This is a genomic window from Salinicoccus jeotgali, assembly GCF_055379195.1.
In genome coordinates, this window is the sequence record NZ_AP043830.1 from 1,379,264 (window position 1) to 1,436,934 (window position 57,671).

Sequence of the window (57,671 nt, forward strand, 5' to 3'; positions counted from 1 at the left end):
TCTACTTTGATGCCCCTATATTCCATATCAGCAAGGACCTTAGCCAATGGTATTTCAAGTGTTGCCCAGAGTTCATGCATCTCATCTCTTCTCAAATATTCCTCCATCGGTTCTCTGACCTTATGGATGGCCATCACCTTGCTATTAAGAAACTTTTCATGTTCTGCACCGGTCGGGGTTACAGCTTTCTTCCCTTTGCCGTAATGATAGTCATCGCTGTCTATATTGATCGCGAAGTCAGCAGCAGTTTCCGCAACATCAATAATCTTCTTGGAAGGATCCAGGAGAAAACTGCCGAGCATGATGTCGGAATCAAACCCTTTGAAATGAATGTCCAAATGCCTAAGCAGCCCCATTTGCCGCTTGATGTCATATACATTAATGGAATTCCTGGATGTCAGGAAATCTTCAATTGATGACGATTCCAGTTCATTAAGCGGCTTTATGAATGTATGTGTTCCATCTGTTGCAGCAAGATACACAGGCGCATTGACAAGATAATTTTCTGCCCTTACTTCCAGATGGAATGAAACATCACCGCTCAACTCTTCTAGCGAATCCACTAGTTCATCTTCGAATTCGACTTTGTCTTCTGTTTCAGCTGCATCCATATTTTTTAGCAGGGATTCGAATTCCAACTCTTTGAACAGTTCATATTTATCTTCTTCCCGGTCCTGTTCAAACTTCAGGCTGCCAATATCGAAATCGATAGGAACCTCTTTATAGATCGTTGCCAGATCCTTACTCATTAGAGCATCTTCCCGATATTCCGTTAAGTTTTCTTTAAGCTTCTTGCCTTTCACTTCATCAAGATGCTCAAGTACACCTTCCACACTATGGTGTTCTTTAAGCAACTTGAGTGCGGTCTTTTCGCCAATTCCAGGAACCCCAGGTATATTGTCCGACTTGTCGCCCATCAAGCCTTTAAGGTCGATGATCTGCTCTGGCTTGAGACCATATAGTTCTTCGATGAAGGCCGGGGTATAGCGGTCTATGTCGGATATCCCCTTTTTAGTGTAGTAGATTGTTGTGTGGTCACTGGCAAGCTGTGTAAGGTCACGGTCCCCTGTAATGATGATTGTCTCCAGACCTTCCTTATCGGCTTTAGTGCTTAAGGTACCAATGATGTCGTCAGCTTCATATTCATCAAGTTCGTAACGTTTGATGCCATAGACATCAATCAATCTCCTGATGGGTGCCAGCTGTTCACCCAACTCGGGAGGCGTCTTCTGCCTTCCTCCTTTATATTCTTCATATTGTTTATGCCTGAAAGTAGATTTGCCGGCGTCAAAGGCTACCAGAAAATGGGTAGGCTTTTCATCCGTAATGATTTTTTCAAGCAGTCTTGCATAACCAAATATCGCATTCGTATGCAGGCCGCTCTGGTTACTGAGGAGCGGCAGACCATAGAACGCCCTGAAGGCAACACTATTGCCATCTATCAGAATCAACTTATCCATTCCATTACCCCTCTCTTCCAATGGTCTTATTAAACCATTGCTTCATTAAGAATTATACATTCCAATCCAAACTTAATCCATGAAAAAAGGTACAGCTCATGCTGTACCTTTATTTTTACGGTGTATATTCAATTGGTGCGTTTGGTCCAAGCGGCAATCCGAGAAGCATCCAAACGATCAGCATCAGTGCCCAAGTAACAAAGAAGAAGATGGAATAAGGCAACATGACAGAAATCAATGTCCCGATTCCCACGTTTTTGTTATATTGCTGCGCAAAGGCAATGATGATCGCAAAGTATGTCATCAAAGGTGTGATGATGTTTGTCGATGAATCCGCAACACGGTACGCCATAGTCGTCAACTCCGGTGAATATCCAAGCTGCATCATGATCGGTACGAATATCGGAGCCATCATCGCCCATTTTGCACTCGCACTACCTATGAACAGGTTGACGATTGCTGTGACGAGCATGAAACCTACGATCAATGGAATCCCGGTCAATTTGAGGGTTTCCAGCAACTCAGCTCCATACACACCTATAACAAGACCCATATTGGATTCTGCGAAATAAGAGACGAACTGGCCGGCAGTAAATGCCAACACGATGAACATGCCCATCGATGCCATCGTTTCAGTCATCTGATTCGCTACGTCCTTATCGCTCTTGATTGAGCGTGTGATCAAGCCATAGACAAGCCCCGGTATAAAGAAGAGGATCGCGATGATCGGTACAAGTCCGTCACTCATAAATGGCGATTGGACGATTGTATCCATATAGGATCCGACTGCATCATCTCCACGCATCGGTGAATTTGGCAGTACGACAAGAAGCAATGCAAGCAACGCGCCTACTATCATCGAAATGATTGCCCATGCCAATCCTTTTTTCTCGATTGGTTTTAGTGGATTCATTTCGTCCGTATCAGTAACGGCAGTTGAATCCTCATCTTCAGCATTGTAAGTCCCCAAGCGAGGTTCTACAATCTTGTCTGAAACAAACCAGCCTACAAGAGTCAACAAGAAAACACTTGCCGCAATGAAGAAGTAGTTCATTGCAACATTCATGCCATCGGCGTACTGCGGGTCGATGACGGAAGCTGCCTGAATAGAAAGTTCAGCCAGCATTGCGTCTGTACCACTCAGAAGCAGGTTGGCCGAGAATCCAGCGGAAACCCCGGCAAAAGCAGTCGCAAGACCAGCTAGTGGATGCCTTCCGAGGGCAAGGTACAACACTGCACCAAGCGGCGGCAACACTACATATCCTGCATCAGATGCAAGTGAAGACATGATACCTGCAAAGACAAGGCCTGCTGTGATCAGGGTCTTAGGTATGGACAATACAAATCCACGTAAAGCTGCGCTTATCAGACCTGAACGTTCAGCAACACCAATACCAAGCATCGTTATGAGAACGACCCCAAGCGGCGCAAAGTTGATGAAGTTATCAGTCATGCTGGAGAATATGTAACTTATCCCTTCACCATCCAGCAGGTTATTGATGGTAACGGTTTCTTGATTCTCTCCTGGATGTTCCACTGAAATTTCAAACGCCGATAAGATTGCAGATGCAACGAGCGTAAGAAGTGCGAGTATCGCAAACAGGGTGACGGGATGAGGGAGTTTGTTACCGAGCCATTCTACAAAATCAAGAAATTTCTGAAAAAAACCTTTATTCTTTTTGCCATTTTCCATTCCCAAAATTTCCTCCCAAAATACACTAAACTGAAAAGGTCCCCTAGTCAGGTGATCTTTTCAGTTTAATGCCATTACAGAATCATAAATCTCATTTCAACAATTTCATTACATTCACAACTGAGTCCCTGGACTTATCCAGTTGTTTCTTTTCATCTTCTGATAAATCCAGCTCGATGATCTTCTCTACACCATTTGTTCCTATCACTGCCGGTACACCAAGATAGATGTCACTGTAGCCGTATTCTCCGTCCAGATACACAATGGATGGAAGCACACGCTTTTTATCATGGAGGATGGCTTCAGCCATTTCCACTAAAGAGGCGGCAGGGGCATAATAGGCAGAACCATTGCCCAACAAGTTTACAATTTCAGCTCCGCCTTTTCTTGTACGTTCGATGATTTCGTCTATCTTGGTTTTGTCCATAAGACTTTCCAGTGGCACACCTCCAACCGAAGAATAACGAATCAAAGGTACCATGTCGTCTCCATGTCCCCCAAGAACAAAACCGCGTACATCATTGACGGAAAGATTCAGTTCTTCAGCTATGAACGTCCGGAAACGGGCAGTATCGAGTACTCCCGACTGACCGATAACCCGGTTTTTTGGAAAACCGGACTCTTTATAAACTGCATACGTCATAGCATCTACAGGATTTGTCAGCACAATTATTGTACAGTCCGGTGAATGCTCGACTATTTCCCGTGTCACTGCTTTCATGACTTTTTGGTTAGTCTTGATGAGATCGTCCCGGCTCATCCCTGGCTTCCGTGCAATACCTGCTGTAATAATGACGATGTCGGAATCTTTAGTATCTGCATAATCACTTGTACCGGTGATATTTACATCGACTCCAAGAACTGGTGTCGCTTCCTGCATATCAAGTGCCTTGCCGCGTGTCGGATCTTCCGCTTGCGGAATATCGACGAGAACCACATCTGCAAGCGCTTTAGAGGCTGCGATAAAGGCAGTCGTAGCGCCGGTGAACCCGGCGCCTATGACTGATATTTTTTTCCTGTTCATGCTATTCCCCCTTAAAAGGTGGCTTCAACTACATATTTTTGACAAGTTCGTCTGCAAACTCGGAACATTTAACTTCCTTGGCACCATCCATCAGGCGGGCGAAGTCATAAGTCACGACTTTAGATGCAATCGTCTTCTCGACAGCTTTTGTTACAAGGTCTGCCGCTTCCTGCCAACCTATATGTTCAAGCATAAGAACGCCTGAGAGGATGACGGATGATGGGTTGACTTTGTCCAAGCCGGCATACTTAGGTGCTGTTCCGTGTGTTGCTTCGAAGATTGCATGACCTGTTTCATAGTTGATGTTCGCACCAGGAGCGATACCGATTCCACCAACTTGTGCTGCCAATGCATCAGAGATATAGTCTCCGTTTAGGTTCATTGTCGCTACAACACCGAAATCTTTTGGACGAAGAAGGATCTGCTGCAGGAAGATGTCGGCGATTGCATCTTTGATGATGATTTTGCCTTCTGCTTCCGCCTCTGATTGTGCTTTGTCGGCTGCTTCTCTTCCTTCTTCCTCAACGATCTTGTCGTAAGCATTCCATGTGAACACCTTATCCCCGAACTCACGCTCAGCAAGTGCATAGCCCCAAGCTTTAAATGCACCTTCTGTGAACTTCATGATATTCCCTTTATGGACAAGAGTTACAGAAGGTCTATTGTTTTCAATCGCATAGTTGATGGCAGAACGCACCAATCTCTCAGTACCTTCTTTGGATACTGGCTTGATTCCGATTCCTGAAGTTTCTGGGAAGCGGATGTTTTTAGCGCCCATCTCATCTTGAAGGAAGTCGATTACCTTCTTCGCTTCATCAGTGCCTTCCTGGAATTCGATTCCTGCATAGATATCCTCTGTGTTTTCGCGGAAGATGACCATGTCCGTCTCTTCAGGACGCTTCAATGGAGATGGAACACCTTCAAAATACCTTACTGGTCTGAGGCATGTAAACAGATCCAGTTCTTGTCTCAGTGCAACGTTCAATGAACGGATACCGCCACCGATTGGTGTCGTGAGAGGGCCTTTGATTGCGAGTAGGTATTCATTGATTGTATCCAAAGTCTCCTGTGGCAGCCATTCGCCGGTCTTGTCATACGCTTTTTGACCTGCCAACACTTCTTTCCATTCAATCGCTTTTTTACCGTCATATGCTTTTTCAACTGCTGCATCGAGTACTTTGTTAGCAGCTTTCCAAATATCCGGTCCGATGCCGTCCCCTTCTATAAATGGGATGATTGGCTTATCAGGTACGTTCAGAATTCCGTTGTTTGTTGTGATTTTTTGACTCGACATAAATAAAATTCCTCCTGGTTAATAATTTCGAAAATTTGTTTTAGCGCTTCTCGATTGCTTCATATTTCTTGCCGGTTTGTCCAACATATTCAGCTCTTGGTCTGATCAGACGGTTGTCTTCGTACTGTTCCAGAATATGTGCAATCCATCCGGACACGCGGCTGACAGCAAAGATTGGCGTGAATAAATCATGGTCAATCCCCATCGCATGATAGACCGAGGCGCTGAAGAAGTCAACGTTTGGCAGAAGCCCCTTTTCACGTTCTACAACTTCTGCGATCTTTATGGATTTTTCGTAGAGTTCAGGCTCTCCGATTTCTTCAGTCAACTGTCTGGACATTTCTTTCAAATATTTTGCACGTGGGTCGCCGTCTTTATAGACACGGTGTCCCATTCCCATGATTTTCTCTTTATTTTCGAATTTCTCTTTCAAGTAGTCTTCTACAGATTCAGGAGACTCGATTTCACCAAGCATCTTCATTACGCGTTCATTCGCTCCACCATGAAGTGGTCCTTTGAGTGCGCCAGCTGCAGCTGTCACGCCGGAATACATATCTGAAAGGGTCGCGACGCATACGCGTGCCGTAAATGTTGATGCATTCAGTTCGTGGTCTGCATGAAGCACAAGGGCTTTATTCATTGCTTCGACTTCTGTACTGTTAGGCTCTTCGCCTTTCATCATATACAGAAGATTTGCAGCGTAATTAAGTCCTTTTTTAGGTTTGACGACTTCTTTGCCACTTCTTATCCTTGAGAATGCTGCAACGAGTGAAGCCACTTTAGCTTGGATACGGATGGCTTTTTCCTGATTCGCTTCATCACTCATGTCTTCAGCATTCTCGTCGAAGTGAGAAAGATATGACAATGCTGTACGCAGACCTGCCATTGGATGGATCTTATCCGCTGCGTATTCCTCGAAATGGGTGTAGATTCTAGGATTAAGCGTCATATGATCAAATAATTTCGCCTGGAAATCATCAAGCTCAGTCTGGTTCGGCAATCTGTCGTTCCATAATAGGAATACGACTTCTTCAAATAGTGCATTTTCTGCAAGGTCATCGATTTCATAACCGCAATAAGTGAGCTGCGAACCAATGATTGAACTGATGCGTGATTCGGTTGCAACTATACCTTCTAAACCTTTTTTCTCAGACATATATCGATTCTCCTTCTAGTTAATTCTTAGTATAGCCAGTCGGCCTTATTGCCATTATATCAAATTAAAGAACTTTGTGAATAATACAGTATCATTTATTCCTTTGTGAAATTAATACCATTAACCTTCTAGAGGACGCTTATACTAACAATAAAAGCCTCAATTCAGCTGAATTGAGGCTTTTATAAGGGTCAGTTAATTATCTTATTGATATGCATAAGTTTATCTTATGATTAATGTGTCGTTTCGGATGTATCAATACCTGTCACTGATTTAACCTTCACTTCGCGGTACTTTTCATGTGATTCGGCTTTACCGAGGAAAGTGCCTAAGAAAGCACCTAAAAATCCGGCTGGTACTGAGATGATTGCTGGATTCGTCAGAGGGAACAATGGTTCCATTGAAATAAATGCATTGCCTGAAGGGTCCATTACATTCGGGCTCATGATAACAAGTATAAGAGATACCGCAAGGCCTGTTATAATTCCAGTAATTGCCCCTTGCGTATTAAAACGCTTCCAAAAAATCGTATAGATGATGACCGGCAAGTTGGCGCTTGCTGCCACGCAGAATGCCAATGAAACCAGAAATGCGACGTTTTGGTTTTGGGCGAAGATCGCCAGTATTATAGACAGGACACTTACACTGAAGGCCGCAATTTTAGCTGCCAGCATCTGCTGTTTATCTGTTATGTTGCCCTTTTTGATTACTTGGCCATAGATATCATGCGCAAATGCACTTGCCCCCGACAGCACAAGACCAGCTACTACTGCGAGGATTGTCGCGAATGCCACTGCAGACACGAATGACATGAGCAGATCGCCACCGAGCTTTTCTGCTAGCAATGGTGCAGCCATATTGCCTGCCGGGTTCGCAGCGATGATTTCCTCCCTTGTCAGCATCGCTGCAGCTCCAAATCCAAGGAATATCGTCAAGATGTAGAATATGCCGATGATCCAAGTTGCCCACATGACTGAGCTACGAGCTGTCTTAGCGTCTTTAACTGTAAAAAATCTCATGAGGATATGCGGGAGGCCGGCCGTACCGAACAATAATGCGATGATAAGCGACACGTTATTCAGAGGAGATCCGCCTTGAGACCCAGGATTCAAGAACGGGCCTTCAAGCTCTGGTGCCGTTATGTTCTTCATTTCACCGAACATGGTAAAAATATTAAAATTAAATTGCAACAGTACGAGTACAGAAATGATGACTGTACCAACCATCAGCAAGATTGCCTTTACCATCTGCACCCAGCTTGTTGCGGTCATGCCACCGAATAATACATAAATCGTCATCATTATGCCAACTATTATGACAGCCACACTGTATGGTATATCAAACAGCAGTTGAATCAAGGCTCCCGCCCCCACAAGTTGAGCGAGCATATAGAAGATGACAATCGTAATAGAAGAAAGCGCGGCGAAGGCGCGCACCTTCTTAAGTTCAAACCGGGCAGCAATCATATCAGCAACTGTGTACTTCCCGAGGTTTCTAAGCGGTTCTGCAACAATGTACAGTACAACGAGATAAGCTGTGAGATAGCCCACACTGTAGAAAAATCCATCAAACCCCCATAATGCAATCGCCCCTGCAATACCAAGGAATGAAGCGGCTGAAAGGTAGTCTCCGGAGATTGCGAGACCGTTTTGCCAACCAGTCAGCCCCCCACCTGCCGTGTAGAAATCTTTAGTGGATTGCGTCCTTTTCGAAGCGAAGTATGTAATCACCAACGTTAAACCAACGAATACAATGAACATGATAATGACGGTCAGATTCATTTATAGTTTCCCTCCCGATACTTTCTGATTATCTCATCGGCTTCCCTGTCGAATTCCTTGGCTTTCTTCATATAGATCGTGACCAGCGTCCAGACCATTATGAATAGGAAGAATGCGTAGATCCAAGCCCATGAAATATTTCCGAATGCTTCGTTGCTAAGCAGAGTGGTATAGCCTGTCAGTATCGGAAAAAGCAGTGTTGCGATGATGAAAAAGATGCTGATCGGTAAAATGAACCTGTTCCGCTTCTTAAGCAGTTCTTCAAATTCAGGTTGTGAAGCAATTAATGCGTAATCGATTTTTGCCATTTCTATTCCCCCTTATAGTCTACATTGTATTTATTTGACAGAAATATGTCAATTTTTCGACAACTATTTTTATTGTAAATATTCCTCTTCCGAACTATTGATGGTATAGAAAATAAAAAAAGCCAGCCATGCATCATTTAAATGATGTATGGCTGGTTTTCCCGTTTGAAATCTATCCAATTACCCCACTACATTCCCTTTGGTTTTTCTATCACGTTGATCTCCCCGATTTTGTCCATTGTGATATTTGATGAAACATTAATGGTTTGATCATCCATTTCCATAGTAAGTGTCAATTCAGCACTTTCGTACTGATAATCTTCATTGAACTTCAGTAGCACAAGACCATTGATGTTATCCACCGCTTCAAGTGACGACTCCAGATCGTCGTTTATAAAGGGCTTTACGCCGGCTTCACCTTCTACTTCATAACGAATTTCATAACCTGATTCGAGTTGCTTGGCTGTGCCTTCTTTGAACGGCTCGAGCTGACTGATTAAATCTCCATAGCTGCTGCCTTCAATATTACGTCCGTCATCCTGTCTTTCCACGTCGCCATTTTGATAGATGAAGTGTTCTCCCTCAAAGATGTAATGGGTCTTGATATCAGTTCCATCATCAACTTCGATTTTAATTTCATCCTGCTTGCTTCTGGTGGTTATTGTACGGATTACATGCTGGCTTTCTTCTGTGGAAATTGTAGTCGTCTGCCGCTCTTCATAGCTCGTTTCCTTACTTTCTTCAGATTGTGCATTTTTAATGATATCTGCTGCTGACATTTCTTCTTCCGGCTCTTCAGTCGTCTGTTGTTCTTCTGTAGCGGACTCTGTCGATTCTTCACTCTGATCTGCATTTTCATCAGATGAGTCATCCACAGGCCCGTCGTTAGTGCACGCTGTTAAAAACAGGAGCATGATAAGTAACATTTTTTTCATATGTGCCACCTCATCTAATATTATACTGTGCAGCATCTGTGACTACAACATAAAAAGGCACTTTAAAAAAAGTGCCTTTTTACTGGATTATAGTACATTAGCATGTCCATCGAATATACAGTTCTGCTCTGAGTCGACTGTGACGACTGCGCCCTCTTCCAATACTTCGTATGCGGCTGACGCCCCGACTATTGTCGGCAGATCAAGATTCAGGCCAACAATCGCACCATGCGAAGTGAGTCCTCCTTCGACGGTGACAAGACCTGCAGCCTCTTCGAGATAAGGTGTCATATCAGCATCTACAGATTGGGTTACGATGATTTTTCCTTCCAGATCTTTATCTTTTAAGGCTTCTGCAGAGTCAGCGAACATCACTTCACCGACGCTGCTTCTCCTGCCTATGCCCTGAGCTCGGATCAGCTTATCTCCGACAATGTGGAGTTTCATCAGATTCGTGGTACCTGCTTCTCCTGCAGGAACCCCTGCTGTGATGATCAATAAATCTCCCTGTTCTGCAAAACCTTTTTCCATTGCTGCTGATACAGAGATGTTCAGAAGTTCATCAGTGTCCCGCTTCCCTTCCTTGATTACAGGGTGTACGCCCCATACAAGCTGTAGTTGTCTGGCTACATGATGGTGCGGAGTAACTGCCACGATTTCTGCATGAGGACGATATTTTGATATCATCCTTGCTGTGTGCCCTGATTCTGTGGCTGCTACTATCGCACGGCAATTTAGATTCAGTGCAGTGTGTGCGACCGACACGCCAATTGCCGTCACCAAGTTCGTCTGCAGCGACTTAGTCCGTGTGGAAAGTAACTTTTTGTAATCCTGTGCATCTTCAGCCGAAACAGCTATGCTCGCCATCGTCTGGACAGCTTCCAGAGGATAATCGCCAGCAGCTGTTTCGCCGCTCAGCATTACAGCATCTGTACCATCATATATGGCATTCGCCACATCACTGGCTTCCGCACGTGTACAGCGTGGGTTATGCTGCATAGAATCAAGCATCTGGGTAGCAGTGATGACCGGTTTACCAAGGTGATTACATTTCCTGATCAGATCTTTTTGAACCATAGGTACTGACTCAGGTGGAATTTCAACACCCAAATCCCCGCGCGCCACCATAAGTCCATCAGACACTTCGAGTATATCGTCTATATTGTCGATGCCTTCCTGGTTTTCGATCTTCGGGATGATTTCAATGTGCTCGCCCGACTTTTCTTCAAGCAACTTGCGTATTTCCAGAACATCGCTGTTCGTGCGGATAAAGCTTGCTGCAATCAGATCGACGCCTTCATCAATACCAAAGATGATATCTTCCCGATCCTTATCAGTGATGCCCGGCATTTTTACAGAGACGCCCGGCACATTGACACCCTTTTTATTTTTGAGGACACCATCATTCAGGACGTGGCAATGGATTTCACCATTCTCCCGGTCGATGCTTTCAATTTTAAGTTCTATCAAACCATCATCAAGAAGGATGCGATCTTTTTTATCCACATCTTCAATGAGGCCAGAGTATGTGATGGAGATCTTTTCTGGCGTACCCACTACTTCTTCCATAGAAACTATGATGCTTTGCCCTTTCGTCAGCTCAATTTCACCATTCTCCATGCTGTGGGTACGAATCTCAGGTCCCTTTGTATCGAGTAGAATGCCTACTGTACGATCCAATTTGTCGGCAACTTTTCTGATGTTGTTTATTCTGGCACGATGTTCATCATGATCACCATGTGAAAAATTCAATCGTGCAATATTCATGCCAGCTTTTATCAATTTCTCAAGCATCTCCGGTGATTCCGATGCAGGACCGATTGTACATACTATTTTAGTGTTGCGCATAACTAGATTCCTCCTAAATGGATAACTCTCTCGAAAGTCTATACAGACCCTCATCTATCATATGACTTTCTTCAAACACTTTATCAAAACGGGTTGCGGACAGTTTATTGTGCTCAGTGCCTACCGCCTTTCCATGCACACCATCTAAAAGAAGCTCAACAGCGAAAGCACCAAGGCGTGAAGCCAGCACTCGATCTTGACCGGTCGGTTTTCCTCCACGCTGCATATGGCCAAGCACACTCTCACGGGTGTCTACGTTTATATACTTATGCAACTCATCTGCACACTGTGACGCACTCATGACACCTTCAGCTACAACAATGATCGAGTGTTTCTTACCGCGGCTCATACCCGACTCAATCCGCTCTGCAACTTCTTTCATGTCAGAGGGGGATTCGGGAATGAGTATGGTCTCTGCGCCCCCGGCGACTCCGGCCCAAAGCGCCAAGTCTCCAGCATCCCTGCCCATCACTTCTATAATGAAGGTGCGCTCATGGCTGGTTGCTGTATCTCTGATCCTGTCTACGGCATCGATTATGGTGTTTAAGGCAGTATCGAACCCTATAGTGTAGTCCGTGCCATTGATGTCATTATCGATGGTACCGGGTACTCCTATGGTCTTGATGCCTTCTTCATCGAGTCGTTGTGCACCTCTGTAGGAACCATCTCCCCCTATGACCACAAGCGAATCTATTCCTTTAGCTTTAAGGTTTTCGATGGCTTTTTTGCGTACAGCGGGTTCAATGAATTCTGGGCACCGGGCCGAGTAGAGCTTCGTCCCTCCTCTTTGGATGATGTCACCGACATCCCCAAGTTCCAGCTTATGGATATTATCAGTGACAAGGCCCTGATAGCCCTGGAAAACACCATAGACTTCAATGCCTTCATATATACTCTTTCTGACGACGGCCCTTATGGCAGCATTCATACCGGGCGCATCGCCTCCACTTGTAAGTACTCCAATTTTCCTCATGGGTTCCCTCCGTTAAAACAATCTCTTATTTTTAAAATAGCATAACTTATATTCCTTATCCATCATTAAGGTTGATGAAACCGTTTTATGAAACCAAAAAAAATGAACAGCATGAAATTACAGCTGTTCATCATATATTCCGATATTCACATATTTATCGTAGCGGTCGGCCACCATTTCTTCGCGATCAAGTGCAAGGAGTCCTGCCAGATGTTCTTCCAGGATGCCATCGAGATTCTCAAATACCTTGTCCCTGTCGTTATGGGCACCACCTTGAGGTTCTTCTATCACTGCATCCGCTATGCCGAACGATTTCAGATCGGCTGCTGTTATCTTCAACGATTCTGCAGCAATCTCCTTCAATGATGCATCCTTGAACAGGATGCTCGCAGCACCTTCTGGTGAGATTACAGAATATGTCGCATTCTCCAGCATGATCAGACGGTTGCATACCCCAAGTCCCAAAGCTCCACCTGAACCACCTTCTCCGATGACGACGCTTATTACCGGTACATGGAGACCTGCCATTTCGACAAGATTGCGGGCGATCGATTCACTCTGTCCCCGTTCTTCAGCAGCTTTACCTGGATATGCACCTTTAGTATCGATAAAACAGATGATTGGACGGTTAAATTTATCAGCCTGTTTCATCAAGCGAAGCGCCTTACGGTAGCCATCGGGGTGGGCCATGCCAAAATTACGGTGGATGTTGCCTTTTGTATCCCGGCCACGTTGATGCCCGATAACCGTCACAGGACGCCCTTTGTAGGCAGCAATACCTCCTACAATGGCAGGGTCATCGCTATGTACGCGGTCACCATAGAACTCTGTAAATTCTTCAAACAAAGCTTCGATATAGTCATAGGTAGTTGGACGCTTTATATATCTTGCAATCTCCACACGCTGCCAGGGAGTGAGGTTATCATAAATTTCATTTTTTTTATCACTGACCTTTTTCTCCAAAAAACTGACTTCCTTTGTGAGGTCTACTTTATTTTTTGCTGCATATTTTTCCAATTCTTCAATCTTCTCTTCCAATTCATAGATTGGTTTTTCGAAATCGAACATTCCTATCTACACCCCACTATGCAATTTCAGGATTCGGCCGAGATAATCTTTCATATCCCGTCTGTCTAAAACTTCGTCCAGCTGTCCATGCTTTAAAAGGAATTCGGCAGTCTGGAAATCATCCGGCAGTTTCTCCTTGATTGTTTCCTGGATGACGCGCCTGCCGGCAAACCCAATCAATGCACCCTTTTCTGCCAAGTTTATATCGCCGACTGAGGCGAAACTTGCAGACACCCCACCTGTTGTAGGATTGGTCATATAGGCGATGTAGAGCAGACCTGCATTATTGTGGCGCTCTATCGCAACACTGACTTTAGCCATCTGCATCAGAGAGATGATGCCCTCCTGCATACGTGCGCCCCCACTGGCTGTGAAGATGATGACAGGTAATCTGTGTTCTGTTGCATACCCAAAAGCACGGGCGAGTATTTCGCCGACTGCAGAGCCCATGCTGCCCATTCTGAAGCGGGCATCCATGACGGCTACAACGGCACGCTCACCTCCGATGTTCCCATCTGCACATAACACCGCTTCATTCAGTCCCGTCTTTTCCTTATCGTTCGAAATCTTGGCTTCATAATTAGGGAAGTTCAGTGGATTGGCAGATGTGATGTCTTGGAACAACAGATTGACTTCCCCTTCATCCATCAACGCTTCCAGACGGTCCTGGGCTGAAATAGGCAGATGATGGCTGCAGTTGGCACATACATTAAGACGTTTATATAAGTCTTTTGAATATAATATCTTCTTGCAGCTTGGACATTTTGTCATGATGGATTCACTTTTTTCGAAAGTGCCATCATTACGGTCTGTTTCATTGACTTTTTTATTCAGTTTAGAGAACAAGTCTTTCAGCATATTAAACTCCCTGTTTTCTTTATTATTTGAATGCCTGCGAATATTTATCGAGCAACACATAGATTTTTTTCATTATAATGTTCTCGTCTTCTAGTACATCAGCATTTCCTTTCTTTTCACTGACATATTCTTCTATCATCTCTTTGATTTCTATAATTTCATTCTGTTGACGTTCTGATTTGATGAGATATTTGCCGATCAGCTGAAACAGTTGATGGCTATCGATATCAGCAAGAAAGGTGCCCTCGCCCCGCTTCACATAGATGATGCCAAGCAGTTCAAGTGCTCTGAGTGCTTCCCTTACACTTTGCCTGCTGACATTCAATTCGTCTCTCAGATATCTCTCGCTGGGCAGCTTTCCACCTACCTGTATCTCTTCCTTTTCGATGACATTGTGGATTTCTTCAATAATATTTTCCAAACCTTTTTTTTCAGTCATCTTATAGGATCACAGCGTCAAACTGCGTGCTTTCTGATAGATGTCTTCAGGGTCGACTTTAATGCGGCTGACGCCCGTCTGCATGGCCGCTTTCGCTACAGCCCTCGCTACACTTGGTGCAACTTCCTTATTGAAAGGTTCCGGGATGACGTTTTCGGCGTTCAATTTATCATCTTCAATCAATTCTGCGATAGCAAGGACGGCAGCTTTTTTCATCTCGTCATTTATATGTGTCGCCCGAACATCAAGCGCACCTCTGAAGATACCTGGGAAAGCAAGCACGTTGTTGATTTGATTTGGAAAATCGCTTCGTCCTGTGCCGACTACAAGAGCTCCCGCAGCCTTCGCCTCATCAGGCATGATTTCAGGGTTCGGATTGGCCATGGCAAAAATGATTGGATCTTCTGCCATTGTCTTGACCATCTCGGCAGTCAGGGCACCTTCTACCGAAACACCGATGAATACATCAGCCCCTTCAATCACATCAGCCAATTCCCCTTGCTTATGATGATGGTTACTGAACTTGCTCACTTCGTGTTTGATATCGTTCATCCCTGCTTCACGACCTTCAAAGATGGCACCGCGCGAGTCACACATGATCATTTCCTTCACGCCGAAGCTGTGCAGGAGTTTTATGATGGCTACACCCGCTGCCCCCGCTCCGTTCAGTACAACCTTAATCTGGTTCAGAGATTTCCCCGAGAGTTTAAGGGCGTTCATCAGGCCGCTCAAGGTGACGATTGCCGTGCCGTGTTGATCATCATGGAAAACAGGTATATCGGTCTCGCGTCCTAGGCGTTCTTCAATTTCAAAACATCTAGGCGCTGAGATATCTTCTAGGTTGATGCCGCCAAAAACGGGTGTCATCAGTTTGACTGTATTCACGATTTCATCGACGTCATTAGTATTGAGTGCAATCGGAAAGGAGTCCACTCCGGCAAAATTCTTAAAGAGCGCGCTCTTACCTTCCATTACAGGTAAACTTGCCATAGCACCTATATTCCCCAGGCCTAAAACAGCGGAACCATCCGTAACGACGCCGACAGTATTACTCTTAATCGTATAATCGAATACTGTGCGTTCATCTTCATATATTTCTTTGCATGGTTCAGCCACTCCTGGTGAATATGCAAGGCTCAAGGCTTCCCTGTCCTTGATCTCCACTTTTGAATTTACTTCTAGCTTTCCTTGTTTTTCCCTGTGCATCTCTAGTGCATCATCTCTCAAGGACATATAATCTCCCTTTCCTAGTGGTCATACCACCGCAATATAAATATAGTAACATTATCAGTTTTACATGACAACTTCTTTAGTTCAATATACGTATGTCGGCTGCCTCGACCGCTTCCAATATACCTTCAATACCTTCTTTTCCTATTTTGCCAATTATCTTCTTTTTGTCAAAATCTTTGACCGGTATGCCTGAGTCACTCATGAAACCAGTCAGGTTGTATGCATGGGCATTGCGGATGACAATCTGTTTTGCCCGATCATAGTATATCTTTTTGAATGCATCTACGGTTTCTAGTGAGTCGACGATGAGTTGTGGACGTGATCTGCGCGTTTCTACCCTTCCCTCCACGACAGCAATCTGTCTTGTCAAGTTCGGATGGACATTGAAATAGACCTTTGGAAAAACGACTCCTTCCATTTCATGAAGCCCGTCGGTGAACTTGACGAACGCCATATTCTGTCCATTTTTTGTCCTGATTACTTTAATGTCGTCCAAAAAAACAAGATAAATCCCCTTACTTTGATTGAGAAGGTTGAACGGAATGAATTGGAGAGATTTCCTTAGTGCTATGACGGGGTGGTCAGAGAGGTAGAATCCGAACACGTCCTTCTCCCCTTCGACCTTTTCCATATCATCCATTTCAGCAGCGTGGTGGTATTCTTTCTTTATATTGAAGCCAAGCGTACTGAGGAACGAATCATGAGCATATTCTTCAGCATTCAATTCATCAAGCATGGGTAGCGTATTGAGGAGCGTTTTTCTATTCTCCTCAAAAACATCCAAAGCGCCCGACTGGACGAGACGCGTGAGCACTTTCCTATCCAGATTGACGTCCTGTACCCTAGTCTTCAAATCATATATATCGCTGAACGGGCCGTTTTCACGTTCTTTTATAATTGCCTCGGCATGACGATAAGTGACGCCTTTGATCATCGAGAAACCGAGTTCTATGCCTTCATCGCTTCTGTTATTCCATAAGGAGCTGTTGATGTTCGGAAGAAATAACGGAATTCTACGCCGCTTGATTTCACTTACGGTCTGGTTGACCTTATGCTCATTGCCGAAATGATGGGTAAGTATGACGGAATAGAACACTTCAGGATAGTGGGTTTTGATGTAGGCAAGGGTGTAGGATATCCGACTGTATGCCACCGCGTGGCTTTTTGGGAATCCGTAGTCGGCGAACTCCAAGATCAGGTTGAAAATATGATGGCCCACCTGGCTTGCGTATCCTTTACTTTCTGCCCCCTTCTCAAAGCGGCCCCTTTCATGTTCAAGCGTTTCCCTATCCTTTTTACTCATTGCCCGCCTCAATATATCCGCTTCCGCATAACTGTAGCCTGCGATCCTTGAAGCGATCTGCATGATCTGTTCCTGATAGACGATGACGCCATACGTCTCTTTGAGTATATCTTTAATGTCTTCGTGCGGATATCTGACTGCGTCTGGTTTTTGCTTCCCGGCGATGAAATTCGGGATTTCCTTCATCGGCCCTGGCCGGTACAAAGCGATTACTGCGACAAGGTCAAGAAATCCTTCAGGCTGCATTTCCCTGATTACTTTGCTTATGCCATCCGACTCCAACTGGAAGATGCCGATGGTCATTCCCTTCCCGAGCAACCGATAGACTGCTGGATCATCATCCGGAATTTCATCCAAGTTGAATGAAATTCCGGACTTTTCTATTTTATTGACCATGAACTTCAACAACGTCAGATTTCTAAGTCCCAGAACATCTATCTTCAGAAGTCCTGAAGGCTCCACCTCATTCATCGTCCACTGACTCAATGTGTGTCCGTCACTGAAGGTCACCGGGATGTTCTCGGTAAGGCGTTCCGCACTGAGCAGTATGCCGGCAGCATGGGTGGATGTATGCCGCGGCAACCCTTCAATTCTTTTACACAGACTCGCATATGTAACATACTTGGGATCCGCTTCTGAAAGCGACCGGAACGCATCTTTCTGAAACGCCTCCTGGAGTTTTGCCCCAGGGGTTTCTGGAATAAGTCCTGAAATCATTTTCAGTTCATCATCTTTAAAACCGAGTACCCTGCCAACATCACGTGCTGCCATCTTGGCACTCAACGTGCCATATGTGACTATATGCGCCACATTCATCGTACCGTACTTCTCAATCAGATAATCGACTACCTCATCGCGTCTGGCATCCTCAAAATCAATATCGATGTCAGGCATCGTCACACGTTCAGGGTTGAGGAAGCGTTCGAATAGCAGGTTATACTGAAGCGGGTCGACTTCAGTAATGTTCAGCAGATAGGATACAAGGCTCGCACTTGAGGATCCCCGTCCTGGTCCTACATAAATCCCATTTCGTTTTGCATGGTTGATTGCATCCTGCACAATCAAAAAATAATCTTCATATCCCATATCCACGATTACACCATATTCATACTCGAGCCGTTTTCTATAGACGCTTCCACCATCCGTCTTGGATTCGAGCTGCTGTTTCAGCATTTGCCATAGAAAGGATTTTGAATCTTCATTCTGGGGATTGGGGAAATGTGGCAAAGTCCGTTCCGTCCTCGGTATTTCGACATTACACTTCTCTACGAGGCGTTGATTGTTTTTAAGGTGGGAAGCTTCAATCTCAGTGAGATCCGAGAGCACTCTGATATGATCGGAGCCCGTGGCGTCATGCACGGAGGCCGTATCCAGCTTCTCATTATCCCGTATCGCATTCAATGTAACCCTTACCGGCAGATCTTCAGGTTCCATGTAGTGGGCCGGATTGATGAAGACTGTCCCGTACTCCGGGTGCGAGAGGTGGTGGGATATGTACTTATCTCCAGGTTTTATGGCCATGCCGTCCAAAAGTGGGATGCCTTGCTCATTCTTTGCGATCGCTACACACGACTGGATATTTTTATTGAGGTATTGGACCGGCGTAAATTCCAGATTCTTATAGGAAAGCATGGCCGAAAGACGGATCAGTTCCTTATAGCCTCCAAGATCTTTAGCGATGAGTACCAACGGGATGCCCGACATCTGATCATCTACCGAAACTTCCATCCCGATCAAGGGTTTAATGCCAGACTTCGACGCATGGGTATAGAACTCATATACACCATGTAGACGATTGAAATCAGTAAGTGCAACTGCCTTTTGTCCATCTCTGGAAATTTTATCAAGAAGCGGGCCGATCTTGATATTGCTGTCCAGAAATTCATAGCAGCTATGCACATTTAAATTGATCATTAGGCAAAACCCTTTCTACAGTTTACTCTCCAGCGCTTTGATCAGTTCCTGGACTTCTTCGTTATCCTTCAATGTAATTCCGCTTGCGAGGGGGTGCCCGCCTCCCCCGAACCGTTCTGCCACATCGTTGATGACAGTGTCCTTGGCGCGTAACCTTACGCGGATTTCATCATTTTCCTCGATGGCCATAAACCATATTTTAGCTTCATCGATTTCACGATAGATGTTGACATGCATACTCGCCTCATTACTTGATAGACCGTACTTCTCCAACGTAGGCTCATCTATATAAATAGACAGTACACCTTTATCGGTGATTTTGAATGCATCAATCAGATGACCTTTGAACTTGAATTGTTCCAGACTCTGCTTATTCATTTCATTCATATCTTTGGCAGCTTCAAACTTGAACCGCTTGAGTTCGGCTACGACCTTATGGGTCAATTCTGTAGTGTTATTGAAGAGAAATCTGCCAGTATCACCAACGATTCCGGCAAACAGGAGACGTGCCGACTCATCATTGATATAGTCGTTGTCGAATCCCCATGCTGATGCCAGCAGAAAGATGAGCTCGGAAGTGGACGACACACCCGTTTCAACGATATTGATCGTGCCATAAGGATCGTGGTTCGGATGATGGTCTATCTTGACCACTTCAGCACCCATCGATACATCTCCCTCAATCCGATCAGTATTGGCTGTATCCACTACAATGACAAGTGGGTGATCTAGGGTAACGGCAGTATCCATCTCACCGAGAAAAGAAAGAGATGGTTCAGTCTCTCCAAGCGCCGCCACTTTCTTATTTGGAAACATGTGCTGGATGATGGATTTCAATCCAAGTTGGGCCCCTATCGCATCAGGGTCCGGTCTCACATGCCTCAATATGATGATTTCGTCATAGGTGTTGATCTTGTTTATCAACGCCTTATAGTTGTCCTTTAGAGTCGGGTATCCATTTATATATTCTGTGAACAATTCTCATTCTCCCCTTATTTGATTTACTTGTTTCGCATAATAAATTATACTACATATTGGAATGGAGTTGTAACGATGGAAACATCCTATCAGATTGCAGTATCCTTTCTCGTCACACTGCTGCTCCTGAGCTTTTTTATGTTCCTGCTCTATAAGGTCAGGAAAATCAGGACGGAACGGGACGTCAGAAAGGCGTATTTCAACAGCATATCGAGAATCTGGCTCGGGTTGTTGATCGCTGTCTTCGGCCTTAATACAATCATACAATTTTCGTCGGCAGTATCATATATAGTCGGTGGTCTGTTCATCATCATCGGCCTCTACAATGTATGGCATTTCAATGCTGCCCGAAAGTACTTTAAAGGAAATCTCCCCATAGAGGAGAAGGCTTGGGCGGAGTTCAACCGTAAAACTCGGCAGAATGGAAAATAGACAAGTGAGCTCACTTGTCTATTTTTCTTTATAATGCTGGATCAGCAGCACCGCTTTCATGTGAATCTCTCCATTTGCCCTAGTAATGACTTCCATCCTAAGGAACTGCTCCCCAGCATCCAGGACTTCTCCTTCTATCACAAGTTCCTGATTCAATTGCATCAGCTTCATATTCATGATGTTCATCGTATCTATGTGATAACTGGCTATATTCCTCTCCTTGAGCATCGCATCTATCAGACGCTCCATAAGTCTGATGAACTCGGACTGTATCATACTGCCATGTTCATCAGTCAAGAATGGCATGACTTTAATATGAAGTCTATTACCATCTATATGCACATTCCTGCCGAGGTCTGGTTCTGCTGAGGACAACCCTTCAGGTTTCTGCAGCTCTCTTTGCTTGAATACATCCCTCCTATCTACAACACCGAGCCATCTGCCTTCATCGTCAATAATCGGTATGATGTTGAGATGGTGCCAACTCATGGCTTGGCGTAGGCGCTGGATTGTACTCTGTGGTCTTGCTGAGGCATCGAATACTAAGCCTTCCGGTCCATCCTCCCTCAATTTCATGAGATCTTTAGAACGGATGAGGCCCAGATAGAATCCTTCTTCTAGAATGATCGTCACCTTATCTGCCGGATAAAAGTCCTTCCCAAAATCATTTTTAATATCATACACATATTCCTCCTGACGCACCAGAAGGTCGGCAGCAGTAATGACATTGGTCGTCATGAATCTGTTGTACAATTCGCGCTGTATTGCCGACGCAACAGTAAATGTGTCAGAAGTCGTCGACAGGACAGGGAGACTGAATGCGTCCGCCCGCTCCAATATTTTCGGATCGGCCCCAAAACCTCCAGTAATCAGAATACCCGAATGGTTTTCCAATGCTTTCCGCTGGGCATCTTCACGATTCCCCACGATGAGGAGCGCACCTTCCTCAAGATATGTTTCGAGGGCTTCGGTACGCATTGCGCCTATGATGAATCTGCTGATTTCTCCATCAAGCCCTTCTGAACCAGCCAGGACAGTACCTTCAATCACCCGCTTCACCTGTTCAAAACTAAGTTTTCCTTCTATGTATTCCTCTTTCGGCGCAACCCTTATCGTGCCTACACGCTCTATGGTCTTTACAAGACCCTCTTTCTCAGCATCTTTAATTGCCCTGTAACTTGTGCCGTCTGAAACACCCAGATGGGCAGATACTCGCCGCACGGAAATTTTGGCACCTTCCGGCAGGCGATATATATAATCTATGATTTCATCATGTTTTGACATTCTTTACCTCCGCTACCTGCTTTATAAAAAAAGGGGCAGAACCCTGCCCCTGATGCCCTATTACATCTAAAATCTATGCCTTGAACTTTACAGTTTGTCCTGCTTCCAGTGTCTGGCAGTCTCCCTCCACTTTATCTGCAAATGCCTGTGCGTCCTGCTTGATTGGTGAGAAAGTATTGTAGTGAACAGGAACTGTGACGTCCGGCTTGATGAATTCATTTACTGCATAAGACGCATCATCTATGCCCATTGTGAAATGGTCGCCGATCGGGACGAAGGCGACATCAAACGGGCCATTGAGTTCCGTAATGAGTTTCATATCACCGAATATCCCAGTATCCCCAAGATGATAGATTTTTTTGCCGCCTGCTTCAATAATGATTCCTGTCGGCATCCCTGTATATATTGCATTCCCATCTTCCTCTGTAAAGCTGGAGCTGTGGAATGCATGGACATATTTGACTGTCCCGAATTCAAATGAATTTTTACCGCCAATATTCATCCCCATAGCTTCCACACCTTGCCCTGACAGATAATCTGCCAACTCTACAGGGGCAACCACGGTCGCGTCATTGGCTTTGGCGATCTCCACGGTATCACCGACATGGTCATTGTGCCCATGGGTCAATACGATATAGTCAACTTTCACATCTTCGACTTTCAAGTCCGTCAATTCATTGCCGTTTATGAATGGATCGACGATCATTTTTGAACCATCATTCTCAAGTTGGATGATCGAATGTCCATGATAGCTGAGTTCCATAATCCTATACCTCCTAAATGAATATCATATGTTTTCACTATACCCTAAAACCGCGGCAACCATTCATATTTATGATACAATTTTCATGAGGTGAATCAAATGAAGACAATTAGACGCAGCCATGCATTATCTGAAAATCATCTCTCTGAAATCATTGCCAGAGATGATTTTGATATACCCAATCTCGCATTGCCTCCGATGAAGAAGGCCCTTCATCCGGAAACAGAATATTTCGTTTCACTGAACCATATGGATGAACATGATCCTTTCCTTCTACAGAACCTCGTCATAGAAACCATACGCATGATAGAAGGTGCTGATGGTTTCGTGACTGACCAGATCTTTACAAATGATCATCATCACATCAATCATAGATTTCTTGATGAAATATCCATACAGACGGGTGAGCGGCACCTTATAATAGGGCCGAGTTTCAGTCGTGTACCGTCCTTTCTGCAAAGCCGCCTATTGGATGAGCTGGTAGACGCCGATGTTTCAGGAATCATGTTCGATGTGAGGAGCATGGACATCGATGACTTTGCTGCATTACAGCCACTTGCGAAACTTAAGATCCATGCAAAGAAACGGATCGCCATCATTCCCGTGGTGAAGGATGAACACCAGCGGAATGCTTTAGTCGACACCATCCCTTTTGATGTCGTCTGCATTGCAGACTGAATCCATAATAAGATAAAGATTGCCCGGACACGGTAAGAAAAAATCCTCCGCCATTTTCTAAGGCGGAGGATTTTTGGTTTTAATATTGGTTTACTACAGTAATTCTGTTACATCTTTATATTCTAGTTCCTGCGCTTCTGCAACTGCTTTATAAGTCACATGGCCGCCGTACGTGTTGAATCCACCAATCAATGTCGGGTTATCTGCAACTGCTTTACTGCAGCCTTTATTCGCTATTTGCAGGCCATAAGCCATAGTCGCATTCGTCAAAGCGATTGTAGACGTACGCGGTACCGCACCAGGCATGTTCGCAACTGCATAGTGGACGACTTCGTGCTTGAAGTAGATCGGATCATCATGTGTCGTCACTTTATCTGTAGTTTCGAAGATACCACCCTGGTCGATTGCGATGTCCACGATAACAGAACCGGCATTCATCGATTTGATCATGTCTTCACTTACAAGACGAGGCGCACGCGCTCCAGGTATCAGCACTGCACCGATGACAAGGTCACTTTCCTTCACTGCCTGCGCGATATTTAATGGAGAAGACATGAGCGTCTGGACATCGCGTCCAAACAGATCATCGAGTTCCCTCAACCGCTTAGGGTTAAGATCTAGAATCGTCACTTCTGCACCCAGGCCAATTGCCATTTTGGCTGCATTGGTTCCAGCCATTCCGCCACCGATGATGGTGACCTTGCCGCGGGAGACGCCTGGCACTCCGCTCAGGAGCACACCTTTGCCGCCTTTGATCTTCTGCAGGTACTCTGCACCGACTTGAGCCGCCATGCGTCCAGCCACTTCACTCATAGGGGAAAGCAACGGCAGTGAACCGTCCGGCAGTTGTATCGTTTCATAAGCAATTGCCGTTACTTTTTTATCTAAAAGCGCTTTTGTAAGTTTTGTTTCAGGTGCCAAGTGGAGGTAGGTGAATAGGATTAGATCTTCTTTGAAATAATCGAATTCCTCTGCCAAAGGTTCTTTGACTTTGACCACCATATCGACATCCCAAGCAGCTGCTGCAGAGTCTACTATTTCAGCTCCTGCATTGCTGTAGTCGGCATCCTCGAAATAAGAGCCGCCTCCTGCATTCGTCTCCACCTTGACTGTATGTCCTGCTTCGACGAAGGCGTGAACACCGCCAGGTGTCAGACCAACTCTACTTTCGTTGTTTTTAATCTCTTTAGGAACACCAATAATCATTCTAGAAACCCCTTTCATTTTTGAATGTTTCACCCTATTAATTGTATCATAAAGATATTGAAAAGTTATGACGTAAATATGACTTTATCAATGTAGAAATATATAAAATATTCAAAATGTGATATAATTGATGTGAAGAAGATATCACATCGAAAGGGGTTCTCAAAATGCTTAAGTATCAAAATATCCTTATCGCGGTTGATGGATCGAGAGAAGCGGAATGGGCATTCCATAAAGCAATCGACATCGCAAAACGGAATGATTCGAAACTATCAATCATCAACGTCATCGACACCCGTTCTTTCGCGTCAGTAGAAGCTTACGACCGTACAATTTCCCAACGTGCCAATGACTTTGCACAAAAGTTGCTGGATGGTTACGAAGATCTCGCATTGAAGAATGGTGTACTCGAAGTCGATAAGATAATCGACTATGGATCACCAAAGTCAATCATCCCTAAAAAGGCTGTTAAAAAGACCGGCGCAGATCTGATTGCGTGTGGTGCTACAGGTCTCAACGCTGTTGAGCGCTTCATCATCGGTTCAGTGTCTGAAGCAATTGTTCGTCACGCACCGTGTGATGTACTAGTTGTAAGAACTGAAACATTGCCTGATGATTTCGAACCTGTAGTTGCAACTGAAGAATTCATGAATGAAAACAAGTAATCCCAATTAAGTAGAAAAGGCTCCTGAAACCGATTGGTTTCAGGAGCCTTTTCTCTATACGCCCGTAACTCTAGCTACATCCCGTGCAATCATCACTTCTTCATCTGTTGGAATGACGATTATTTTTACAGGAGAATATGGGTGGTTGAGGAACTTCTCTTCCCCACGGACATCATTCATGGTCGGATCAAAATAGACACCCATGAATTCAAGGTTCTCCAGTACTTTTGCACGCACAATGTCGGAGTTTTCTCCAACGCCTGCTGTAAATATGATCGCATCGAGGCCGCCCATGCGTGTGGCGTAGGAGCCCATATATTTGTGGATTCTCTCACCGAACACTTCGAGTGCCAAGACTGCCCTCTTATTGCCTTTTTGAGCTTCATTCTCGATATCACGCAGGTCGCTTGAGAACCCGCTCACACCAAGTAGACCTGATTCCTTATTCAAGACATTGAGTACTTCTGCGGCGGACTTGCCCGTCTTTTCCATTATATAAGGAATGAGCGCCGGATCTATATTACCTGAGCGTGTACCCATGGTGACGCCTGCCAATGGAGTGAATCCCATTGACGTATCGATCGACTCGCCGCCTTTCACAGCCGCTATGCTGGCACCATTTCCTAAGTGGCAGCTGATTATCCTCAACTCATCAAGCGGTCTGTCCAAGAGTTCACTTGCCCGCTTGGTTACATATTTGTGGCTTGTACCATGAAAGCCGTATTTACGGATGCCGTAATCTTTATAATAGTGATAGGGCAAGCTGTATAAATAGGAACTTTCTGGCATGGTCTGGTGGAAAGATGTATCGAAGACAGCAACGTGTGGCACGTCTGGCAGAAGTTCCCTGAACGCGTTGATTCCCATCAAGTTCGCTGGGTTATGCAACGGTGCCAACTCACTCAGATCCTGGATCTCTTGAACGACTTTATCATCTATCAGAATCGAGTCATCGAAAACTTCGCCACCATGGACGACACGGTGCCCACTGGCATCTATATCATTTATATCCTTAAGCACATTATATTCAACTAGTTTCTTCAACATGAGGTGAACGGCTTCTTCATGGTCCCTGAAATTTTGGTTCAGTGTGTCTTTGTGTCCATCCACTGTGATGGAAAATATACCGTTGTCCATGCCGATTCTCTCGACAAGGCCTTTGGCTATCTCTTTTTCTTCAGGCATTTCAAACAATTGGAATTTAAATGATGAGCTGCCTGCGTTAATAGCTATAATCTTTGACATAACGCCCTCCTGATTCTTTAATTCCCAACATAGCTATCATACCATGACTCGGTCTGCTGCAAAAAGTTTTTAAACTGTGTGGCATTCTTAAAGTCCGGCACTTCGCCTATCAGCACTTCGTTGTTTTTTAGTGGAGAGAATTTCTTTTTGATGACCATGATGGATTTCCGTTGCTTCTCAGTCTTGAAGATTGTTTTCGGCAAATGCAGGAACATCAACAATGTCGCTTCTTCTGATAGATACTTCTTGATGGTTTCATTATCATTCTCAAGCATATCCGAAGGGACAATGAATGCTCCAATTCCATCATCTTTCACATAGGCCATGGCACTTTCAAGCATCAATAGGTGCGCGTAGCTCCGACCTTCTTCAAAAGCTGTTGTAAAGCCCTCTACTTTAAGAGGATAATGTCCTACCGGAAGGTCACCGACTGCTGCATCCACTTCTCCTGCCCTAGAAGGTTCTATGATGTCTTGAGGATAGATATTCATTGGTACCTTCAGGAATTCACATAGATTTGCATTGAGCTGGGCGAGGACTGGATCAACTTCTATCCCATTCAATTCAATTTCAGGCATGCGTTCCTTCATTGTCATTGATAGATGACCGGTTCCACTACCGGCGTCCAGGAGGCGGATGGAATCGTCATTAAACAGCTGTATCAGATGAGATATCAAATAGCCGAGACTGTCTGGTGTCATCTGATGATTCGGTTGAACAGGTTCCTTCTGTGCCTGTTGCAGATAAGCGAATTGGAATGCTTTCCTCTTCTCGTCCATACTGCCTTCCGCTTCAACCGTCAAAAGCGCTTCGCTCAATGCTTCAAGCCTTGAGAGCGCTTCGTCTTTCTCTATCAGGCGGTCTGTCTCCTGAATCAACCCATGGTATGTTTTTTCCATTTTTGTCTGTTCCATATTATCCCCCAATAAAATATGGACTGCCATCGGCAGTCCAAATGCTTTCTACATTATATTACAATGCTTTTAATGCTTCAATCGCTTTGTCGTAATCAGGGTGGTCTGTTCCTTCGGGAACATATTCGACGTATTGAATCTTGTCGTTCTCATCAAGCACGAAGACGCTACGTGCAAGAAGTCTCAACTCCTCCATCACCACGCCGTAATTTTCACCGAATGATAAATCTCTATGGTCACTCAATGTAACTGCATTTTCCAATCCCTCATCAGCTGTCCATCTTTTCTGTGCAAAAGGAAGGTCATTCGAAATGGTGATGACGGCAGCATTGTCGACGCTTGTTGCCTGCTCGTTGAATGTTTTGGTCTGGGTGCTGCACACACCAGTGTCTATCGATGGTATTACACTGATCAGTTTTTTCTTGCCTTTAAAATCATTGAGACTGACTTGTTCAAGGTCTGTATTCAGTACGGTAAAGTCAGGCGCCTGGTCTCCAACCTTTACCTGCTCACCGCGCAATGTCATTGGATTGCCTTTAAAAGTAACGTTAACCATTGATGAATCATCCTCCTAGGTAGATTGCTTATGCTATTATATTTCCCTGAAATAACGTGCTTTAATCATATTTTTATAATCTTGGTAGCTGTTCTTGACTACGTGCGTATTTGCGAAGTAGTCGTGCAGTCCGATTCTATCCTTTGTGAACAGTACAATCAAGTATGGGAGATAGAACAACTGGTTGCTGATATAGCGGCCAATCAGTTCTCTGAATATGACTTGGCCAAATGAGAGGCGTTCTCCGAATTCCGAGACCACACTGATGCCTGTAATCATTTTGCCGAGCGTTTGCCTGAAGTAGTATGTCATAAGAATGAAATAGGTGAAATAGATAGTTGCGTTTAAAATGTTTTCTGCACTGAACAGCGGAATCCATATTTGGAAGTCTCTAATGTCAAACACGTTTAAAATCGGGTATATGATCATTTGGGAAACTGACCACAGCACTATGATATCAATCAGGTAACTGATGAATCTTGTGAAAAAATGTGCCGTGGCCATGTAATCCAGTTTGTCGTCCAATGTGTCCGTCTCTCTGTAATCATCCCTGACAATCTGTTCCACATCCATACCCCCTACTTCTCATACAGGTACATAGGTTCTATGCCCTGCCTGTTTTTTAATAGAGATTCAATCTGTGCAATTTCAGTTTTCCCCATCAGGCGATCCATCAGACTGGCAGCTCCATAGTTAAGCAAGAGTCGATTGCCTTGACCCTGACCGTATTCGATGATTTGAGGGTTTCCTCCAATGCTCTCCTTCATTGATGCCATCGCATCTTCAAGATAACCCATCTCATCTACGAGGCCATTATCCATTGCGTCTTCGCCAAGATAAATCCGGCCATCGGCCAATTCCTTAACTCTTTTCTGGTCCATGCCCCGTCCTTCAGCCACTACATCAACGAAATCCTGGTACATGCTGTCGACCATGTTTTGTACGTATTCCTGCTCTTCTTTGCTCGGGTCTCTATGGCCGCTGAGCATTTCCTTCATATCTCCGCTGGCATACGTTTCAAACTCTACTCCATAATCCTCTGCAAGCTGACTGTAATTGATGCTCTGCATGATTACACCAATCGAACCGGTGAGCGTTTCATCGGAAGCAAAAATCTTATCGGCGGGGGCCGAGACGTAATAGCCACCAGAAGCTGCCATGCCGCCCATTGAACTGTAGATTGTTTTGCCGGCTTCTTTGGCTTCCATCAGATACTTATGTATCTCTGCGCTCTCATAGACTCCTCCGCCTGGTGAATTGACATTGAGTAGTATGCCTTTTATATCGTCACTGCTGATGATTTCCTTTAAAGCTTCTATCGTCAATTCATGATTATATGCTTCTGAACTGAACACGCCTTGTGAACCCGTATCCATAATGGTGCCTTCTATGTTCAATATGGCAATCTTATTGCTAGTGTTGCCTTCTTCAACGACGAAGGACGGCGGGAATTCACTGCTAGTGTATTCATTGATGGTGTCCTGCCAGTCACTGGCCCATAAAACATTGAATAATGAAGCCATTACACCAAAGAAAAACAAGGCCAATGCCACTACAACCGCGACTATCCGTTTCATTTTAACATTCCTTTCCGAATATGCTGTATACTTCTATTATGATACCATATAGTCATAATAAACAACCACTGGGAGTGAAACCTTTGATCAACTATAAGACGATATATTTCTTTGCCCCGCACGGAGATGAGACTAAAAAAATAAAGCAAGATTTGTCAAAACTGTTCGATCGCCTCGATATTCGGACCGTGGAATCTGACAAGGAAGCAGACATCATTGCTTCCATCGGCGGTGACGGCGCCTTCCTACAAGCTGTGCGCCGGAGTAATTTCCGGGATGACTGCGTCTATCTCGGAATCGCCGCAGACAGCAACAGACATTTCTATGTCGATTTTCATTACCAGGACATCCAAGCGCTTGAAGAAGCGTTCCAAAAAGATGATATGGATGTCAGAAGATATCCCACAATAGAAGTTAAGGTAAACGATAATAGCCCGAGCTATTGCCTGAATGAATTCACGTTGCGCTCGAGCATTGTAAAGACGTTGAAGATGGATATTTATATCAGTGACTTCTTCTTTGAACACTTTAATGGTGATGGCATCTTGGTCTCCACTCCTACTGGATCGACAGGCTACAACAAATCAGTAGGAGGGGCTGTGGTTGATCCGCTCATTGAATCGATGCAGGTCACCGAACTCGGCAGTGTAAACAATAATACGTATCGGACTCTGGGAACGAGTTTCCTGCTCAACAGACAGCGGCCACTCACTCTACTGATCGACAAGAATACCGACTACTACCCTGTCATGTCGCTTGATAATGAAGCGATAAGTGTTCAAAACACTGAAAAGGTTGAATTGAGGCTCAGCAAAAAACATATTCAGACGTTGAAGCTGAAAGATAATACTTTCTGGCACAAAACACAAAGAAACTTCCTCTGATCAGAGGAAGTTTCTTTGTGTTTAGGCTTGGAGAAAATCATACAAGTTTTTGATTATCAGCACAGCAGTCACTATGATGAACAACCCCTTTACGTACCCAGAGCCTTTAGTGATGGCCATATGGGCACCGGCATACGAACCGAGGATCATGCTTGCCCCCATGATCAGACCATAAGTATAATTGACCTCCCCCATCACGATAAATAGGATGAGGGCGCCGATGTTACTTGCGAAGTTCAACACTTTTGCATTGCCGGCCGACCTTAAAAAGTCAAACCCGGTAAACAGCATCAAAAACATCAGGAACGACCCTGTGCCTCCTCCCATGAAGCCGTCATAGAAACCGATCAACACTACAAAAATGATGAGCAGGATTATTTTTCTGGGCGTAAAGACCGCATGACGTTCAACCTCTCCCCAATCCTTCTTCAACAGGGTATAGATGAGGACGATGAACAGCATGGCCAGAACGAGTGGTTTCAATACCTCTCCGGGCGTATATACAGCTGTAAGTGCCCCTAAAATTGAAAAGATGAAACTGATCGGGGACAGTTTCATGACCATCTTAAAGTCCACATGACGTGCCCTTAAGAACCTCAGGGAACTGGTCAGAGATCCGAAAGAGGAGGCAAGCTTATTGGTGCCTAGGGCCGTCGCTGGACTGATGCCTGTAGCAAGCAGTGCGGGGATGGCGATAAGCCCGCCACCGCCCACTACTGCATCGATGAATGCTGCCAGAAAACCAAGGACGATGATAAGCAGTATGACTGATACATCAACTTCTGCCATATCTTCTACAGGAGCCCGGCAAATGCTTCTTTTTCTTCTGCTTCGTCAGCAGATAAGCATTCGACGTTTTCAAGCGCTTCTGCAATAAGCGGACGGAAGTCGACTTTCGATTCGAATTTCTCAACCTTCTCAAGGGAGGGCCTTGTCTTAGGAGCTTTCGGCTTGAATATCGTACAGCAATCTTCATAAGGCAGGATGGACGTCTCATAAGTGCCGTATGCACGTGCCTTCTCAACGATTTCGTTCTTATCCAGAGTCAGAAGCGGACGCAGAACCGGGAAACTGGTAACCGCATTGATGGCATGCATACTCTGGAGTGTCTGCGAAGCGACTTGTCCCAGGTTCTCGCCGTTGATGACCGCCTGGGCATTGACGGTACGTGCCAGCTCCTCAGCAATCGTAAGCATGATGCGCCGTGTGGTCGTCATACTGAAATTGTCGGGAATCCACTCATATATCGTAGTCTGCAACTTTGTAAAAGGTACTATGTGGAGTTTTATATCGGTGCCGGTGCGCCGGGACATGATTTCCACGAGTTTTTTCACCTTGTTTGTTGCTTCAGGGCTTGTATAAGGTGGGGAGTGGAAATGAATTGCTTCAATTTCCACTCCTTTTTTCATGACTTCCAATCCAGCAACAGGGGAATCGATGCCCCCAGACAACATGAGGAGGCTTTTCCCTCCAGTGCCTGCAGGAAGTCCACCCACGCCTTGCCTTACTTCATAGTACATATAAATGGCCTCGGGCCGCACTTCCACATTGAGTTGATGATCTGGATGCTTGACGTCGACACTTATCCCCTCGATATTTTCCAAGATATATCCACCAAGCAGGAGCTGTATATCGTAAGTGTTCAAATGATACGTCTTATCCACGCGTTTTACTTCAACTTTAAATGTTTCTCCGTGCTTGAACTTCTTCCCAAGAGCAATCGCAGTTTTGAGCATGCTCTCTTCATCCGTTCCAATTTTGACGACTGGGGAAAAACTCAATATACCATTTATGTTTTCCAGAGCGTCCATGACCAACTCATGTGACTCATCCTTTATTTGGATATATGCGCGGTCTCTTTGCACATCTATTGCCACATCATATCCTTCCATGGCCCTTTCAATACTTCTCTCAAGTGCATTCAAGAACATTTTCCTGTTCTTTGTCTTTAACGTGATTTCTCCGTAACGGACCAATATATAATCGTAGTTCATTCCAGGACCTCCTTTATTTCTTCATATACAGCTCCTAAAGCATCACACAGCTGGTCGACCTCCGCTTGAGCAGTCATATTGCCGAAGGAAATCCGGATGCTGCCTTCTATCTTCTCTTTACTGGATCCGATTGCCGATAAGGTTTCATTCAATTTCCTCAACTTAGACGCGCATGCACTCGTCGTGGACACCATGATGCCGCGTTTTCCGAGAGCGTTGACGACAACTTCCCCTTGCGCCCCGATAAAAGAAATGTTCAAGATGTGCGGCACTCCCCCAGGGTGGATATGGATTGATTTAAGATTTCTGACCTTATCCTGAACCTGTTCATTATAGCGGCTTAGCCGCGCCGTATTCTCTTTCATGGCCTCCCCGGATATGCGCATGGCCCTGGCCATCGCAACTGCTCCAGGAAGGTTCACGGTTCCGCTCCTTTTGCCGTATTCATGGCCCCCGCCGTAAATGATCGGGGATAATTTCCCTCCATCTCTGGAGAGTAAGGCGCCGATCCCTTTTATACCGTGGAATTTATGACTACTGAAGCTGATTGAGTCCACCCCTCGGTAATCCATTTGAATCTTCCCTACTGCCTGGGTGGCATCCACATGGAAATGTGCTTTAGGGTGGCCTTCGAGCAGCCTGGCCACCTCCTGTATGGGTTGCACACTCCCTATTATATTATTGACGGCCATGATGGTTACAAAAATCACGTCCTCATCAATCAGCTCCTCCAGATGGGCAAGGTCTATCATACCTCCAGCAGTGGTCCGAATGTATTTGACCCTGACTTCTTCCTTCATCGCTTCGAGGGTATTCATGATGCTTGGATGCTCAATCTCGCTGACAAGTATCGTTGTGCCAGACCTTTTCTTTTTTTCAATGATGCCTTGGATGGCAAGGTTGTTGCTTTCAGTCGCACCTGAGGTGAATATACAGTCATACTCCTCAAGACCAATCAGTCCCTTCACTTGGGCACGTGCAGCTTCCAATAGCCGCGCCGCTTCACGGCCTTTCGTATGGATGCTGGCGGTATTGAAGTAATAGTCATCACCAGTATTCATATAAGTCTCCATGACAGACTTGTACGGTTTTGTCGTTGCAGCATTATCCATATAGACCACAAATTTCTCCCCCTACATAAAAGAGACTCGGGAAATAAATCCCAAGTCATCTGTATTCTAATGCTCATCAAATTCTTTTTCGATACGTTGTGCCGCACCCGGTTCCACTTTCTCGAGTGCATTCCGTGCGATATCCAATGCACGCTTGTACCTGTTCTCCCGGAATAGGCGCTCCGCTTCACTCAGCATCTGACTGAAATCCGGGTCATCTTTCCTGTAGCGGTTGCCGTATTGTACCATAACCTCGGTCAAACGGGCATTTTGAAGCACTTCATAGGATTCCTGTTCATATTTATTCATCAATATGACTGCCCTATTGACCTTATCTTTAATGTACTGGACATTCAGAGGACGGCGTTTGAAATATTTATGGATTTCCTGAACTTCAATATCCAATTCATTCTTCATTACAAGGAATTTTTCCGGAACACTTGTCAGATTGGAACCGAAGAGTTCCCGGTGGATCTCTTCTTTGCGATCTTGGATCAGAAGGGCATTCTCCCTTGCTTCCGTCTCATCTTCCCTGAGGTTTATGAGATATTGCTGGATCTGGTTCTGTTCTTCATTGATTGAACCGATGTTCTGTTTGATGTATTCGAGATTATCCAGTACCTCACTAAAACGTGCCATGGATTTGGAAGTCTCCGAGATGATGTCGTCGTATACATCAATCATATTTTCAATCTCATGCTCGAACTTCTGGACTCTATGCATATCCGTTTCATTGATATGGAAGTACTCTTTCAAATAATCGATTTCAGTCCTTAATGTGTAGTTCAAATCTTTTGCATGGAAGAGATCGTCTGTGATGATGTCCTTTTCGTGATCGACTTTGGTTTTTGATTTGACTTCATGTTCAACCAGCTCGAGCATGTCATCCAGTTCAGCATTGATGCCATCCAATATATCCTTCGCTTCATCCAGGTCCAACCGGGATATCAGGGGCTCGACGAGATTGAGCTTGCCTTTTAGCGTCGACAGCTTCCCTTCCACCTTTATGTGTTCCAGGTCATATCCTTCCGCCTTGAGATCCCTGCAGCCGAAGCGGACTTCCTGGAACTGTTGCGGCAGATCCTTCTGAACTTCCTTGATCATCACCGGAATTTCATCCATGCTCTTTTTTAGGATGCTGAGCTCTTCGTGTACTTCGTCAATTTCTTTATTGGCTGTAATATAATTCCCCTCGTTGACGTGATTCTCATAGGATTTCAGTTCAGGTTCATAAGTTTCGATCAGCTTTTCAAGGGAAGGCTGACTATCTCCAAACTGATGGCCGTTCGCCAGTACGTCACGTTTTGCTTCGCGATAGATCCTTTCAGCTTCTTTGAATTTCCTTTCCCCGATATCATTCGATTCAAAGAAGTTTCCGATCTCCGAAGTGAGCGTCGTGTACCCAGCCTCTGCTTCTTCTATCTTCTTTTTCGCAGAGTCACTCTTTTCACGGCTATCGTTGAAGCGGAATTTTTCTGCGTCCTGTTCTGCCTCAGAAAGTTGAGTGTCTACAAACGCCAAGTCGGTCTTCAGCACATCCTGCCATCCAGCCTGCCATTTTTTGTAGAGGGTCTGCGCTTCGCCGTGAAGGTTGTAGTCTTTAACTTTAACAAGCTCATCCTGAAATGGCAGGTTGCGCACTCCTTCAAGCTTCGCCTGCTGTGCTTTGATATCTTCTTTTCTGACATTGCGCATGTATAACAGCGCACCGATCGCGATGACGACGGCCAGAATAACAATAATTAAAACATAGACCCACATACATTTACCTCCTAAGTATATAATTAGATTATAGCTTAAAAAATTGAAAGAAAAAACATTAAAATGTATAATTCACTAATATTGATATAAGATAGGGTGATTTCATTGTTTACAAAAACACAGATTAAAGATTACACTCAGCTCAATCAGATGCTGAAAAGTCTCATTGAAGATGAAAGCGATAGAATCGCCAATCTGTCAAATGCTGCCAGTCTTCTCAATGTGTTTCTCGAAGACATCAATTGGGTTGGCTTCTACCTTTATGACGAGGCAGCGGATGAACTGGTCCTCGGTCCGTTCCAGGGGCTTCCTGCATGCGTCCGGATCGGGAACGGCAAAGGAGTATGCGGCCTTGCACTCCGTGGTAACGATATCTTCATAGTCGATGATGTAACACAGTTCCCTGGGCATATTGCCTGTGATTCGGCAAGCCGTTCAGAAATTGTAGTTCCAATATATATTGATGAAAGGCCAATCGGTGTGCTCGACGTTGACTCGCCTTCCTTCGACCGCTTCAAAGAAGAAGACAGGGCCGGCCTCAGCAATTTTGTGGAAGTACTGAAACAGTATATATAATTACATCCACGTTGACAAACCTTAACTCTACATGTATAATCAGTCATTGTGTAAATGAACGGATTAAGTAGCGGATGATCATTACATGTCAGCATGTGGTTCCCTTGTTGGTGTGCTGCGTAACTGATGCTATAAGGCGAAGGTACTTAAAACCGCATGCCCATGTAAGTGGTCGTCACCCTTATGATGTTTTTTGCATATACAAACACAATAAGGAGGAGTCATTATGGCTCGATTTACAGGTTCAATCTGGAAAAAGTCCCGCCGTCTTGGAATTTCCCTGACAGGCACAGGAAAAGAATTGGAACGCCGTCCATACGCCCCTGGTGATCATGGACCTACACAAAGGGTAAAACTTTCCGAATACGGAATGCAGCTTCAGGAAAAGCAGAAGCTCCGTTTCATGTACGGCATCAACGAACGCCAGTTCCGCAAGATCTTCGATCGCTCTGCAAACATGAAAGGCGTTCATGGTGAAAACTTCATGATTCTCCTGGCTTCCCGCCTGGATGCAGTCGTATACCAACTCGGCCTTGCAAGGACGCGCCGCCAAGCACGTCAACTTGTCAACCACGGTCACGTGACTGTTGATGGCAAGCGTGTGGACATCCCATCCTACACACTTAAAGCAGGCCAAACGATCGGGCTTCGTGAGAAATCACAGAATCTCGATATCGTTAAAGAAGCCATCGAGTACAACAACTTCGTTCCGGAATACCTTTCTTTCGACGAAGAAAAACTTGAAGGTACTTTCGTACGTCAACCGGAACGTTCTGAACTTTCCGCTGATATCAATGAACAGCTTATCGTAGAGTTCTACTCCAGATAATAGGCTATCATCAAAACTCCCCAATTTCTCAAGCAGAATATGGGGAGTTTTATTTTTACCCTTTGTTCCAAAACCGTGAATAACGTAGTACTACCTGCATTTATTACCATGCGCTGAATCCGCACTTTACATCCTGCGGTTTAAGGCGTAGTATAACGATGGATATAAGAGTTAACTGTGTGGATTGGAGGGATAAGCATGAATAAGTCATTTGCTGTATTCGGTCTCGGCCACTTCGGAGGTACCCTCGTACAGGAATTTCATGAACAGGGAATCGAAGTGATTGCAGTAGATAAGGATGAGGACAAAGTGAAGGAGTTCTCTGAACTTGCGACATACGCAGTATGCACTAGAAATATGGATGAGAGTCTGTTGAATGACCTGGGTGTCAGGAACGTCGACCACGCTTTCGTATCATTCGGCGATGATCTTGAAGCAAGTATACTCACTTCCCTGCTTCTGAAGGATATCGGCGTACCAAAAGTATGGACAAAATCTCAAAACTCCCATCATACGAAAGTTTTAAAAAGGATTGGAGTCGATCGCGTCATCCAGCCATCACACGATATGGCTAAAAAAATCGCCAGGCATATCAACTCTGATAAAATGATCGATTTCATCGAGCTTTCCGACAAATACAGCATGGCCGAAATTGTTGCCACATCAAAAATCGATGGTGAAACGGTCTCATCTTTGAATCTTCGCGCTAAATATGGCTGCATAATCGTCGGCATACACAGGGATGATGGTTTCAATATTTCTCCACCCATCGATGCTAAGATCTTTGAAGGAGATATACTGATTATAATCGGCCGGAATGATGATATAGCACGTTTTGAAAAAACCGGATTATAGTGTGGCCGGCCCCATAAAAAGGAGCGCTTTCAAGAGCGCTCCTTTTTTAAACTCATTTCCTATAATATTTTATATATTCTCCATCGAAACCACACCCTGCATAATCTGCACCATTTAAAAGCATCCATTCTGTGTCCTTATAGTGAATGAAGCGTGGTGCCCCCGATGGTTCATATCCTTCGGAGAGATCCAACTGCATAACATGCCTTTTTTTGCCGTTGTATTTATACGCTGTATCCACAATTCTGAAACCCAGTTTGAATTTATCTTTCAGGCTCGGAATATTATTTGGCATGACAGTCGTCAATACGTATTCAAAACGACCATCAGACCGCACTTTTTCAAGCAGACGCTCCCCCATCCTAGTCTGGAGGCCCTGCCCCCTTACGGCGGATTTGATGAAACTGATTTCGGAATAGATGACCGAATCCCTGTCGTCTATCCCCGCGTTCTCTGCCAGATGCTCTTCTTCGTCAGGGGACGGGATGTACATTGACCTAGTGCCGGCCAGCTTCCCTTCATCATATGCACCTATGATGAAACCTTGTTGGATGATCGCTTTGAATTCAGCACGTGTCAACGTTTGAAGCACTTCTTTATTTTCGAGCCCTTTGTATACTTTTTCCTGCAGTTCAAGTAATGCCGGTAATTCTCCGAGATGTATCGTCCTCAAATCCATCCAACCATCCTTTACGATTTATGTTGTGCGCTAAATATTTAGGTTTAACCCTAGCGACAGTGGGTTATATAGTGATGAGGAGTTGGTGCATATGGCAATCTTAGTTAAGGTTAAGGACAGCACGAACAACAGGACGGATTTTGATTATGTAGGACAAGACAGCATGAATCAGTTTGATAAGACTGAATATATACTGAAGGAAATGACTTCTGAAGACGATCATAAGTATATCCAGTTCATTTACCCAAATCATACTGAAGTGTTTACACAATTCAAAATCGATTATGTTAAAAGACGCTGAAAATTTCAGCGTCTTTATTTTTCTTTCAGCGTCTCCTGAAGCCAGCTGAACATCAACCCTGTCCAGTTTGCAGCCCTTACGTCCTCAATGCCGGTCATTTCTGTGGCCAAGCTTAAACCATGTCCACCCGATTTGAACGTATGGAGTTCCCATGGTATTTGATGCGCTTCAAGTCCTTTAGCAAAATCAAGGCTATTCTGTACGAATACCAATTGATCCGCAACAGTATGCCAGATGAAAGTCGGGGGCACATCCTTAGAGATGTTTTTTGCTAACGTTGCCCTATCCAGGAGCTCATCTGTCACATGCGGTCCGAAAATCATCCTGGATGCCGTCGTCATATATTTCGGATCGCCTATACCACGCTCTTCGGCTATAGATTTATTCATCATGAAATCCAGTATCGGATAGGATAGAATTTGGAAGTTCGGCTTGTACCATCTTGGTTCAGTGCCCGTCAATTCTTTTAGCCACGAAGTATTCCAGTGCACACCCAGGCTCGCAGCCAGATGTCCCCCGGCTGAAAAGCCTATGACCCCTATCTTATCGGGATTCACATTGAATTCATGACAATTTTCCCGGATGAAAGTCATCGTTTCCGCCAATTCAACCAGCGGGCCTGGAAACTCGGAACCGAGGGTTTCGTCTGCTTCAACCAAAGACGCGATCTGATAAAGTTCATCCCTGTTTACAGCATTGCCCTCTTTACGCATCGCCGAACCGAGCGTCGAATACCTCAATATGAATACATGATAGCCTTTCGCAAGGAATTCATAGGCAATTGGCTCAGCCTCCCGATCCGATACATACATATAACTGCCACCTGGACATATGACGACTGCTGGGCGACCTTCCTTTTCATATAAGCCGCTCTCTCCAAGCATCATCGTTACTTCTGCATGCTTACCCCCGATATAAAAACTTTGAAGATTCATTGTTCGTCCTCCCTATCAGTTGATCAGTCTATATAAATATTTCTCATTTCTATAAATCCCGTCTATATTCACGGCATCTACACGCTCGCCTTCCTCAAGAAATCCAAGCATCTTGTACAATTCAATCATTTCTTCATGGTCATCCCGAATTGCCGCTTCCAACCTATGGATCTGTATATCTTCTGCCCATCTGATGGCTGCATTCAATAGATTCCTGCCTATGCTGTTCTTTTGTTCCGACTTAAGTACCCCCATAGAAACGACTGCACGATGTTTCGTCGTCTCGCTGTGGTTCCCTCTCATACTGATATACCCTTGCATCTCCTGGTTTTCCAGTGCCAGGAAAATTTGACTTCTGCCATCTTGAAGCATATCAGATAATATATCTTCGGTGTTGCTGAGATTTATTTTCTTTTCGACATATAGATCATCCTGAGTATTGTACTCGAGGGACATCATCAAGTTTAAGAAGTTTTCACTGTCCTTCATTTCAACTGGTCTTATCTCCATTTTCATCCTCATTCCTTTAGCAAGAATTCCATAATGAAATCCAAAGCCGGTGGATTTTCATTCTTAAGTCCTTCAATGAACTTCCGACGATCATAGGGGACGTTCCTAAACATTGTGTTTATTGCGCCATCGTCTTTCAATTCGAGTATCGCATAAGGTGCAAAGGGAGTCTCTGTTACACCGAGTGCTCCTGGGTTGACCATTACAGGCCCTGAAGTCTTGAAGTGCTGGATGATGTGGTCATGTCCATACAGCACTACGCTATATGCTTCCTGTCCGTAGATTTCCTCAAGTAGATCAAGTGAAGGAGATTCTTCGATTGATCGGTACCGGCAACCATCCAGATGATAGTGGGTCAACAATATTCTATGGCCGTCCATCCTTTTTTCGGTAGTCAGAGGGAGGTTTTCCAGCATGTGGATATATCCAGGGTCGATGTGTTGCGAAACCCATAGATGATGTTCATGTTCAGGACCATTCACCCGGGATTTCATGCCTTTTAGTGCTTTTATCACTTCGTCATCGTGGTTCCCCGTAATCATAGTCAAATTCTCCATTTCAGACAGCACACTGAGCACTTCATTAGTCTGATGGCCAAGGGAGATTACGTCGCCTAAGCAATAAACTTCGTCTATCTTAAACTGTTCCATATCCTCGATTACTTTCTCCAACGCCTCGTAGTTCCCGTGTATATCGGAAATGACGGCGATTTTCATGGTCATGCGTTCATCTCCCTTACGCTCCTTTTGCCCTTTATGTTACCAAAAACCCTTTATACCACCTACCACTCACTCCCATGTTATCATATATGTATTATGACTAAGAGGTGTAATATGACTAAAATCTCACTTGTCAGACACGGTCTGACTGATTTCAATAGATTAAGGAAACTACAAGGGTTTTCTGACATTCCCCTCAATGAGGAAGGGGAAGGACAGGCTATCGATGCTTCGCTCTACCTTAAAGACGAGCCTTTTGACGCCATCGTTTCGAGTCCATTGAATCGGGCATTCCGAACCGCAGAAATAATCAACCAGAGTCATGGGCTGCCGATCACAACAATGGACGAACTTAAGGAACAACATTTTGGCAATCTTGAAGGGATGCATATCGATAATATAATGGATAAGTATCCAGATGGTAACCTACCTGGTATTGAAACGTTCGAATCGCTTTCCGCACGTGTCGAAAAGGCAATGAACATAATTTCAGAAGAATATGATGGACAATACGTATTGCTTACAGCCCATTCCCGTACAATCAAATCAATCCTCTCCCTCTATAGCGATGAAATTGATATGGCACAAACCAAATTGGATAACTGCAGCTTAAGCATCATCCAAAAGGTGAATGGCAATTGGCATGTGATCGACTATAATATTTCCACGGCGGTGTCCGGATCCACCCATGAATAGATATCTTCTTTACGCTAAAATATTGCGGCCCTTCCAACGGGTCATCATAGGAGCTGTAAACCATGCAGAACATCGAATCCACCATCCTTGCTTATAGAGGCGATCACTACAGCTACGGTATAATGCAGGGTGAATCTTTGAAACAGACCCACTATATGCAGAACAGAAATTACGAATGGATCAAAAGACGCCCAAAATTCAATTTGGACTATAGGGAGACAAAAGCTCTGTACCAGCATTTTGCACCGCGTATCTGGGAGGAATTGATGGGTTTACAGGAATCACTCGAAATCACCGACCATGAGGTCCTACTAAATCTCGCCCATTACCGTATCTCCCCTAAAGACAGTGGGTGCAGCGTCTATTTGGATAATGATACATTCATCAGGAACTATGATTATCATCCGAACACTTATGACGGTATATACAAACTTTTCCAACCTGATGATGGCTATTCGCACATCGGCCCTGCATCAAGAATAACCGGGAGAATGGACGGCATGAATGAGCACGGTCTTATCATGGCCTATAATTTTATGAATAGAAAACAGCCATTCGATGGATTTACATGCTTCATCATTGGACGGTTCATACTTGAACTTTGCAGGACAGCACAAGATGCGAAAGATCTATTGGAAGCGCTCCCCCATAGAGGCGGCTTCAGCTACGTCATCCAGGATAAGGGAAACAATTCATTCATCGCAGAAACTTCTGCACGCGGGATGGCATTTCGTGAAGCAAACATCTGCACGAACCATTATGAAGCACTGGCGCACGAAAACAGGAGGTATTTGGTCGATTCAAAGGAACGGCTGGATATTCTGAGGCAGTTGCGTTCCCCTTCTGAAGATGAATTGCTCGATTATTTCACCCAACCTGGTGAAGGTCTCTTCGTCGACAACTACAGAAGTTGGGCGGGGACCATCCACACTACCCGATACGATAAAAAGAACCTGACGGCTGGAATCCAGCTCGGCTCAGGTGATATGTACGATTTCGACTTTTCCGGTTGGCTTGCCGGTGAAGCGATCGGCCAACAGACCATCACAGGACAGCTCGCTACTGAACTCCCCTTCACCACTGCCGATTGGCGGCTGAAACCTATAAAATAGAATGGAGGGAGATTCAATGCTTGAATTCGATAACCTGATATTCAGCGGTTTCGATGTCATCCTGAGGACCGTGATTGTAGGCATCATGGCCTACCTTTCACTCGTCATCATCCTCCGGATCAGTGGTAAACGCACTTTGACTAAAATGAACGCTTTCGACTTTGTAGTGACAGTAGCCCTCGGTTCAATCCTCGCGAGCATCATCACCACCAAGGACATCACATTGATGCAGGGGGTGACCGCTTTCCTTGTTCTGGTCGTCATGCAGTATATATTCACCAAACTATCTGTAAAAAGTCTCTTTTTCAGTAACCTGGTGAAATCACAGCCTATCCTGCTCTACTTCAAAGACCAGTTTCTTGAAAATAATATGGCCAAGGAGCGCATTCTGGAAAGAGAAATCAGGCAAGCCGTCCGGGCAGACGGAAAAAATGATATGTCTGATGTACTGGCTGTCATTCTTGAGACTGATGGCAGCATCTCGGTCATAGGACAGAATCATGATAAGGAAAACTCAGATATGACGCTTCTTTTCGAGGACGTAAAAAAATAAGACCAGCTGGTCTTATTTTTTTATGGGCAGAATTTTCCCATAGGTTGACATGCGCCATATCCATTCGAGTGGTCCATATCTGAAGTGTCGCACCCAAAAGTGGCTCGCCATGACCTGAATTGCAAAAGTTGCTGCAACAATCAGGGGAAACCATACTGCTCCAATTTCATTGAACAGGCCGAAGCCAAAAAACAATGTGATCATCAATACGCTTTGCATGATGTAGTTGGTCAGTGCGAGCTGTCCGACAGGCTGCAGCAGTTTGGTGAAGGATTGGATTTTCAAGAACATCAGAGTCAACAGCGCAATATAGCCAAGTGACATCAAAGGGCCGCCTAATGTATAGGCGAGCATAGATAAGATGGACAGTGTTGGAGACCCCATGCCGTACGTCATGGTATATCCTGTGACCACTTTGACAGGGAGTCCGACTCCGATGCTGATTGCTGCAATTCTCCACAACTCCTTTTTGAGTGACCCCAGCCTTGTGTGGTAAGCTTTTTGTCCAGCATACAGCCCGAGGAGAAATATTGCCAGGATAAGTGGTGTCATCGCTATATTATTGACTGACATGAGAGCTAATATAGATAGATTCAGGGAAACGATGTCCCAGTAGGATCCCTTCGCTGCGCCGATCATGTCAATGCCGTAGGCGGAGCTGCCCGTCGCTTCTGCACTGATGTCCGGCAAGGATAGAGCAAGCATCGTCATCAATATTACGAACACTGAACCCAGCAATAGTATCATAGTCGAAATAAATAGATTAAAGCGAGGATTCAGGCGGTAAAAGAGAAGTAGTATGATGCCAGTCACAGCGTAGACGGTCAGGATATCGCCATACCAGATGAAAATGGCGTGGAGCAGGCCGATGATCAGCAGTATCGACATGCGCCTTACGAATAGCCTGTTCACCTGATGTGTCCTATTTTCAGCTCTTGATAAAAAGATGTAGAAGCCAAGCCCGAATAGGAAGGAGAACATCGTATAGAAATTGGCCGTGACGAATATGTTTATCAGCAGTATGATGATCGAATTGGAACCTGTGTATATCTCACTTGTATCAAATGTCAGCTGATTCTCCATCTGAGGGCCGGCAAAACTCATTATGTTCATCATCAAGATCCCAAGCAGTGCAAACCCGCGTATCGCATCAATTTCATGGACTCTGTCAGATGATCCAACCGGCAGATATTCCCGCTTCATGACATTCCTCCAAAACTAAAATGATTTACCCAATCATACCACAGTCCATTTCCGGATCACCCAAAAATCGGGGCATATAAAAATGGACTCAAAGATTTTGAGTCCATTTCTGCAGCCAATCCAGATCTATGAAATTTTGCAGCCAGTCCAGATCCATAAACTCCACCGGAGCACCTGTCATATAGGAATATATATAGTTGATGAAGAGTGCCAATAACGGTAGAAATACGAATATGAACAGGAACACCTTTAAAAATTTGGTGAATATATAATAGACCACCCTCAGTAGAACCAGGGCGATGGAAGTGGCAGCCACCGTCTTAAAATTATAGTCGAGATCGGCTATATCAAAATAATTTATGCCGTAAATGACGAAAAATGAGAGTGCTATAGTAAGTAGCAGTCTTATGAACATTTTTTCACACCCTTTAACTTACTGTCACTTCGTTTCTTTGACTTCAGTTACAAAAGCAGTGCAGAGTATGCCGAGTGCAATGATGAAGACACTGAGCCACGGTGCATAGCTGATATCAAAGTTGCTGATATAGATGCCGCCGATTACAGCTCCGATGCCGATACCTAGGTTCAGCCCGGACATATTCCAGCTGAACACCAGTGCTGCAGACCCCTGCACATTCTCCACCAGACCACTTTGTACTGCTGGGCTCGTGCTCCATTGGAACAGACTCCATATGAATAGAGTAATATAGAAAAGAACTGGTTTGCCATAAACGAGCGGCATTATTGCCATCGCCACCATAAATAAAGTCAGCATGATGAGAAGTGTGCGCTTCGTCCCGATCCAATCCACCATATTGCCCCCAAGATATGTACCAAGCATGCCGCCGACTCCCGCTATCAATAGAGCAACAGAGACATTCTCAATACTGAATCCATTTGTGGTCATCAACGGAGATATATAACCGAGGACGATATAGTTACCGATAAGAACAGACATTGTTACTCCAATATAAAGCAGGATATTTTTCCTGTCCAGAATTTTATCCGGCTCGGTATCACCAAGTTCTTCAGCATTCTTGTTAGGCACCAGAGCGAGTATGCCGGTACCCACCAGAACAGCTAATGCAATGACAATCCAAAATATGATACGCCAGCCAAATTGCTGGCCGATGATGGTGCCGAGTGGAATCCCGAATACATTCGCGGCACTGAATCCCATATAGACCAGAGCGATCATCCGTCCCCGAATTGCCGGTGCGGAAAGCAGCACTGTCATATCCATAATTTTGACTATAAACACTGCAGCAGCAAGTGCGGTCACAACTCGCCCGATGGCAAGCATGAAAAATGTAGTTGATAGCCCAAATATTATATTTCCGATTATAAATACGAGCAATGAAGCCATTATGACCGGTTTCGGCCTGATTTTTTCAGTCATCTTTACAAGCAATGGGCCGAATACGGCAAAGCTGACGGCATAGACCGTTATCAACTGCCCGGTCAATGCATTCGAAATGTTTAGATCAGCACTCATCAGTTCCAATATGCCTGATATGATAAGCTCCATCATTCCAAGAAGGAACACACCGACAGTAAAAGTTATTAATAGTTTCCTGTTCATGATAACCACCCATTCAAAAAGTCAACTTGACTATTATACAACATAAAGGCCTTCAATCAAACCTAAACGTGTTAATATTAAATAGAGGTGGTATTGTGAAAAATTTATTTCCCGTTTTGATTCTATTATTACTGACAGCCTGCAGTCAGCCTGACCAGGAATCCCTAGATGCACTCTATGAAGCTTTTGATAGGAATCACGACGAGCTTAAAACAGAATTTGAAGAAATGTATAAAGAGAGTTCAGAAACATCCGATCGAGAAGAACAACTTAAAATCATATACGATGAAATGCTGCCCAAAATCGAAGACTTCAGAAGGACCATCCATAATCATACTGTAACAGGGCATGAACATGAAAAATTCAAGGAAGATATATTGACATACATCGATTCCCTAGAGACTCTCGTTAAACTGCATGGCGAGTTCAACCGTACTTTCATAAATTATAATCCTCTCGGGGAAGATGAATTCAAAGGTGAAATCGAGGAGATCATGTCAGAAATAGAAGCCCAGGAAAAACAGCTTGATGAGCGATATGAAAATATCAATGAAACATATGAGGCACTATCATCGTCCTCCTCTTGAAGGGACCTGTCTAAGACAGGTCTCTTTTACAATATTTTTCAAAGAAATTCCTATAGGCAATCTTTTCAGTGAACGTTTCTCCGTACTTTCTCTTTAATGTTTCGATTAAATTGCCATATTCACCGGCATTTCCAAGGCGTTCAACATGATATGCAATCCCATCGAAGTCAGAGCCGAGTCCAATAGCATCTTCACCGCCGAGATTGATGATCCTATCTATATGGGGAGATACGTCTTCTATCTCTATTTTCCCCTCTCCAATAAATGGCGGGTTGAATACAATGTTGATCATCCCCCCTTTCTCAATCACCTTCCTTATCTGGTTATCCGTAAGATTCCGCCTGTGGTCACATATACTCTGTACATTCGAATGCGTCGCGATGACCCGATCCCCCTGCTCGATGACCTCCGTGATTCCTTTAGGGCTCAGGTGACTTATATCAATAAGCACATCATGGGCGTTACAAGAGGCCACAAACCTCTCTCCATACTCACTCAATCCAGCATCACGATTTTCCCCGACGCCGTCAGCCACCAGATTGGCATTGTTCCATGTCAGCCCTACAGAGAGTACTCCCAATCGGAATAGTGTACGGAGTTTCATCAGATCATTACCTACTGCATCCGCCCCTTCCAGTGTAAGGACCGCCCCAATTTCTTCTGGTTTTAGCCTCTCAATTTCTATAAGATTCTTTATATGGATAAAGTTCTCCTGACTCAGAACTTCATTATAGAAGCAATCCACCTGTTCCAACGCATGCTGCCATTTTTCATTGTCAGGAACTTCCGGTGGAATGAAAATCGCAAAAAATTGTACCTTCACTCCCCCCTCTTTCAGCCTCAATACATTCGTTTCAATTTCAGGAGAATCGTAGAAATTAAGCGTTTTCTCCCCATCATCATATGCTTTCCTGACATCCTGCTGTAATTTCAAAAGTGCGTCACAGTGTGTATCTATTATATCCATTTTTCCCTCTCCTTTATGTACAGTGCATGTAAGTTAATGGCACTCAGTTAGATTTTCATAATTATAAATAACAGTATAAACTAAATGCTATATTGAAAGCGTTATCTTATTAAGTCAAGATTTACAAATACCTTTCAACATGTATAATTATAGTACTAGGAGGTTAATTTATGCAAAAAAATGCAAGTTTATTAAAATTTATCATTCCATCCATCATTGGAGTGCTAATGTTTCTTTTCCCTCTCCAGGTCGATGGAGGGACTACTATACCCGTAGCATATCTCGCCAATCTTATGAACGAAATGATTGGATTGGATAATGTTGTTTTAATTGTTGTCATACTGATCAATATCTCCAGTCTGCTGACGATTGTTTTCAGCTGGTTCATCACGCCAAGTTCTGAATTTATAGGCAGTCTATTCAAAACCAATAATATTTGGGTCGTTTTACGTTTTCTTGGTGCACTATTCTCATTGATGGCCTATTTCGTTTTCGGACCAGAAGTGATCAATTCAGAGGTGACAGGCAGTTTGATGCTTTATGACTTATTGCCGACGCTGTTTTCAATCTTCCTGTTTGCCGGCGTACTTCTTCCCCTGCTGTTGAATTATGGTCTGTTGGAGTTTGTCGGAACCTTGTTCGCTAAAGTAATGCGCCCCCTCTTTACATTGCCGGGTCGCTCTACTGTAGACAATCTCGCTTCTTGGGTTGGCGACGGCACGGTCGGCGTACTCTTGACGAGCAAACAGTATGAGCAGGGATTCTATTCAGAGAGGGAAGCGGCTGTCATTGCCACGACATTCTCGGTAGTATCCATCACTTTCTCTATCGTCATACTCGATTTGATCGGACTTATGGATTATTTTGGTCTTTTCTACATGACAATTATAATAGCGGGTGTGATAGCCGCGCTGATAATGCCGAGGATTCCCCCTCTTTCCAGAACACAGGATAATTACCATGTAGAAGGTAGGGAACTTGATGAAAGCATACCTTCAGGACACAATATGTTTTCATGGGGCTATAACAAGGCGCTTCAAAGAGCGTCAAAAGCCAAAGGCTTTGCCGATTTTGCCAAGGACGGCATAAAGACTGTTGGAGACATGTGGTTTGCAGTCTTGCCGATAGTCATGGCAATCGGAACGATCGGCACCATATTTGCAGAATACACCCCTCTTTTCTCCTGGATCGGAGCGCCATTTGTACCTATTCTGGAAATGATGGGTATACCTGAAGCAAGAGCTGCATCTGAATCCTTATTTATAGGATTTACTGATATGTTCCTGCCATCCATACTGATAGAAGATGTCGCATCTGATATGACCCGGTTCATAATTGGTACACTCAGCATCACCCAGCTCATTTACCTTTCTGAAGTGGGAGGCGTCATCCTTGGGTCAAAGATTCCTATCGGTCTAGGCCGTCTCTTTGTAATCTTCCTGCTCAGGACGATCATCACGCTTCCAATCATTACAATAATTGCACACATGATTTTCTAAAAAAAAACTTCTGTTCAATATGAACAGAAGTTTTTTTATGCTGTATCATTAAAATCCGCGTCCGGCACCACCGCCGCCGCCAGAGCCGCCGCCGAAGCCGCCACCGCCAAAGCCGCCACCTGAGCTTCCACCGCCTGACGGTGGGAAGAAGATGGTCGGTCCGCCTCTTCCATGTCTTCTGGAACCGCCTTTTGGCGGCCCTCCGCCCCCCATAATCTTAAAGAGGACATAGATGACAATCATGGCAAATATTAATTTGAAAATACTCTCACCAATGCCGGCAGGTTGTCCATCGTTTGATGCCTCCCCTTTAGGGGTATCCCTTGTGAATTCGCCATCTTTATATTCGAAAGCTTCAAGGGATTCTTCGTATAATGTATTATAGAGGTTGGTCAACCCCTCTTCGTACTCGGCATAGGCGGCTTTTGACCCCTCTTCTTCCTCTGTTGCTGCAGTGAAGTGCTCCATCGCGACATCGTCTATGATGCGGCCTATTTTGGCATCGTTGAGATACCCTTCCACACCGTAGCCGACTTGGACTTCAACACCCCGGTTATCAAACTCATCTCCATTGTCAAGATTGAGCAGTATGACGATACCATTGTCACTTTCGGATTTACCGACGCCATATTCCCTCAGAGCCTCCAAGGCGAAGTCCTGGCGATGTACCTGACCTGTTGAAGGCATGGTCAACAGCATCATTTCGACTCCTGTTCCTTCCTCTAGATGTGTGCCTTTATCATTGAGTTCAGTAATCGTTGAATCACTGAGCACCCCTGCATTATCCTGTACAAAATGATGATCGGTGTTGAGTTCCGGAACTTGAACGCGCGCCTGTACAGGACCAGCTGTAAAAATGAATGCGGCCAGCAGAAGCATGACCAAACGTTTCATTACTCATCATCCTGTTCAGTATTGAATTCAATCTCCGGAACTTCTTTACTGCTCTCTTCTGCTTCAAAATAAGGTTTCTCATTAAAGCCCAATATACCTGCAACCATATTGCCCGGGAATGTCCGTGTATTCTTATTGTACTCCTGGACTGCTTCATTATAATCCTTTCTTGCCACTGCAATGCGGTTTTCCGCACCCGCCAATTCATCCCGGAGGCCCGTAAACTGTGAATCTGCTTTCAAATCAGGATAATTTTCAGAGATTGCCAGTAATCTGGATAGTGCAGAAGTCATGTCATTGTTTGCTTCCGCCATTTCTTCTACATTTTCCGAACCAGACAATTTGCTCCTTGCTTCAGCAATATCCGTGAAGATTTCCTCTTCGTGGGAAGCATATCCTTGGACGGTGCTGACTAGGTTTGGAATCAGATCACCACGCCTCTGGAGTTGGGTTTCGATTTGTGATTCCTGCTGATTGACCTCTTCTTCAAGATTTACGAATTGATTATATTTAGGGGCGAAAATGAGGGCCAGAATAATGAACAGCCCGATGATGATGCTTAAGGGTATAAGTAATTTTTTCATGATTCCTCTCCTGTCTCAAATGAACTGTCTTCCATTAATATTTTACCATCTTTCCATGTTTATGAAAGCAGCAGATGCAGATATTAAAAAAGCCGGTCTGACCGGCTTTTTTAATAATCATTTATAACGAATCATGTGATATTTTTTCTTACCACGTCTGATGATCGTAAATTCATCATCAAGCTTATCCTCATCCTGGAGGACATGGTCGACATCCTGCTTACGCTCTCCGTTGATATAGATAGCGCCGTTTTTGATGTCTTCCCTTGCTTGTCGACGTGATGGTGAGACACCGGTTTCAACCAATACTTTCACAAGATTTTTGTCATCGTCCTGGTAGATTGCTGACGGCACATCTTTGAATGCGTCTTTAAGTTGGTCAGCAGACAATGCTTTAATGTCTCCACTGAACAGTGCTTCTGTTATATTTTGCGCTTCTTTCAATGCAGCATCACCATGGAGGAAAGCTGTGATTTCCTCAGCAAGCCTTTTTTGCGCTTTCCTGAGATGTGGTTCTGACACCAATGATTCTTCAAGTGCTTCGATTTCTTCCTTCTCCATGAATGTAAAGAGTTTAATGAAACGGATGACGTCTGCATCACTTTGATTTATCCAAAATTGGTAGAATTCATAGGGTGAGGTGCGGGCTGGATCAAGCCAGATGTTACCGGATTCCGTTTTACCGAATTTTTTTCCGTCGGCTTTGGTAATAAGTGGAATAGTCATTCCCTCTGCTTCTGTTTCCCCGTACATTCTCCTCATCAGATCCAATCCGCTTGTAATGTTGCCCCACTGGTCTGAACCGCCAATTTGCAATTTACAACCGTATTCTTTGTTGAGGTGTCCAAAATCGATAGCCTGAAGAATTGTATATGTGAATTCCGTATATGAGATCCCTGTTTCCAGCCTCGTCTGAATGGAGTCTTTCGCAAGCATATAGTTTAAGCTGACATGTTTTCCGTAATCCCTAAGAAAACTGATCAGACTAATATTTTTAAGCCAGTCCCTGTTGTTTACAAGTATGGCCCCGTTCTCATCCGAAAAGTCAAAAACACGCTCCATCTGCTTTTTGATCCCTTGAACATTCTCTTCAATCTGTTCTTCCGTTTGAAGTTTTCTTTCTTCACTTTTGAATGAAGGGTCTCCAATCATGCCTGTACCTCCACCTAATAATACAATTGGACGATGTCCATGATTCTGAAAGCGCCTCATCGTCAAAAATGGGACGAGGTGTCCAATATGAAGGCTGTCAGCTGTTGGATCGGCCCCACAGTAGAGGGTTACTTGTTCCTTATCCAATAGTTCACTTATTTTATCTTTGTCGGTCATCTGATAGATGATGCCTCTGTACTCCAAATCTTCAAGCAACGCGTTCATTTTACTTCCTCCTAATTTGATATAAAATAAAAACACCCTTACATGACGTAAGGGTGCTGAATACACGGTACCACCAAACTTTTTTACTTGAGGGACAGGGACGTCTGCCCAGACGTTCGAATGTTTATACGCAGTGTATTCATCGGGAGTGTGCACTGATTTCCACCAAGCATCAGCTCTCTATATTCCACAAATCCGACTACTTCTCTGCCAATCGAATAATATCAATTTACAGAAATGATATATTTCCCATTGTGAAAAGTCAAGGGCAAAATCTATTTTCTGTATCGATATTACTGCAACTACAGCCTTTTAACATTAACTCACTTTGTTTTTTATGTGTTATAATGACCGATGATAGGAGGTAAAAATGAATAAGATTAACGACTTTTTAGATTATATTAAACACCTCTTTTCCAAAGGAGAAAAGACTTCCAACAAGGAAAAGGCTGAAAGTACTACATTCAAAGAAAAATTGAGCCATACCAAAACCCGCTTCAAAAAAGCGGGTTCCCCAATAAGAATATCATTCTTCACCGCCTACGATACCATCTGGAACATTATTCTGTTTACCGTATTGGCAGTAAGCCTGATAGCCATCTTTGCCTTCAGTATCGGAGTAGGCTACTTCGCTTCTTTGGTCAACGATGAAGAGATCCAGCCGGTAGATGAGATGAAGACTGCGCTCACTGAAATGACTGAAAGTACTACCGTGGCTTTCGGCTCCGGCGAATCGCTCGGTACACTACGGGCAGACCTCATCCGCGAGCGAGTCGACTATGAAGATATCAGTCCAAATGTCATTGAAGCTCTTGTGGCGACTGAAGATGAATACTTCTACGAACATAATGGCGTGGTCCCGAAAGCATTTCTGAGGGCCACGCTTCAGGAATTGGGAGGCTCTGAATCAGGTACAGGAGGCAGTACACTCACCCAGCAGCTTGTAAAGAACCAACTGCTGACGAATGAGTCGACTTTCGACCGTAAGGCAACTGAATTGCTTCTCGCTTTCCGTGTCGAGAAAGTGCTCTCAAAAGAAGAGATCCTCGAATCCTACTTGAATGCAGTTTCTTTCGGCCGCAATGCAAACGGTCAGAATATTGCAGGGGTCCAGGCCGCTGCTGAAGGGATTTTCGGCAAAAATGCAGATGAATTGAACCTTGCTGAAGGAGCCTTCATAGCGGGGCTTCCTAAAAACCCCTATGCCTACACTCCTTTCATGCAAGGCGGTAAGGTAAAAGATGAGGAGTATCTGCAACCAGGTAAAAACAGGCAACTCTTTGTTTTGAAGCGCATGCTTCTGGAAGATAAGATCACTCAGGAGGAGCATGATGAGGCAGTCGAATATGACATCTATGGTTCCTTGACGGACAGTGTGACGGTACCGAACCAGAACTATCCTTTCCTGGCAGATGAAATCGAAAGGCGCAGCGTGGACATCCTCAAGTATTACCTTGCAGAAGAAGATGGTTTGACTCGGGATGATGTCGACAGCACACCCCTGATCAACCAGGAATATACCACTAAGGCAGATTCTGCGCTCCGCAACAAGGGGTATCATATCGACACCACCATCGATAAGTCAATCTATGACAAGATGCAGGAAGTCAAAGATAACGCCCAATTTTATGGTTCCCGCAGCAGCCTTGATTCGACGGATGCCACAGAAGAGACAAAAGAAGAAACTCTGGAGCATGAACTTGGTGCAATATTAAAAGATAATCAGACGGGGCGCATACTCGGATTCATTGGTGGGCGCGACCACGACCGTTCATCCATCAATCATGCAACCCAGACTTCAAGAAGTGCCGGATCGACGATGAAGCCATTGATCAACTACGGCCCGGCGCTGGATAAAGGCTTGATCACTCCTGATACTGTATTGTTGGATAAATTCTTTACTATAGAGAGTCTGAATTATAGCCCAAAAAACTATGACGCAGACAAGGAATTCGGTCTCGTTTCAGCGAAACATGCTTTAAGCAACTCCTATAACTTGAGTACATTACGGTTGTGGGCCGAAGTCAAAAAGCACAATCCTGAAGAATACTTTGAGAAGATGAACATCCCTCTACCGGACGGGGCGACCAATAATCCTTCACTTCCACTTGGCACCAACGACATTTCCGTTGAGAATAATACTAACGCTTTTTCAACGTTCGCCAACAATGGAGAGCTTGTTGAAAGTTATATGATCGAATCCATTACAGATCCTTCAGGCGAAAAGATTTATGAAAATGAAAGCACATCAGAACAAGTGTTCAAAGATTCTACCGCTTATCTTATGACGGATATATTGAAGGAGACCCTCCAAACAGGTTCCGCATATTATATAAAAGATTATTATAATAGTGTTAAGGGCACCTATGATTGGGCAGCTAAAACCGGAACATCGAACAATTTCGTCGACTCCTGGTTTATGGGCTATAACCCGAAAGTAACCCTTGGCGTGTGGATGGGTTATGACCGTAATATCCCACAAGTTGCAAACCAGGATGCCGAACAGCATCTCCACATCTATAATTGGAGGAATCTTGCACAGGCACTCACAGAAATAGCGCCTGATAAGATGGGCGCCTACGAACGCTTTGAACGTCCTGATTCGGTCAGGGAAGAAACGTTCTGTGCCCTTACCATGGAACTTGAAGATGATTGTGAGAAGAAACTCGATAAGCCGATTAAAGGGCTTATCGCTGAAGACACACGTTTTGAAGATAAAAGCAGCCTGAATGACCCAGCAATCATGGACCGCATGGGAGATGACTTTGACTCCGGCCTTAGTGCATCGGATCTGATGGGTACTGTGACACGCTCCTATGACGACATATATCGGGTCGGTGGAAGCGAATCAAAAAGTAAAAGCGACGATGAAGATGAAGATAATGAAGATGATTAAAAGTTCATAGCGTAAAACTGCCTCCGGGCCCTCCAGATGAAGTGAAGTATCTAGAAGGCCCGGAGGATTTTCAATTATAATATAGAGAGAATTTTTACTAAAAAATTACATAAAAAGAAGGGCTGATTTACCAGCCCTTCAACACAACATTTCTTTCATATCAATGGTTCCAAAACTTGTTTTCCAATGTTTGCCACATTTTCAAGTGTTAGAAAAGTCCTTTTGAATTTCCCTCCGAATCTACATCCATGTTAACTGCAGAAGGCACTTTTGGAAGTCCTGGCATGGTCATGATATCCCCTGTTAGGGCTACTACGAAGCCCGCTCCTGTCTTGGCAATCACTTCTCTAACAGTAACCTTGAATCCAGTTGGACGACCGAGGAGTGAGGGATCATCGCTTAGCGAATATTGTGATTTGGCCATGCATACAGGGAAATCGCCCCAACCATGACGGTCGATTTCAGCCAACTGCTTCTTAGCCTTGTCCGTAAAGATTACACCGTCTCCCCCGTAGACTTCGGTGACAATCTTCTCTATCTTCTGGTCAATCGGCAGTTCATTTTCATATAGCTGTTTAAAGTTCTGAGGCTCATCAAGTACTTCCATCACCTGTTCTGCAAGCTCGACGCCCCCTTCTCCACCAAGTTCCCAAACTTTCGTCAAGGAAACCCTCACATCCTTAGATTTGCACCAGGATAGCACAAAATCCCTTTCTTCATCTGTGTCAGTGACGAAATCATTCAATGCCACAATTGGTTCCACCCCGAATTTGCGCGCATTTTCTATATGCTTTTCGAGATTTACGATCCCTTCTTTCAAAGCATTGACATTCGGTTCCCCAAGATCACTCTTGGCTACTCCACCATTCATCTTCAATGCACGGATGGTCGCTACCAGAACAATGGCATCCGGAGCGAATTCGCCCTTCCTGGCTTTTATGTTCATGAATTTCTCCCCACCGAGATCAGAACCGAATCCGCATTCAGTAACTACTATATCTGCAAGTTTTCTGGCAGTATTCGTTGCTATGAGCGAGTTGCACCCATGGGCGATATTTGCGAACGGTCCGCCATGGATCAATGCCGGCGTACCTTCCATCGTCTGCACCAGATTCGGCTTGATTGCTTCTTTCAGCAGCAGTGCTAAGGCACCTTCCACTTCAAGTTGTCCTACTGTCACCGGCTCCCTGTCGTAAGTATAGCCGAAAACAATTTTGGATAATTTATCTTTCAAGTCGATCAGGTCACTCGCAAGACAGAGTACCGCCATGATTTCACTCGCTACAGTGATATCGAAACCGTCTTCCCTCGGCACCCCTCTTGAAGGGCCTCCGAGTCCGACCACCACTTGCCGCAAGGCACGGTCATTCATATCGAGTACACGCTTCCATGTTACGCGTCTTGGATCGATATTAAGCTTGTTTCCATGGTGTATGTGGTTGTCGATGAATGCTGAAAGTGCATTATTGGCAGTAGTTATTGCATGAAGGTCCCCGTTGAAATGAAGATTTATCTCTTCCATCGGAAGCACTTGTGCACGTCCGCCTCCAGTAGCTCCACCTTTAATGCCCATAACAGGTCCGAGTGAAGGTTCACGTAATGCAACCATCACATTTTTTTCGAGCTTATTGAATGCATCCGCCAAACCTACAGTACAAGTCGATTTCCCTTCCCCGGCCGGGGTTGGATTCATTGCTGAAACAAGTACGACTTTTGAATCCTTCTCATTCCCTTCTATTTTATGTATATCAATTTTAGCTTTATATTTTCCATACATCTCGAGAGCATCGTGGGGAATATTTGCATTTTCAGCTATCTCTTCGATACCTTTGATATCCACTTCTGCGGCAATTTGTTGATCAGTCAATTGTGCCATATTTACATCTCCCTCTTAAGTATTATCTTATCCTCATTACATATCCATTATGCCATAATTCACAGAAAATTGCCTCTGATATCATCAGAGGCAATCAATGATCAATCATCATCCATTGAAGATAAATCACCTGCAGGTAGATCAAGTTCCCAAGCCTTCAGGACACGTCTCATGATTTTACCGCTACGTGTCTTCGGCAGTTTATCCTTGAATTCTATTTCCCTTGGTGCAGCATGCGCCGCCAAACCTTCTTTGACATATTTACGGACTTCTTCCTTCAACTCGTCTGTCGGTTCGTACCCTTCACGCAATGCAATGAATGCTTTGACGATTTCTCCCCTTACAGGATCTGGCTTGCCGATGACTCCCGCTTCCTGTACTGCTGGATGCTCCACCAGCTTGGATTCTATTTCAAATGGCCCAACACGCTCACCAGCAGTCATGATGACATCGTCCACGCGCCCTTGGAACCAGTAGTAGCCATCTTCATCCTTATATGCAGAATCTCCTGAAACATACCAATCTCCAATGAAGTAGGATTCATACTTGGCATCATTCTTCCATATTTTACGCATCATCGCTGGCCAGCCACTCTTCATTGCCAAGTTACCCATACGGTTTGCTGGCAGTTCATTGCCTTCATCGTCAATGATGGAAGCTTCGATTCCAGGTAATGGTTTACCCATCGAGCCGCCTTTGATGTCCATGGACGGGAAGTTGACGATCATATGCGCACCCGTTTCGGTCATCCACCATGTGTCATGTATCCTTAAGTTGAATACTTTCATCCCCCATTTGACGACTTCCGGATTAAGCGGTTCCCCAACGGACAGGACATGGCGCAAGGAAGATAAATCAAAATCATTGATGATTTCATCCCCTGCCCCCATTAGCATACGGAATGCTGTAGGTGCACTGTACCAGATGGTGACTTTGAGGTCTTCGATGGCACCATACCATGCTTCTGGAGAGAATCTTCCCCCTACTACAACGTTTGTGGCACCATTCAACCATGGCGCAAAAATTCCATAAGAAGTACCCGTGACCCAACCTGGATCTGCTGTGCACCAATATACATCATCTTCTTTAAGATCGAGTACATACT

General features: G+C 44.6%; 55 protein-coding genes (2 of these 55 running past the window's edge). 14 read left to right on the forward strand and 41 right to left on the reverse strand.

Features of this window, described 5'->3' with window-relative positions:
- From polA to ACZ43I_RS07010, 16 genes are all read right to left on the reverse strand, one after another.
- A protein-coding gene (polA, locus tag ACZ43I_RS06935; protein WP_344702682.1) for a DNA polymerase I crosses the window boundary here: on the reverse strand, positions 1 to 1,460 show its 5' portion. 1,141 nt of this gene lie to the left of the window's left edge; only the first 1,460 of its 2,601 coding nucleotides appear in the window; its start codon is at positions 1,458 to 1,460; its stop codon lies beyond the left edge, outside the window.
- A gap of 115 nt (positions 1,461 to 1,575) precedes the next feature.
- The gene (locus tag ACZ43I_RS06940) at positions 1,576 to 3,153 is read right to left on the reverse strand and encodes an AbgT family transporter (RefSeq protein ID WP_344702680.1); all 1,578 of its coding nucleotides are present in this window, start codon (positions 3,151 to 3,153) and stop codon (positions 1,576 to 1,578) included.
- A 91-nt stretch (positions 3,154 to 3,244) separates the two neighbouring features.
- Complete coding sequence (gene mdh / locus ACZ43I_RS06945; protein WP_344702678.1) at positions 3,245 to 4,177, reverse strand: malate dehydrogenase; 933 nt, start codon at positions 4,175 to 4,177, stop codon at positions 3,245 to 3,247.
- 28 nt (positions 4,178 to 4,205) lie between these two features.
- On the reverse strand, positions 4,206 to 5,471 hold the full coding sequence (gene icd / locus ACZ43I_RS06950; protein ID WP_344702676.1) for an NADP-dependent isocitrate dehydrogenase: 1,266 nt from the start codon (positions 5,469 to 5,471) through the stop codon (positions 4,206 to 4,208).
- Between the two features lie 40 nt (positions 5,472 to 5,511).
- On the reverse strand, positions 5,512 to 6,627 hold the full coding sequence (locus ACZ43I_RS06955; protein ID WP_344702674.1) for a citrate synthase: 1,116 nt from the start codon (positions 6,625 to 6,627) through the stop codon (positions 5,512 to 5,514).
- A gap of 233 nt (positions 6,628 to 6,860) precedes the next feature.
- Complete coding sequence (locus ACZ43I_RS06960) at positions 6,861 to 8,408, reverse strand: solute symporter family protein (protein ID WP_344702672.1); 1,548 nt, start codon at positions 8,406 to 8,408, stop codon at positions 6,861 to 6,863.
- Positions 8,405 to 8,716 carry a DUF485 domain-containing protein gene (locus tag ACZ43I_RS06965; RefSeq protein WP_344702670.1) on the reverse strand — a complete coding sequence of 104 codons (312 nt, stop codon included), beginning with the start codon at positions 8,714 to 8,716 and terminating at the stop codon, positions 8,405 to 8,407. The genes ACZ43I_RS06960 and ACZ43I_RS06965 overlap by 4 nt, the downstream gene beginning before the upstream one ends.
- Positions 8,717 to 8,904: 188 nt before the next feature.
- The gene (locus ACZ43I_RS06970; RefSeq protein WP_344702668.1) at positions 8,905 to 9,651 is read right to left on the reverse strand and encodes a hypothetical protein; all 747 of its coding nucleotides are present in this window, start codon (positions 9,649 to 9,651) and stop codon (positions 8,905 to 8,907) included.
- Positions 9,652 to 9,738: 87 nt separating this feature from the next.
- Entirely contained in the window at positions 9,739 to 11,499 is a 1,761-nt protein-coding gene (pyk, locus tag ACZ43I_RS06975) for a pyruvate kinase (protein ID WP_344702666.1), read from the reverse strand.
- A 13-nt stretch (positions 11,500 to 11,512) separates the two neighbouring features.
- Positions 11,513 to 12,472: a 6-phosphofructokinase gene (gene pfkA, locus ACZ43I_RS06980; protein WP_344702664.1), complete on the reverse strand. Its 960-nt coding sequence runs from the start codon at positions 12,470 to 12,472 to the stop codon at positions 11,513 to 11,515.
- A gap of 117 nt (positions 12,473 to 12,589) precedes the next feature.
- Entirely contained in the window at positions 12,590 to 13,540 is a 951-nt protein-coding gene (locus tag ACZ43I_RS06985) for an acetyl-CoA carboxylase carboxyltransferase subunit alpha (protein ID WP_344702662.1), read from the reverse strand.
- 6 nt (positions 13,541 to 13,546) lie between these two features.
- Entirely contained in the window at positions 13,547 to 14,398 is an 852-nt protein-coding gene (accD, locus tag ACZ43I_RS06990; protein ID WP_344702660.1) for an acetyl-CoA carboxylase, carboxyltransferase subunit beta, read from the reverse strand.
- Between the two features lie 22 nt (positions 14,399 to 14,420).
- Positions 14,421 to 14,837 carry a FadR/GntR family transcriptional regulator gene (locus tag ACZ43I_RS06995; RefSeq protein ID WP_344702658.1) on the reverse strand — a complete coding sequence of 139 codons (417 nt, stop codon included), beginning with the start codon at positions 14,835 to 14,837 and terminating at the stop codon, positions 14,421 to 14,423.
- Positions 14,838 to 14,846: 9 nt separating this feature from the next.
- Positions 14,847 to 16,070, reverse strand: coding sequence for an NADP-dependent malic enzyme (gene ystJ / locus ACZ43I_RS07000; RefSeq protein WP_344702655.1), 1,224 nt, complete (start codon positions 16,068 to 16,070; stop codon positions 14,847 to 14,849).
- A gap of 76 nt (positions 16,071 to 16,146) precedes the next feature.
- Entirely contained in the window at positions 16,147 to 19,287 is a 3,141-nt protein-coding gene (locus ACZ43I_RS07005; protein WP_344702653.1) for a DNA polymerase III subunit alpha, read from the reverse strand.
- Positions 19,288 to 19,302: 15 nt separating this feature from the next.
- Positions 19,303 to 20,265, reverse strand: a complete 963-nt coding sequence (locus tag ACZ43I_RS07010; protein WP_344702651.1) for a DHH family phosphoesterase — start codon at positions 20,263 to 20,265, stop codon at positions 19,303 to 19,305.
- Between the two features lie 75 nt (positions 20,266 to 20,340).
- Here ACZ43I_RS07010 and ACZ43I_RS07015 point away from each other — a divergent pair, with 75 nt between their 5' ends.
- Positions 20,341 to 20,697 (forward strand): YtpI family protein, encoded by a 357-nt coding sequence (locus tag ACZ43I_RS07015; protein ID WP_344702649.1) that lies wholly within the window; start codon positions 20,341 to 20,343, stop codon positions 20,695 to 20,697.
- An 18-nt stretch (positions 20,698 to 20,715) separates the two neighbouring features.
- On the opposite strand, the gene ACZ43I_RS07020 is transcribed toward ACZ43I_RS07015, so the two are convergent.
- Together ACZ43I_RS07020 and ACZ43I_RS07025 are read right to left on the reverse strand one after the other, a co-directional pair.
- Positions 20,716 to 21,981 (reverse strand): DRTGG domain-containing protein, encoded by a 1,266-nt coding sequence (locus ACZ43I_RS07020; protein ID WP_344702647.1) that lies wholly within the window; start codon positions 21,979 to 21,981, stop codon positions 20,716 to 20,718.
- A 73-nt stretch (positions 21,982 to 22,054) separates the two neighbouring features.
- Positions 22,055 to 22,744: a metal-dependent hydrolase gene (locus ACZ43I_RS07025; RefSeq protein WP_344702645.1), complete on the reverse strand. Its 690-nt coding sequence runs from the start codon at positions 22,742 to 22,744 to the stop codon at positions 22,055 to 22,057.
- Positions 22,745 to 22,843: 99 nt separating this feature from the next.
- Here ACZ43I_RS07025 and ACZ43I_RS07030 point away from each other — a divergent pair, with 99 nt between their 5' ends.
- Complete coding sequence (locus ACZ43I_RS07030) at positions 22,844 to 23,422, forward strand: hypothetical protein (RefSeq protein WP_344702643.1); 579 nt, start codon at positions 22,844 to 22,846, stop codon at positions 23,420 to 23,422.
- 93 nt (positions 23,423 to 23,515) lie between these two features.
- Here the strand turns inward: ACZ43I_RS07030 and ald are convergent, their stop codons facing one another.
- Entirely contained in the window at positions 23,516 to 24,628 is a 1,113-nt protein-coding gene (ald, locus tag ACZ43I_RS07035) for an alanine dehydrogenase (RefSeq protein WP_344702641.1), read from the reverse strand.
- A gap of 167 nt (positions 24,629 to 24,795) precedes the next feature.
- Here ald and ACZ43I_RS07040 point away from each other — a divergent pair, with 167 nt between their 5' ends.
- A complete protein-coding gene (locus tag ACZ43I_RS07040; protein ID WP_344702639.1) occupies positions 24,796 to 25,293 on the forward strand; it encodes a universal stress protein in 498 nt (165 codons plus the stop codon).
- Positions 25,294 to 25,347: 54 nt separating this feature from the next.
- Here the strand turns inward: ACZ43I_RS07040 and ACZ43I_RS07045 are convergent, their stop codons facing one another.
- From ACZ43I_RS07045 to sppA, 5 genes are read right to left on the reverse strand one after another with little or no spacing between them, the layout of a single operon-like run.
- Positions 25,348 to 26,538 (reverse strand): acetate kinase, encoded by a 1,191-nt coding sequence (locus ACZ43I_RS07045; protein WP_344702637.1) that lies wholly within the window; start codon positions 26,536 to 26,538, stop codon positions 25,348 to 25,350.
- A gap of 17 nt (positions 26,539 to 26,555) precedes the next feature.
- Positions 26,556 to 27,452: a class I SAM-dependent methyltransferase gene (locus ACZ43I_RS07050; protein ID WP_344702635.1), complete on the reverse strand. Its 897-nt coding sequence runs from the start codon at positions 27,450 to 27,452 to the stop codon at positions 26,556 to 26,558.
- Between the two features lie 58 nt (positions 27,453 to 27,510).
- Positions 27,511 to 28,008 (reverse strand): thiol peroxidase, encoded by a 498-nt coding sequence (gene tpx / locus ACZ43I_RS07055; protein WP_344702633.1) that lies wholly within the window; start codon positions 28,006 to 28,008, stop codon positions 27,511 to 27,513.
- Between the two features lie 36 nt (positions 28,009 to 28,044).
- Positions 28,045 to 28,575: an RDD family protein gene (locus ACZ43I_RS07060; protein WP_344702631.1), complete on the reverse strand. Its 531-nt coding sequence runs from the start codon at positions 28,573 to 28,575 to the stop codon at positions 28,045 to 28,047.
- A gap of 11 nt (positions 28,576 to 28,586) precedes the next feature.
- A complete protein-coding gene (sppA, locus tag ACZ43I_RS07065) occupies positions 28,587 to 29,585 on the reverse strand; it encodes a signal peptide peptidase SppA (RefSeq protein ID WP_344702629.1) in 999 nt (332 codons plus the stop codon).
- 38 nt (positions 29,586 to 29,623) lie between these two features.
- Between sppA and ACZ43I_RS07070 the strand changes: the two genes are divergently transcribed.
- Positions 29,624 to 30,469 (forward strand): NAD kinase, encoded by an 846-nt coding sequence (locus tag ACZ43I_RS07070; protein WP_464761367.1) that lies wholly within the window; start codon positions 29,624 to 29,626, stop codon positions 30,467 to 30,469.
- 21 nt (positions 30,470 to 30,490) lie between these two features.
- On the opposite strand, the gene ACZ43I_RS07075 is transcribed toward ACZ43I_RS07070, so the two are convergent.
- From ACZ43I_RS07075 to ACZ43I_RS07090, 4 genes are all read right to left on the reverse strand, one after another.
- Positions 30,491 to 31,258, reverse strand: coding sequence for a TSUP family transporter (locus ACZ43I_RS07075; protein ID WP_344702625.1), 768 nt, complete (start codon positions 31,256 to 31,258; stop codon positions 30,491 to 30,493).
- A 5-nt stretch (positions 31,259 to 31,263) separates the two neighbouring features.
- A complete protein-coding gene (thiI, locus tag ACZ43I_RS07080; RefSeq protein WP_344702623.1) occupies positions 31,264 to 32,463 on the reverse strand; it encodes a tRNA uracil 4-sulfurtransferase ThiI in 1,200 nt (399 codons plus the stop codon).
- Positions 32,460 to 33,575: a cysteine desulfurase family protein gene (locus tag ACZ43I_RS07085; RefSeq protein ID WP_344702814.1), complete on the reverse strand. Its 1,116-nt coding sequence runs from the start codon at positions 33,573 to 33,575 to the stop codon at positions 32,460 to 32,462. Before ACZ43I_RS07085 ends, thiI begins: the two co-directional genes overlap by 4 nt.
- A gap of 66 nt (positions 33,576 to 33,641) precedes the next feature.
- Positions 33,642 to 35,336 (reverse strand): septation ring formation regulator EzrA, encoded by a 1,695-nt coding sequence (locus tag ACZ43I_RS07090; RefSeq protein WP_344702621.1) that lies wholly within the window; start codon positions 35,334 to 35,336, stop codon positions 33,642 to 33,644.
- Positions 35,337 to 35,441: 105 nt separating this feature from the next.
- On the opposite strand from ACZ43I_RS07090, the gene ACZ43I_RS07095 reads away from it, so the two are divergent.
- The 3 genes from ACZ43I_RS07095 (at position 35,442) to ACZ43I_RS07105 (ending at position 37,596) form a co-directional block, all read left to right on the forward strand.
- Positions 35,442 to 35,912: a GAF domain-containing protein gene (locus ACZ43I_RS07095; RefSeq protein WP_344702619.1), complete on the forward strand. Its 471-nt coding sequence runs from the start codon at positions 35,442 to 35,444 to the stop codon at positions 35,910 to 35,912.
- A 226-nt stretch (positions 35,913 to 36,138) separates the two neighbouring features.
- Positions 36,139 to 36,741: a 30S ribosomal protein S4 gene (rpsD, locus tag ACZ43I_RS07100; protein WP_344702618.1), complete on the forward strand. Its 603-nt coding sequence runs from the start codon at positions 36,139 to 36,141 to the stop codon at positions 36,739 to 36,741.
- Between the two features lie 198 nt (positions 36,742 to 36,939).
- The gene (locus tag ACZ43I_RS07105) at positions 36,940 to 37,596 is read left to right on the forward strand and encodes a potassium channel family protein (protein WP_344702616.1); all 657 of its coding nucleotides are present in this window, start codon (positions 36,940 to 36,942) and stop codon (positions 37,594 to 37,596) included.
- Positions 37,597 to 37,648: 52 nt separating this feature from the next.
- On the opposite strand, the gene ACZ43I_RS07110 is transcribed toward ACZ43I_RS07105, so the two are convergent.
- Positions 37,649 to 38,275 carry a GNAT family N-acetyltransferase gene (locus tag ACZ43I_RS07110; protein WP_344702614.1) on the reverse strand — a complete coding sequence of 209 codons (627 nt, stop codon included), beginning with the start codon at positions 38,273 to 38,275 and terminating at the stop codon, positions 37,649 to 37,651.
- A gap of 91 nt (positions 38,276 to 38,366) precedes the next feature.
- Here ACZ43I_RS07110 and ACZ43I_RS07115 point away from each other — a divergent pair, with 91 nt between their 5' ends.
- Complete coding sequence (locus tag ACZ43I_RS07115) at positions 38,367 to 38,576, forward strand: hypothetical protein (protein ID WP_344702612.1); 210 nt, start codon at positions 38,367 to 38,369, stop codon at positions 38,574 to 38,576.
- 14 nt (positions 38,577 to 38,590) lie between these two features.
- Here the strand turns inward: ACZ43I_RS07115 and ACZ43I_RS07120 are convergent, their stop codons facing one another.
- Genes ACZ43I_RS07120 through ACZ43I_RS07130 form a run of 3 tightly spaced genes read right to left on the reverse strand, consistent with a single transcriptional unit; the run spans position 38,591 to position 40,743 of the window.
- Entirely contained in the window at positions 38,591 to 39,511 is a 921-nt protein-coding gene (locus ACZ43I_RS07120) for an alpha/beta hydrolase (protein ID WP_344702610.1), read from the reverse strand.
- Between the two features lie 15 nt (positions 39,512 to 39,526).
- On the reverse strand, positions 39,527 to 40,021 hold the full coding sequence (locus tag ACZ43I_RS07125) for a GNAT family N-acetyltransferase (RefSeq protein WP_344702608.1): 495 nt from the start codon (positions 40,019 to 40,021) through the stop codon (positions 39,527 to 39,529).
- Positions 40,022 to 40,029: 8 nt separating this feature from the next.
- A complete protein-coding gene (locus ACZ43I_RS07130; RefSeq protein ID WP_344702606.1) occupies positions 40,030 to 40,743 on the reverse strand; it encodes a metallophosphoesterase family protein in 714 nt (237 codons plus the stop codon).
- Positions 40,744 to 40,854: 111 nt separating this feature from the next.
- On the opposite strand from ACZ43I_RS07130, the gene ACZ43I_RS07135 reads away from it, so the two are divergent.
- The 3 genes from ACZ43I_RS07135 (at position 40,855) to ACZ43I_RS07145 (ending at position 43,101) form a co-directional block, all read left to right on the forward strand.
- On the forward strand, positions 40,855 to 41,436 hold the full coding sequence (locus ACZ43I_RS07135; RefSeq protein WP_344702604.1) for a histidine phosphatase family protein: 582 nt from the start codon (positions 40,855 to 40,857) through the stop codon (positions 41,434 to 41,436).
- A gap of 62 nt (positions 41,437 to 41,498) precedes the next feature.
- The gene (locus ACZ43I_RS07140; protein WP_344702602.1) at positions 41,499 to 42,548 is read left to right on the forward strand and encodes a C45 family autoproteolytic acyltransferase/hydolase; all 1,050 of its coding nucleotides are present in this window, start codon (positions 41,499 to 41,501) and stop codon (positions 42,546 to 42,548) included.
- Between the two features lie 16 nt (positions 42,549 to 42,564).
- Positions 42,565 to 43,101: a DUF421 domain-containing protein gene (locus ACZ43I_RS07145; RefSeq protein WP_344702601.1), complete on the forward strand. Its 537-nt coding sequence runs from the start codon at positions 42,565 to 42,567 to the stop codon at positions 43,099 to 43,101.
- 12 nt (positions 43,102 to 43,113) lie between these two features.
- On the opposite strand, the gene ACZ43I_RS07150 is transcribed toward ACZ43I_RS07145, so the two are convergent.
- From ACZ43I_RS07150 to ACZ43I_RS07160, 3 genes are all read right to left on the reverse strand, one after another.
- A complete protein-coding gene (locus ACZ43I_RS07150; protein WP_344702599.1) occupies positions 43,114 to 44,304 on the reverse strand; it encodes a DUF418 domain-containing protein in 1,191 nt (396 codons plus the stop codon).
- An 88-nt stretch (positions 44,305 to 44,392) separates the two neighbouring features.
- On the reverse strand, positions 44,393 to 44,719 hold the full coding sequence (locus ACZ43I_RS07155) for a hypothetical protein (protein ID WP_344702597.1): 327 nt from the start codon (positions 44,717 to 44,719) through the stop codon (positions 44,393 to 44,395).
- A 24-nt stretch (positions 44,720 to 44,743) separates the two neighbouring features.
- On the reverse strand, positions 44,744 to 45,886 hold the full coding sequence (locus ACZ43I_RS07160) for an MFS transporter (RefSeq protein ID WP_344702595.1): 1,143 nt from the start codon (positions 45,884 to 45,886) through the stop codon (positions 44,744 to 44,746).
- Between the two features lie 95 nt (positions 45,887 to 45,981).
- Here ACZ43I_RS07160 and ACZ43I_RS07165 point away from each other — a divergent pair, with 95 nt between their 5' ends.
- Complete coding sequence (locus ACZ43I_RS07165; protein WP_344702593.1) at positions 45,982 to 46,473, forward strand: hypothetical protein; 492 nt, start codon at positions 45,982 to 45,984, stop codon at positions 46,471 to 46,473.
- A 10-nt stretch (positions 46,474 to 46,483) separates the two neighbouring features.
- Here the strand turns inward: ACZ43I_RS07165 and ACZ43I_RS07170 are convergent, their stop codons facing one another.
- Positions 46,484 to 47,440, reverse strand: a complete 957-nt coding sequence (locus tag ACZ43I_RS07170; RefSeq protein WP_344702591.1) for a dipeptidase — start codon at positions 47,438 to 47,440, stop codon at positions 46,484 to 46,486.
- A 170-nt stretch (positions 47,441 to 47,610) separates the two neighbouring features.
- Between ACZ43I_RS07170 and ACZ43I_RS07175 the strand changes: the two genes are divergently transcribed.
- Positions 47,611 to 48,939, forward strand: coding sequence for a YjiH family protein (locus ACZ43I_RS07175; RefSeq protein ID WP_464761375.1), 1,329 nt, complete (start codon positions 47,611 to 47,613; stop codon positions 48,937 to 48,939).
- 48 nt (positions 48,940 to 48,987) lie between these two features.
- On the opposite strand, the gene ACZ43I_RS07180 is transcribed toward ACZ43I_RS07175, so the two are convergent.
- From ACZ43I_RS07180 to tyrS, 3 genes are all read right to left on the reverse strand, one after another.
- Entirely contained in the window at positions 48,988 to 49,833 is an 846-nt protein-coding gene (locus ACZ43I_RS07180; RefSeq protein WP_344702587.1) for a TPM domain-containing protein, read from the reverse strand.
- Positions 49,833 to 50,417: a LemA family protein gene (locus ACZ43I_RS07185; protein ID WP_344702585.1), complete on the reverse strand. Its 585-nt coding sequence runs from the start codon at positions 50,415 to 50,417 to the stop codon at positions 49,833 to 49,835. The genes ACZ43I_RS07180 and ACZ43I_RS07185 overlap by 1 nt, the downstream gene beginning before the upstream one ends.
- Before the next feature lie 117 nt (positions 50,418 to 50,534).
- Positions 50,535 to 51,794 (reverse strand): tyrosine--tRNA ligase, encoded by a 1,260-nt coding sequence (gene tyrS / locus ACZ43I_RS07190; protein ID WP_344702583.1) that lies wholly within the window; start codon positions 51,792 to 51,794, stop codon positions 50,535 to 50,537.
- 370 nt (positions 51,795 to 52,164) lie between these two features.
- Here tyrS and ACZ43I_RS07195 point away from each other — a divergent pair, with 370 nt between their 5' ends.
- Positions 52,165 to 54,690 carry a transglycosylase domain-containing protein gene (locus ACZ43I_RS07195; RefSeq protein WP_344702581.1) on the forward strand — a complete coding sequence of 842 codons (2,526 nt, stop codon included), beginning with the start codon at positions 52,165 to 52,167 and terminating at the stop codon, positions 54,688 to 54,690.
- 208 nt (positions 54,691 to 54,898) lie between these two features.
- Here the strand turns inward: ACZ43I_RS07195 and ACZ43I_RS07200 are convergent, their stop codons facing one another.
- Both ACZ43I_RS07200 and acsA read right to left on the reverse strand, forming a co-directional pair.
- Positions 54,899 to 56,566 carry a formate--tetrahydrofolate ligase gene (locus tag ACZ43I_RS07200; RefSeq protein ID WP_344702579.1) on the reverse strand — a complete coding sequence of 556 codons (1,668 nt, stop codon included), beginning with the start codon at positions 56,564 to 56,566 and terminating at the stop codon, positions 54,899 to 54,901.
- 101 nt (positions 56,567 to 56,667) lie between these two features.
- Positions 56,668 to 57,671: the 3' portion of an acetate--CoA ligase gene (acsA, locus tag ACZ43I_RS07205; protein WP_344702577.1), read on the reverse strand. 709 nt of this gene lie beyond the right edge of the window; only the last 1,004 of its 1,713 coding nucleotides appear in the window; its start codon lies off the right edge, out of view; it ends in the stop codon at positions 56,668 to 56,670.

Coding starts and splice junctions, on each gene's coding strand:
- ACZ43I_RS07130 (WP_344702606.1), bottom strand. CDS start 40,743: ATGACCATGAAAATCGCCGTCATTTCCGATATACACGGGAACTACGAG.
- tyrS (WP_344702583.1), bottom strand. CDS start 51,794: ATGAACGCGTTGCTTGAAGATTTGGAGTACAGAGGCATCATCTATCAG.
- ACZ43I_RS06995 (WP_344702658.1), bottom strand. CDS start 14,837: ATGACTGAAAAAAAAGGTTTGGAAAATATTATTGAAGAAATCCACAAT.
- ACZ43I_RS07125 (WP_344702608.1), bottom strand. CDS start 40,021: ATGGAGATAAGACCAGTTGAAATGAAGGACAGTGAAAACTTCTTAAAC.
- ACZ43I_RS07030 (WP_344702643.1), top strand. CDS start 22,844: ATGAAGACAATTAGACGCAGCCATGCATTATCTGAAAATCATCTCTCT.
- ACZ43I_RS06955 (WP_344702674.1), bottom strand. CDS start 6,627: ATGTCTGAGAAAAAAGGTTTAGAAGGTATAGTTGCAACCGAATCACGC.
- ACZ43I_RS07110 (WP_344702614.1), bottom strand. CDS start 38,275: ATGGATTTGAGGACGATACATCTCGGAGAATTACCGGCATTACTTGAA.
- ACZ43I_RS07045 (WP_344702637.1), bottom strand. CDS start 26,538: ATGTCAAAGATTATAGCTATTAACGCAGGCAGCTCATCATTTAAATTC.
- accD (WP_344702660.1), bottom strand. CDS start 14,398: ATGCTGAAAGACTTGTTCTCTAAACTGAATAAAAAAGTCAATGAAACA.
- ald (WP_344702641.1), bottom strand. CDS start 24,628: ATGATTATTGGTGTTCCTAAAGAGATTAAAAACAACGAAAGTAGAGTT.
- ACZ43I_RS07120 (WP_344702610.1), bottom strand. CDS start 39,511: ATGAATCTTCAAAGTTTTTATATCGGGGGTAAGCATGCAGAAGTAACG.
- pyk (WP_344702666.1), bottom strand. CDS start 11,499: ATGCGCAACACTAAAATAGTATGTACAATCGGTCCTGCATCGGAATCA.
- tpx (WP_344702633.1), bottom strand. CDS start 28,008: ATGGTTAACGTTACTTTTAAAGGCAATCCAATGACATTGCGCGGTGAG.
- ACZ43I_RS07105 (WP_344702616.1), top strand. CDS start 36,940: ATGAATAAGTCATTTGCTGTATTCGGTCTCGGCCACTTCGGAGGTACC.
- ACZ43I_RS07170 (WP_344702591.1), bottom strand. CDS start 47,440: ATGGATATAATAGATACACACTGTGACGCACTTTTGAAATTACAGCAG.
- ACZ43I_RS07085 (WP_344702814.1), bottom strand. CDS start 33,575: ATGGATAATGCTGCAACGACAAAACCGTACAAGTCTGTCATGGAGACT.
- ACZ43I_RS07180 (WP_344702587.1), bottom strand. CDS start 49,833: ATGAAACGTTTGGTCATGCTTCTGCTGGCCGCATTCATTTTTACAGCT.
- ACZ43I_RS06940 (WP_344702680.1), bottom strand. CDS start 3,153: ATGGAAAATGGCAAAAAGAATAAAGGTTTTTTTCAGAAATTTCTTGAT.
- ACZ43I_RS07115 (WP_344702612.1), top strand. CDS start 38,367: ATGGCAATCTTAGTTAAGGTTAAGGACAGCACGAACAACAGGACGGAT.
- ACZ43I_RS07075 (WP_344702625.1), bottom strand. CDS start 31,258: ATGGCAGAAGTTGATGTATCAGTCATACTGCTTATCATCGTCCTTGGT.
- ACZ43I_RS07090 (WP_344702621.1), bottom strand. CDS start 35,336: ATGTGGGTCTATGTTTTAATTATTGTTATTCTGGCCGTCGTCATCGCG.
- ACZ43I_RS07150 (WP_344702599.1), bottom strand. CDS start 44,304: ATGAAGCGGGAATATCTGCCGGTTGGATCATCTGACAGAGTCCATGAA.
- ACZ43I_RS07015 (WP_344702649.1), top strand. CDS start 20,341: ATGGAAACATCCTATCAGATTGCAGTATCCTTTCTCGTCACACTGCTG.
- ACZ43I_RS07175 (WP_464761375.1), top strand. CDS start 47,611: ATGCAAAAAAATGCAAGTTTATTAAAATTTATCATTCCATCCATCATT.
- ACZ43I_RS07145 (WP_344702601.1), top strand. CDS start 42,565: ATGCTTGAATTCGATAACCTGATATTCAGCGGTTTCGATGTCATCCTG.
- ACZ43I_RS06960 (WP_344702672.1), bottom strand. CDS start 8,408: ATGAATCTGACCGTCATTATCATGTTCATTGTATTCGTTGGTTTAACG.
- rpsD (WP_344702618.1), top strand. CDS start 36,139: ATGGCTCGATTTACAGGTTCAATCTGGAAAAAGTCCCGCCGTCTTGGA.
- ACZ43I_RS07040 (WP_344702639.1), top strand. CDS start 24,796: ATGCTTAAGTATCAAAATATCCTTATCGCGGTTGATGGATCGAGAGAA.
- ACZ43I_RS07050 (WP_344702635.1), bottom strand. CDS start 27,452: ATGGAACAGACAAAAATGGAAAAAACATACCATGGGTTGATTCAGGAG.
- ACZ43I_RS06985 (WP_344702662.1), bottom strand. CDS start 13,540: ATGTTCGATTTCGAAAAACCAATCTATGAATTGGAAGAGAAGATTGAA.
- ACZ43I_RS07195 (WP_344702581.1), top strand. CDS start 52,165: ATGAATAAGATTAACGACTTTTTAGATTATATTAAACACCTCTTTTCC.
- ACZ43I_RS07155 (WP_344702597.1), bottom strand. CDS start 44,719: ATGTTCATAAGACTGCTACTTACTATAGCACTCTCATTTTTCGTCATT.
- ACZ43I_RS07200 (WP_344702579.1), bottom strand. CDS start 56,566: ATGGCACAATTGACTGATCAACAAATTGCCGCAGAAGTGGATATCAAA.
- ACZ43I_RS07185 (WP_344702585.1), bottom strand. CDS start 50,417: ATGAAAAAATTACTTATACCCTTAAGCATCATCATCGGGCTGTTCATT.
- ACZ43I_RS06970 (WP_344702668.1), bottom strand. CDS start 9,651: ATGAAAAAAATGTTACTTATCATGCTCCTGTTTTTAACAGCGTGCACT.
- mdh (WP_344702678.1), bottom strand. CDS start 4,177: ATGAACAGGAAAAAAATATCAGTCATAGGCGCCGGGTTCACCGGCGCT.
- ACZ43I_RS07135 (WP_344702604.1), top strand. CDS start 40,855: ATGACTAAAATCTCACTTGTCAGACACGGTCTGACTGATTTCAATAGA.
- ACZ43I_RS07160 (WP_344702595.1), bottom strand. CDS start 45,886: ATGAACAGGAAACTATTAATAACTTTTACTGTCGGTGTGTTCCTTCTT.
- ACZ43I_RS07140 (WP_344702602.1), top strand. CDS start 41,499: ATGCAGAACATCGAATCCACCATCCTTGCTTATAGAGGCGATCACTAC.
- icd (WP_344702676.1), bottom strand. CDS start 5,471: ATGTCGAGTCAAAAAATCACAACAAACAACGGAATTCTGAACGTACCT.
- ACZ43I_RS07070 (WP_464761367.1), top strand. CDS start 29,624: ATGATACCATATAGTCATAATAAACAACCACTGGGAGTGAAACCTTTG.
- ACZ43I_RS06965 (WP_344702670.1), bottom strand. CDS start 8,716: ATGGCAAAAATCGATTACGCATTAATTGCTTCACAACCTGAATTTGAA.
- ACZ43I_RS07025 (WP_344702645.1), bottom strand. CDS start 22,744: ATGGAACTCAGCTATCATGGACATTCGATCATCCAACTTGAGAATGAT.
- ACZ43I_RS07020 (WP_344702647.1), bottom strand. CDS start 21,981: ATGTCAAAACATGATGAAATCATAGATTATATATATCGCCTGCCGGAA.
- ystJ (WP_344702655.1), bottom strand. CDS start 16,070: ATGTCCTTGAGAGATGATGCACTAGAGATGCACAGGGAAAAACAAGGA.
- pfkA (WP_344702664.1), bottom strand. CDS start 12,472: ATGAGGAAAATTGGAGTACTTACAAGTGGAGGCGATGCGCCCGGTATG.
- thiI (WP_344702623.1), bottom strand. CDS start 32,463: ATGAACTACGATTATATATTGGTCCGTTACGGAGAAATCACGTTAAAG.
- ACZ43I_RS07005 (WP_344702653.1), bottom strand. CDS start 19,287: ATGATCAATTTAAATGTGCATAGCTGCTATGAATTTCTGGACAGCAAT.
- sppA (WP_344702629.1), bottom strand. CDS start 29,585: ATGAAACGGATAGTCGCGGTTGTAGTGGCATTGGCCTTGTTTTTCTTT.